Genomic DNA, 56447 nt, shown 5'->3' with positions numbered 1-56447 from the left:
GGACAAGGACGACCAGACCATCCTGGTCTTCGACCTCGGTGGCGGTACGTTCGACGTCTCGCTGCTGGAGATCGGCGACGGCGTGGTCGAGGTCAAGGCCACCAACGGCGACAACCACCTCGGCGGCGACGACTGGGACCAGCGGGTCGTCGACCACCTGGTCAAGGTCTTCCAGGCCGGCCACGGCGTCGACCTGTCCAAGGACAAGATGGCCGTCCAGCGCCTCCGCGAGGCCGCCGAGAAGGCCAAGATCGAGCTGTCCTCGTCCTCCGAGACCTCGATCAACCTGCCCTACATCACGGCGTCCGCCGAGGGCCCGCTGCACCTGGACGAGAAGCTCACCCGCTCCCAGTTCCAGCAGCTGACCGCGGACCTGCTGGACCGCTGCAAGCACCCGTTCCACAACGTCATCAAGGACGCCGGCATCCAGCTGTCCGAGATCGACCACGTGGTCCTGGTCGGCGGCTCGACCCGTATGCCGGCCGTCGCCGAGCTCGTCAAGGAGCTGACCGGCGGCAAGGACGCCAACAAGGGCGTCAACCCGGACGAGGTCGTCGCCATCGGCGCGTCCCTGCAGGCCGGTGTCCTGAAGGGCGAGGTCAAGGACGTCCTGCTGCTCGACGTCACCCCGCTGTCCCTGGGCATCGAGACCAAGGGCGGCATCATGACCAAGCTGATCGAGCGCAACACCACGATCCCGACCAAGCGCTCGGAGATCTTCACCACGGCCGAGGACAACCAGCCGTCCGTGCAGATCCAGGTCTACCAGGGCGAGCGCGAGATCGCGGCGTACAACAAGAAGCTCGGCATGTTCGAGCTGACCGGCCTGCCGCCGGCGCCCCGCGGCCTGCCGCAGATCGAGGTCACCTTCGACATCGACGCCAACGGCATCATGCACGTGGCCGCGAAGGACCTCGGCACCGGCAAGGAGCAGAAGATGACCGTCACCGGCGGCTCCTCGCTGCCGAAGGACGAGGTCAACCGGATGCGCGAGGAGGCCGAGCGGTACGCGGAGGAGGACCACAAGCGCCGCGAGGCCGTGGAGACCCGCAACCAGGGCGAGCAGCTGGTCTACTCCACCGAGAAGTTCATCGCGGACAACTCCGACAAGCTCCCGGCGGACGTCAAGACCGAGGTCGAGACCGCGATCGGCGAGCTCAAGGAGACCCTGAAGGGCGAGGACGTCGCGGCCATCCGCACGGCCACCGAGAAGGTCTCCACCACCGCCCAGAAGCTCGGTGCGGCGCTCTACGCGCAGGCCGACGGCGCGGGCGCGGCGGCCGGCGCGGCCGGTGCCGGCGAGCCGGGCGCCAAGGACGACGACGTGGTGGACGCCGAGATCGTCGATGACGAGAAGCCCAAGGGCGGTGCCGCATGACGGAGAAGCCGCAGGGCGAGCAGCCCGGCGACGACTCCGCCGCCGAGGAGGCCGTGCTCAAGGCTGCCGAGGAGGCCGTCGCGGGCGCCGGCTCGGACGAGCTGGCCACCGCCAAGCGCGAGGCCGGTGAGCGCACCGCCGACCTGCAGCGCTTGCAGGCCGAGTACCAGAACTACCGCAAGCGGGTCGAGCGGGACCGTGCCACGGTCCGGGAGATCGCCGTCTCCAACATCCTGGAGTCGCTGATCCCGGTGCTGGACGACATCGGCCGGGCCCGCGAGCACGGCGAGGTGACGGGCGGCTTCAAGTCCGTCGCCGAGTCCCTGGAGACGGTCGTCGCCAAGCTGGGCCTGCAGCAGTTCGGCAAGGAGGGCGAGCCCTTCGACCCGACGCTGCACGAGGCGCTGATGCACAGCTACTCCTCGGACGTCACCGAGGACACCTGCGTGCAGATCCTCCAGCCCGGGTACCGGATCGGCGAGCGGATCATCCGCCCGGCGATGGTCGCGGTCGCGGAGCCCCAGCCGGGCACCCAGACCACCGGCGAGCCGGACTCCGGCAAGGCTGACGGCGCGTCCGACAGCTGAGTACCATCCGTGCGCTGCGGAGTCGTACGTCGTCCACACGGCGGCGGCTCCGCAGCGCCGTACTACGGCGCCGCAGCACAGCGGCGGGAATCGCAACGGGAGGTGGCGGTAAAAGGCCATGAGCGCTAAGGACTACGTGGAGAAGGACTACTACAAGGTCCTCGGCGTGCCCAAGGACGCCACCGCCGCCGAGATCAAGAAGACGTACCGCAAGCTGGCGCGCGAGTTCCACCCGGACGCCAACAAGGGCGACGCCAAGGCCGAGGAGCGGTTCAAGGACATCTCCGAGGCGTACGACGTGCTCTCCGACGAGAAGCGCCGCAAGGAGTACGACGAGGCGCGCTCGCTGTTCGGCAACGGCGGGTTCCGGCCCGGCGGGGCGGCCGGCGGCGGCTTCGACTTCGGCGACCTGTTCAACGGCGGCGGCGGGGGCGGCGGCGGACTCGGCGACGTGTTCGGCGGCCTGTTCAACCGCGGCGGGCGGCAGACCGCGCAGCCGCGCCGGGGCGCCGACGTGGAGACCGAGGTCACCCTCAACTTCGAGGAGGCCGTGGACGGCGCCACCGTGCCGCTGCGGATGACCTCCCAGGCGGCCTGCCGGGCCTGCGCCGGGACGGGCGCGAAGACCGGCACCACCCCGCGGGTCTGCCCGACCTGCGTCGGCGCGGGCACCGTCAGCCGCGGCCAGGGCGCCTTCGCGCTCTCCGAGCCGTGCCGGGACTGCAAGGGCCGCGGCATGATCGTCGACGACCCGTGCACCGTGTGCCACGGCAGCGGCCGGGCCTCCTCGGCCCGCACCATGCAGGTCCGCATCCCGGCCGGCGTCCAGGACGGCCAGCGGATCCGGCTCAAGGGCAAGGGCGCGCAGGGCGAGCGCGGTGGCCAGAACGGCGACCTGTACGTCAGCGTGCACGTCGACTCGCACCCGGTGTTCGGGCGCAAGGGCGACAACCTGACGGTCACCGTGCCGGTCAGCTTCCCCGAGGCGGCGCTCGGCGGCACCATCGAGGTGCCGACCCTGAACGGTCCGGCCGTGAAGCTCAAGCTGCCCCCGGGCAGCGCCAACGGCCTGACCATGCGGGCCCGCGGCAAGGGCGCCACCCGCAAGGACGGCACCCGCGGCGACCTGCTGGTCACCGTGGAGGTCGCGGTGCCCAAGCACGTCACCGGCGACGCGCTGACCGCACTGGAGCAGTACCGCGAGGCCACCACCTCGGACGACCCGCGTGCCGCCCTGTTCAAGGCGGCGGAGGGAGCGTGAGATCCCGATGAGTCCCCACCCCGACAGTCCCCACGGCGACGGCCGGATCGGCCCCCCCGGCCTCGGCGAGGGCTTGCCCGGCGCCGGCCGCACCCGGCCGACCGGGCCGCCGGCCTACGTGCTGACCGAGGACACCCCCGTCTACGTCATCTCGGTGGCCGCCGAGCTCTCCGGCCTGCACCCGCAGACCCTGCGCCAGTACGACCGGCTCGGCCTGGTCTGCCCCGATCGCACCGCCGGCCGCGGCCGCCGGTACTCGGCGCGCGACATCCAGCAGCTGCGCGAGGTCCAGCGGCTGTCCCAGGACGAGGGCATCAACCTGGCCGGCATCAAGCGGATCATCGAGCTGGAGAACCAGGTCGCCGCCCTGCAGTCCCGGATCGCCGAGCTGGTCGACGCCCTGGACGGCGCCGCCGCCACCCTCCAGCAGCGCGAGGCCGCCGTGCACGCCTCCTACCGCCGCGACCTCGTCCCCTACCAGCAGGTGCAGCAGTCCAGCGCGCTGGTGGTCTGGCGCCCCAAGCGCTGATCGCGTTCGACGCCGTCGACAACCTCCGGCCGTCCGGGGGGTTTCGGCGGCGTCGCCGTGCTGGGAGAGTTTCAGCGTGGCGGCCGATCGAATGCCCGGCGCAAATGGGAATCCGCGGTCGGGCGGTTCTGCCTATGATCCCTACTGATCAACCTGGCTAGCCGTGCACCACCGCCCACGGAGTCAGACGGAGGGGAGAAGTCCATGCGCGCATTCCGGGACTCCACATCGCTCGATCCCGGGCGCAGGTCGCTCTCCGCAGAAGCACATGAGGTGTACCTGTTCATCGTGCGTTCCGGTGGGCGGGTGGACACCACCGCGCACGAGGCTGTTCGGGAGCAGATTGTCGAGCTGCTCGAATTCGGCTTGTTGATCCGCGAATCCGACGACCCGTCAGTCGTGGTGGCGATCGACCCGCGGACGCTCTCGGTCTCGCTCAGCACCGCCTGGCAGCGCGAGGCCGCCCACCTGCTCACCCGCTCCGCCACGCTCTCCGCCGAACTGCAGGACCTCGGCGAGGCGTTCAGCGAGCTGACCGGCACCGGCGAGTCCGGCGGGAAGATCGAGTACGTCCAGGGCCACACCACGATCAACCAGCGGCTGGCGATGCTGGTCGACAACTGCACGCAGGAACTGCTGACCGCGCAGCCCGGCGGCGGGCGGCGGGCCGAGACGGTGCGGGCGGTCGTCGACCGCGACCTCGGGGTGCTCCACCGGGGCGGCACCGCCCGGAGCATCTACCAGCCGAGCGCCCGGTACTCGAGTCCGACGCTGGAGTACGTCGAGACGATGACCGCGGCGGGCAGTCAGATCCGCACCCTGGACGAGCCGTTCAGCATTCTGATCATCATCGACCGGAAGGTCGCGATCATCCCGGGCAGCAAGGACATGACCCAGGCCGCCTTCATCAAGGACCAGGCGGTGATCGCCTACCTCGTGCAGACCTTCGACGCGCTCTGGGAGCGGGCGATCCCGTTCCACGCGAACCGGGAGGTCCCGCCGCAGGTCCTGACCAGCCTGCGCCGGCAGATCATCCGGTCGATGGTGCAGGGCATCGGCCACCGGGTGATCGCCCGCAACCTCGGGCTGAGCGAACGCACCCTGGCCCGGCACATCGCGGAACTCCGCGAGGACTACGGGGTCGACACCCTGTTCCAACTCGGCTGGAAACTGGCGCAGGAAGCCGAGGACGTCGAGAGGCCCGACTCTGACGACCTGTCGGACGGACCCCTCGACTGATCCCGACTACTGCCAGTAGCTGTCCGCGGGGATGACCGTCTGCTGGGCGGCCTTCGGGTCCCAGCCGCTGTCGGCGTTGGCGGTGCCCACACCGGCGAAGAGCGCAGCACCCAGAAGAACGACCGTGGCAATGAGGCGACGCGCATGACGCACGAGAGCACTCCCTCCGATGTAGATCACATCAACCAACTGCGAGTATGACAATCTGACCGAGCATTAATAATGCCCGCATTGCGCGGGATCGCGGAAGGCGACAGGGGCTGTCATCTCCCTGCATGGCAGAGAGATGACATCGGGTGACAGTGGACGGCACCGCCGACGTGCAGCGACGATCAGTGAGCCCAGCACTCGCGTGAGCAGGGTTCGACCGACGGGGGCGCACGCGAGTGGCATGAACTCGGCAAATTAGTTCCGACCGCACCGAATGTCAGCAGCATTCGCAAAACACCACGCTGGCAGGGCCCGCCCCCGCCGACCGATTCTCCCGGAGTCGACATGACTGAGCCTCATCTGCGCAATCACGCGGTCCAGAGCGCCGAAGGACGCCGCGCGCGGGTGTTCCTGGCCGCGCCGCTGATGCGGCTGACCGGGCCCGCCGACAGCGTCGTGACGCTGGCCAGCCGGACCAGGCTGACCACCCTGCGGAGCACGCTGCTGCGCAGCGGCGCCGCGGTCTACAGCGCGCACCACAGCGACGCCTGGACGGTGGCCGGCCGGGTGCCGGAGCCGCGGGTGCCCTCGGACTTCCGGGCGATGCAGAGCGCGGACCTGGTCTTCGCGTACGTCGGCGCCCCGCTGTCGGCGGGCGTCAGCCTGGAGCTCGGCTGGGCCTCGGCGCTGCGCAAGCCGATCGTGCTGCTGGTCGACGAGGCGATCACCCACAACCCGCTGATCGCCACCATCGAGCAGGTCTCCCCCGTGCTGCCGCTGGTCTTCGACGACACCTGGTCGCAGGAGGCGCTGCACCACACCGTGGAGACCGCGCTGGACTGGGCCGGCATGGCGCTCTCGCTGCGCGGCGGCTTCTGGACCGCGCCCGGCGACCAGTTCCCGCGCCCGCGGCAGGAGCCCACCAGCCCGTACGGCTTCTGGTCCCCGGAGATCGCCACCGGCTGACGATCCGTCAGGCCTCGCGCGGCCCCTCGGCTCCCCGCATCTGCCAGCCCAGCTGGAAGAGGGTCTCCGCGTCGTAGAGCTCGCGCAGCCGGGAGATGTGCCCGGCCACGGTGCGTTCGGACAGGCCCAGCCGGGAGGCGATGGCGCGCTGGGTCAGGCCCTGGGCGAGCAGGCGTCCGACCTGGTCGTGGACCGGGACCGCCGGGTCGCCGCCGGACTCGACCGCCCGCCACTGCACCCGCTCGGCCCGCTCCCAGTCCCGTTCGAACGCGGCCACCAGGAACGAGACCACCGCCGGGTCCTCGATGAACGCGGCACTGGTGTTGTCCGCGGACGCCGGGACCACCGCGACCCGGCGGTCGAAGACCAGCAGCCGGCTGAACGGCTCGCCGAGCGTGCGGAACCGGCCGCCCCAGGCGGTCACCTTCGCCGCCCACCGCACCGTCGTCTCGTCCATCCGGGCGGCCGGCTCGTAGATGCTGCGCAGCGTGGCGCCGCGCTCCAGGAAGCGGCGGGTGCGCTCCAGCGACTCGGCCAGCAGGTCCGGCGGACGCGCCCCGCCGGGCTGCATCGCCAGCCCCTCCTCCTGGGTCTCGCTCTCCAACTGCAGGATCCGGTGCCGGATCAGCTCCATCCGGTCGACGTGCCGCACCACGCTGGAGCGGTCCGCCCGGCGCGGGGTGGCGTCGTAGGCGTGGGTGAGGTCCTCCAGCAGCCCGGGCATCTCCTCGGCGCGCAGCAGCATCCGGGTGCCCTCGGCGCGCAGTTCGGCGCTGATCCGCTCGCTCACCGAGCGCGGGTTGACCGCGGTCAGCGACTGGTCCGCGCTGTGGTGCACCAGCAGTCCGAGTTCCAGCAGCCGCAGGACGCCCGCCGAGTCCTGCTCCACCGCCTCACGGAACATCACCCGGCCGCCCTGGTCCAGGATCTGCTGGTACAGCCGCCGTTCCGCCTCGGTCGGCAGCGCGGTGCCGTTCGGCTCGCCCACTGGTCGCTCTTCCTCTCTGCCGCCCCCGCTCATCGCGCACCGTCCCTCATCAGCCAGCCGAGCTGGAACTGCGTCTCGGCATCGTAGAGCTCGCGCAGCCGGGAGATGTGCGCGGCCACGGTGCGTTCGGAGAGGCCGAGGCGGGTGGCGATGGCGCGCTGGGTGTGGCCGGCGGTGAGCAGGCGGGCGAGCTCGGCGGGGACGCCGACGGTGCGGCCGGCCAGGGCGTGCCAGTTGACGGGTCGGGCGCGGCGCCAGTCGCGTTCGAAGCGCTCGACGAGGAGGCCGACCACGGCCGGGTCCTCCACGATGGCGGCGCTCTTCTCGTCGGCGCTGGCCGGCATGATCGCGATCTTGCGGTCGAAGATCAGCAGGCGCTGGTAGGGCTCGTCCAGCACCCGGATCCGCTCGCCGCAGGCGGTCCTCGCGGCGGCGTACTCGACGGTCGGCGGGTCGTCGAGGGCGCCGGGCTGGTAGAGGGTGCGCAGGCTGATGCCGGCCGCCAGGAAGCGGCGGTCGCGTTCCAGGGCCTGTGCCATGAAGGCGGGCAGGCGGGCGCCGCCGGGCTGGGCGGCCAGCGTCTCCTCGCGCATCTCCGACTCGATCTGCAGGATCCGGTGCCGGATCTGCTCGACGGCGGTCACGTGCTGGACGGCGCTGGTCCGGTCGGCCCGGTTCGCGGTGGCCTCGTACGCGTGGGTGAGCTCCTCGAGTTGACCGGCCGTCCGTTCGGCCTGGACCAGCAGCCCGGTGGCCCGGGAGCGCAGCTCCACCTTGATGCGCTCGCCGGCCGAGCGGGGGTCGACGGCGCTCAGCGACTGGTCGAGTCCTTGGTGGACCAGCAGCCCGAGCTCGATCAGCCGGAGCACGCCGTCGGGGTCCTGCTCCATCGCCTCCCGGAACATCACCCGGCCGCCCTGGTCCAGGATGTCGCGGTACAGCTGCCGTTCGGCCTCGCTCGGCAGGGGGTCAGTCACGTCGGCCTCCGCGCATCAGCCAGCCGAGCTGGAACAGGGTCTGGGCGCCGTAGCGGTCGCGCAGCCGGGAGATGTGGCCGGCGACGGTCCGTTCGGAGAGACCGAGGCGGGTGGCGATGCCGCGCTGGGTGAGGCCGGCGGCGAGGAGGCGGCCGACCCGGTCGGAGACGGTGCGGGTGAGGGTGCGGCCGTCCAGGTCGCGCCAGCGGACGTGGTCGGCGCGGGCCCAGTCGCGTTCGAAGACGGAGACCAGGAAGGCGACCGCGGCGGGGTCCTCGACGAAGGCGGCGCGGCTGTGGTCGTCGGCGGCGGGGATGACGGCGATCCGGCGGTCGACGACGATCACCCGCAGGAACGGCTCGTCGAGGACCCGGATCTGCGCGCCGCGGTCGGTCATCGCGGCGGCGTGGTTGACGGCGCTCTCCTCGGTGAGCGCCACCGGCTGGTAGAGGGTGCGCATGGTGCCGCCCCGGCGGAGCAGCAACTGGTCCTGGGTGAGGGCGAGTTCGAGGACGGCGGCGGGGCGCAGGCCGGGCTGGGCGGTGAGCAGTTCGAGCCGGCACTCGGAGACCAGCTGGGCGATCCGCAGCCGGATCGCCTCCTGGCCGTCGACGTACGTGGCCTGCCGGGCCTGCTCGGCGGGGCGCGGGACGGCGTCGTAGGCGCGGGTGAGCGGGTCGAGTTCGCCGGGCAGGCGCTCGGCGTGCAGCAGCAGCCGGGTCGCCTCGGCGCGCATGTCGGCGCTGACCCGCTCGGCGACGGTGCGCGGGCTGATCGCGACGTAGTAGCCGTCGATGTGGTTGGGCAGCACCAGGCCGATCGCCACCAGCTGGTCGAGCAGGGCCTGTTGGTGGCCCGGTCCGGTGGCCGGGTCGAGCACCGGCGGGTCGGTGAGCGGGATGCGGCCGCCGGCGGCGAGCACGGCGAGGTACAGGCGGGTGGCGGCGTCCTCGGGCAGCCCGGCGCCCGGTTCGCCCTTCGGGTGGTCCGCAGCCACGTCGAGCACTCCTGCCGTGTTCCTCCGTTTGCGGATCATGATCCCAGGAGGCCCGGCCGGCTCGACGGCGGGAGCCCCGTGGACGGGCGCGTCCTCCGGGCCGGGCACCTGAGCGCCCGGGACCCGGAGGACCCGCTCGTGTCACGCCAATCGTCAGACGCTTTCGGCGAGGCGGAGCAGCAACGCCTCACCGACTCCGGACACGGGGGCCATCACCACACATGGCGTCCCGACCGGCGCTCTTCCCCCCGGCTGCGCAGGTGCGAACGCACCTGTCGTACCCACGCGAAGAGCAAGCCGTCGACTCGGGCTGCGGCGGCCCGGGACGACTTGGCGTGACTACACCCTCACAGCGTGACGAACGCCGAACAAGTGGTCTCCGGCTGCAGGTTCCTGCACTTGCGGGAACCTGCAACAAATCACCCGGACAAGTGTCCGAAAACCCGGAATCAAGCTATTCCCCCCTCCCCCGAACGGTCATTCGGCACAGGGCCCCACTCGCCGCGTGCGCGAGCGTCCGAGCAGGCCGGAGCGTCACGGCCGCCGCGGAAAATTCCGAATTCCTTCGCAGAACCCGCCGATCCGGAGGGCTCAACCCCGTTACACCGCAGGGGGTTTGCCTCATCCGCCGACCGCGCGCGGCATTTGCGTGCGCCGACATATTCCCGCACGGCATGGGTCCCTATGGTGCCCTACAGCAGGCGCCCGGCGCGCAAGCCCGCGAAGGTCCGCGCGGCCGCCACCGCCCAGGCCGAGAAGAGCAGCAGGTAAAGCGCCCCGGCGAGGGCCGTGAATCCGCCGAAACCGGTGTGCCGGGCGAGGCCCGCGGTGCCGGTCACCAGGGTGCCGACCGGGAAGGTGAACGCCCACCAGGTCATCGCGAACGGCATCTCGGCCCGCAGCGCCCGCAGGTTGGCGGCCAGCGCCACCACCAGCCACAGCAGCGCGAAACCGAGCACCGCCACCCCGTACGCCACCGCCGCCTGCCGGGCGAACTCCGCGCCCTGCGCCCCGGCGCCGGGCAGCGCCAGCGGGACGGCGTCGGCGAACTGGTTGACCGCGGTGGTGGACTGGCCGAGCGGGCCGAGCACCAGGAACAGCGACGGGGTGAGCACCAGCGCGGGCAGCTTGCTGTGCAGCAGCCCGCCGAGCACCACCGGCAGCATCAGCAGGGTGGCCAGCGCGCTGGCGCCGAACATCGCCAGACAGCCGTACAGCAGCGCCACCCGGGCCGCCCCCTCCGGCAGGTGCGGCACCAGCGCCGGACCGAGCGCGGCGGCCACCATCGGGGCCACCACCGGCAGCAGCCAGGTCGGGTTGGCCTCCAGTGCGGAGAGCCGGTGCCGGGTGATCATCAGGTACGGCAGCACCACCGCGACGGCCAGCGCGTACAGCGTCCCGGTGCTCCACAGCAGCGCGTCCAGGGCCAGCGCCGGGCCGGCGCCGATCACCGGGCCGCCGACCGCGAGCGCCCCGTAGCCGACCGCGAGCAGGGCCATCGGCGGGCAGCCGTAGAACACCGCGGCGGACGGGTCCTCCAGCAGCGTGTGCCGGGCCTGCTCGCGGTGCCGCACCAGGTGGACGGCGCGGGAGGCCAGCAGCAACACGAGCAGCAGCAGCGACAGCGTCCACACCGCCTCGGCCAGCGCGACCCGGCCCGGCACCTCGATCGGCAGCGCGGCGGCGGCGTTCCCGGTGATCGCGGTGCCCATCACCGCGGCGTACCAGTTGGGGCCGAGCCGGGCGAGGTCGAGGGTGCGTAGACGGCTGTCGGCCGCGAGGAGTGTTGCCATGGCTCCACCGTCACCCGCGCGAGGGGGCGGCGGTAGCGAGCGCTCCGCTATGAGGACATAGCCTGGGCCTATGGCTCTCTCCCCGCACGTCCCGGACCTCGGCGCCCTGGAGCTGCTGCTCACGGTGGCCCGGCTGGGCAGCGTCGGCCGCGCGGCGGCCGAACTGGGGGTCAGTCAGCCCGCCGCCAGCGCCCGGATCAAGAGCATGGAACGGCAGATCGGCGTGGCACTGCTGGAGCGCTCCCCGCGCGGCTCCCGCCCCACCGAGGCGGGCCGGCTGGTGGTCGAGTGGGCGCGGCAGGTGGTGGAGGCCGCCCAGGCGCTGGACGCCGGCATCGACGCGCTGCGCGAGCGCCGGGACGCCCGGCTGCGGGTGGTGGCCAGCCTGACCGTGGCCGAGTACCTGATGCCCGGCTGGCTGCTCGCGCTGAACGCCGCCAGCCCCGGTACCGCGGTCACCCTGCGCACCGCCAACTCGGCGGACGTCGCCTCCCAGGTGCTGGCCGGCGAGGCCGACCTCGGCTTCGTCGAGGGCACCAGCACCCCGCCGGGTCTGGCCGGCGCGGTGGTCGCCGCGGACAGCCTGGTGGTGGTGGTCTCCCCCGACCACCGCTGGGCCCGCCGCCGCGCCCCGGTCACCGGCGCCGAACTGGCGGCCACCCCGCTGGTGCTGCGCGAGGTCGGCTCGGGCACCCGCGAGGTGCTGGAGGAGGCGCTCGCCCCGTACGGCGGGGCGGCGCCGCCGCGCCTGGAGCTGGCGTCCTCGACCGCGCTCAAGGCGGCGGCGATGACGGGCGCCGGTCCGGTCTGCCTGAGCGAGCTGGCGGTGATCGAGGAGCTGGCCACCCGCCGCCTGGTGGCGGTGCCGCTGGCAGCCGACCTCGACCTGCACCGACCGCTGCGCGCGGTCTGGCCGGCCGGCCAGCGCCCGGCCGGACCGGCCCGCCAGCTGCTGGGCCTGACCCGGGCCCTGCAGCGTCCCGGCACCGCCCCGCGGAGCCCTTCGCACGATGTTCGCACCGAGTCCATGAAAACTTGAGCGGAATAGACTCAACTTAGTGCATGCTGTATTCAGCAGACTTGGAAGGACCTGAGCCGAGAGGGGTATGCCCGCAGTGGACGCCAGTAAGTTCACCAGCAAGACGCAGGAGGCGTTGTCCTCCGCCATCCGGCAGGCCAGCGCCGCGGGGAACCCGGACGTCAAGCCGGTGCACATCCTGCTGGCCCTGCTCGACCAGCCGGAGGGCCTGGCCCGGCCGCTGCTGGAGGCGGTCGGGGCGGACGCCGCGAAGGTCACCGCCGCCGCCCGCCAGCAGGCCGCCGCGCTGCCCGCCGCCCAGGGGTCGACGGTCGCCGCCCCGCAGCTCGCCCGGGACACCCTGGCGGTGCTGGAGGAGGCCGGCAAGCGCGCCGCGGACCTGGACGACCAGTACGTCTCCACCGAGCACCTGCTGGTCGGCCTGGCCGCCGAGGGCGGCCGGACCGCCGAGCTGCTCAAGGACCAGGGCGCCACCCCGAAGGCGCTGCTGGCCGCGTTCAAGGACGTCCGGGGCAGCGCCCGGGTCACCTCGCCGGACCCGGAGGGCACCTACAAGGCGCTGGAGAAGTACGGCTCCGACCTGACCCAGGCCGCCCGGGACGGCAAGCTCGACCCGGTGATCGGCCGCGACCAGGAGATCCGCCGGGTGGTGCAGGTGCTCTCCCGGCGCACCAAGAACAACCCGGTGCTGATCGGCGAGCCCGGCGTCGGCAAGACCGCCGTGGTGGAGGGCCTAGCCCAGCGCATCGTCGCGGGCGACGTGCCCGAGTCGCTGCGCGGCAAGCGCCTGGTCGCGCTGGACCTGGCGGCGATGGTCGCGGGCGCGAAGTTCCGCGGCGAGTTCGAGGAGCGGCTGAAGGCCGTCCTGAACGACATCAAGGCCTCCGACGGCCAGGTGATCACCTTCATCGACGAGCTGCACACCATGGTCGGCGCGGGCGCCGGCGGCGACTCCGCGATGGACGCGGGCAACATGCTCAAGCCGATGCTGGCCCGCGGCGAGCTGCGCATGGTCGGCGCCACCACGCTGGACGAGTACCGCGAGCGGATCGAGAAGGACCCGGCGCTGGAGCGCCGCTTCCAGCAGGTGCTGGTCGGCGAGCCCAGCGTCGAGGACACCATCGCCATCCTGCGCGGCCTCAAGGGCCGGTACGAGGCGCACCACAAGGTGGAGATCACCGACGCCGCGCTGGTCGCCGCCGCGACGCTCTCCAACCGGTACATCACCTCCCGCTTCCTGCCCGACAAGGCGATCGACCTGGTCGACGAGGCGGCCTCCCGGCTGCGGATGGAGATCGACTCCTCGCCCGTCGAGATCGACGAGCTGCAGCGCGTGGTCGACCGGCTGCGGATGGAGGAGCTGGCGCTGGACAAGGAGTCCGACCCGGCCTCGGTCGAGCGGCTCGGCAAGCTGCGCCGCGATCTCGCCGACAAGCAGGAGCAGTTGAGCACCCTCAACGCCCGCTGGGAGCAGGAGAAGAAGTCGCTGAACCGGGTCGGCGAGCTCAAGGAGCGCCTGGACGACCTGCGCGGCGCCCTCGACCGGGCCCAGCGGGACGGCGACTTCGAGCGCGCCTCCAAGCTGATGTACGCCGAGATCCCGTCCGCCGAGCGGGAGTTGGCCGAGGCGCAGGACCGCGCCGCGGACCAGCCGACCGCCACCATGGTCAAGGAGCAGGTCGGCCCGGACGACGTGGCCGACGTGGTCGCCTCCTGGACGGGCATCCCGGCCGGCCGCCTGCTGGAGGGCGAGAGCGCCAAACTCCTGCGCATGGAGGACGAGTTGGGCCGCCGCCTGATCGGCCAGCGGCAGGCCGTGCAGGCCGTGTCGGACGCGGTGCGCCGCACCCGCTCCGGCATCGCCGACCCGGACCGCCCGACCGGCTCGTTCCTCTTCCTCGGCCCCACCGGCGTCGGCAAGACCGAACTCGCCAAGGCGCTCGCGGACTTCCTGTTCGACGACGAGCGGGCGATGGTCCGGATCGACATGAGCGAGTACGGCGAGAAGCACTCGGTCTCCCGCCTGGTCGGCGCCCCGCCCGGGTACGTCGGCTACGAGGAGGGCGGCCAGCTCACCGAGGCGGTCCGCCGCCGGCCGTACAGCGTGGTGCTGCTGGACGAGGTGGAGAAGGCCCACCCCGAGGTGTTCGACGTGCTGCTCCAGGTGCTGGACGACGGCCGGCTCACCGACGGCCAGGGCCGCACCGTGGACTTCCGCAACGCGATCCTGATCCTCACCTCCAACCTGGGCTCGCAGTACCTGGTCGACCAGACCACGCCGGAGGAGCGCAAGAAGGAGCTGGTGCTGGAGACGGTCCGCTCCGCCTTCAAGCCGGAGTTCCTCAACCGGCTGGACGACATCGTGGTCTTCGACCCGCTGGGCACCGAGGAGCTCAGCCGGATCGTCGACCTGCAGGTCGACGCGCTCGCCCGCCGCCTGCACGAGCGCCGGCTCACCCTGGAGGTCACCCCCGCCGCCCGGGACTGGCTCGCCCTCACCGGCTACGACCCGGCGTACGGCGCCCGGCCGCTGCGCCGGCTGGTGCAGTCCGCGATCGGCGACCAGCTGGCCAAGGAGATCCTGTCCGGCCGGGTGCACGACGGCGACACCGTCCTGGTCGACCGGGACGAGGCCCACGACCGGCTCACGGTCGGTCCGAAGCCCTCGCTGCTCAAGTGATCCGGTGACCCTGCGGGCCCGCCGGAACACCCTCCGGCGGGCCCGCGGCCACGGGCCGGTGGTCTCTGTGCCGAGCGGCCCGAATGAGGCAGGATGGACCTATGAGAAGGGCGGCGCGCCGTGTCGGCCGCCCTTGTGCACCTCGAAAGGGACACCCCCGTGAGCATCGACCCGTCGTCCATCCCGTCCTTCGGCATGCCGCAGCCGCCGCAGGGCGGTGGCCAGCCCGGTGGCGCTCCGGCCGGACCGCCCCCGGTGATCATCCCGGACCAGAACCTGGTCGCCCAGCTGCTCGACCAGATGCAGCTCAAGCACGTCGTCGACGAGGAGGGCGACCTCACCGCCCCCTGGCAGGGCTTCCGCGTGTACTACATGTTCCGCGGCGACCAGAAGGAGCTGTTCGCGGTCCGCGCGTTCTACGACCGCGCCTACCCGCTCGAGAAGAAGGGCGAGATCCTCGACCTGATCGACGAGTGGAACCGCGAGACCCTCTGGCCGAAGGTCTACACCCACACCCACGAGGACGGCGTGGTCCGGCTGATCGGCGAGTCCCAGATGATCGTCGGCAACGGCGTCAGCCTGGAGTACTTCGTCGGCACCACCGCCAACTGGACCCAGGCCTCGGTCGGGTTCGAGCAGTGGATGGTCGAGCGCCTCGGCCTGCAGGACGAGATCGAGGACAAGGACACCGACGGCGACGAGGGCCCCACCAACGAGGCCTGAGCCTCCCCCGCGACCCCCTACGGGCCCGGCACCGCGACCTCGCGGCGCCGGGCCCGTCGGCGTTCCCCGCTACGCCGAAATCCGTGTGTACACCGGGGAATCGGGCGTGCGAGAATCCGTCCGCCGTCGGACCTGTGTACGAATTCACGACGGCGTGACTCTCATGTCCAGGGGGAACACCATCAAGACCCGGATCGCGGCGCTCCTCGGCTCCGCGCTGCTCGGCACGGCCGTACTCCCGGCCCTCGGCCCTGCCAGCGCCCTCGCCGACGCCGCCACCCTCTACGTCAACAACGCCGCCGGAGCGCACTGCACCGACTCCGGCACCGGCACCCAGGCAGCCCCGTTCTGCCACATCAAGGCGGCGGCCGCCGTCGTCCAGCCCGGCCAGACCGTGCAGGTCCTCGCCGGCGAGTACGACGAGGGCGGACTGACCGTCACTGCCGCCGGCACCGCCCAGGCGCCGATCACGTTCAGCGGCCCCGACCTGGGCGACTACCAGACCAACAGCACCGTGGTCATCACCAACACCTCGGTTCCCAGCGCGGACGGGCTCACCGTCAAGGGCCAGCACCTGCGCTTCAAGAACCTGTCCGTCAACCCGACCGGCAGCGGCCAGGCCGTGGTGGCGAACGGCGCCGAGGACGTCTCCTTCCGCACCGTGACGGCGTTCATGGGCGGCATCAGGATCACCAACCAGTCGAAGAACGTGTCCTTCGGCCAGTCCCAGAGCAGCTACCCCAAGGGTGCGAGCGTCGTGGTCGACGGCGGCTCCACCGGCACGGTCCTGGCCTCGCTGTCGATCTTCGCGCAGAGCATGGTCGACCCGACCGGGTTCCGGATCTCCGACGCACCGTCGACGACCATCGTCAACAACACCATCCACGCCACCTGCGGCACCGCCATGCAGATCCAGAACGGGTCGACCGGCGCCACGGTGGAGAACAACCTGGTGACGACGATCGGTGGGAACGACCAGGCGTGTCCGGCCGGGTCGCCGGCCCTGGGGCTGTCGGTCGCCGCGGACTCGGTGTCCGGCACCAAGGCCGACTACAACACGCTCGCGCCGAACAGCAGCTTCCCGGTCTACGACTGGGCCGGCACGGCGTACGCCACCCAGGCGGCCTTCACCGCGGCGACCGGCCAGGGCGCGCACGACTACGTCACCAACTACGAGCAGTTGTGGCAGTACCACCCCGGCCAGTCGCGCTCCCCGCTCGTCGACTCCGCCGACGAGAACGTCCCCGGCATCCTGCCCGTCGACGCCTACGGCCGACCGGCGGTGGACGACCCGGTGGTCACGAACACCGGCACCGGCACCGGCACGCGTGACCGCGGCGCCGCCGAGTTCGAGGACTTCGGCAGCCTGTTCAGCCCGGCCGGGCCGACCCGGCTGCTGGACACCCGCGCCGCGATCGGCGTCCCGGCCGCGAAGCCCGTCGCCGCCCGCGGCACCGTCGACCTCCAGGTGGCCGGCGTCGCGGGCATCCCGGCCGGGATCACCGCGGTCACGCTGAACGTCACGGTCACCGAGCCCGGCACCGACGGCCACCTGACGGTGTATCCGCACGGCGACGAGATGCCGACCGCGTCCAACCTCAACTGGACAGCCGGCACCACGATTCCGAACCTGGTGACCGTCCCGGTCAAGGACGGCAAGGTCTCCTTCTACAACGCCTCCGACGCCACCGTGCACGTCGTCGCCGACCTCGCCGGGTACTACAGCAGCAAGGGCAGCACCTTCAATCCGGCCGGCCCGACCCGCCTGCTGGACACCCGCGCGCCCATCGGCGTCCCCACCGCCAAGGCCGTCGCCCCCCGCGGCACCGTCGACCTCCAGGTCGCCGGCGTCGCAGGCGTCCCGGCCGGTGTCACCGCGATCACCCTGAACGTGACGGTCACCGAGCCCGGCACCCCCGGCCACCTGACGGTGTATCCGCACGGCCAGGCCGCCCCCAACGCCTCCAACCTCAACTGGACCGCCGGGCAGACCATCCCCAACCTGGTGACCGTCCCAGTCAAGGACGGCAAGGTGTCGTTCTACAACGCCTCCGACGCCACCGTGCAGGTGATCGCCGACCTGGCGGGCTACTACACCACCACCGGCGACATCAGCTTCCGCCCCGACGGCCCGTGGCGGATCATGGACACCCGCGTCGAGCAGCGGGGCAGCACGCCCCGCGACGCCGGGCCGATCGCGCCGCGCGGAACCCTGGAGCTCCCGCTCGAAGGCCCGTTCACCGACGGCGCCATCGTCCTGAACGTGACGGTCACCGAGCCGGGCACCGACGGCCACCTGACCGTCTACCCGCACGGCCAGGCCGCCCCCAACGCCTCCAACCTCAACTGGACCGCCGGGCAGACCATCGCCAACCAGGTCGTGGTCCCGGTCAAGGACGGCAGGATCTCCTTCTACAACGCCTCCGACAGCACGATTCACCTGGTGGTCGACCAGTTCGGTTACTACGGGCACTGATCAGCACCACCCCGACGGGCCCGGCACCGCGACACCCGCGGAGCCGGGCCCGTCGGCGTTCCCGCCCCCGCGCCGATGGGCGTCGCACCTGCGTGCGAGAATCCGTCCGCCGTCGGCCCTGTGTGCGACTTCCCGGCGGCCTGACCCATCGCAAGCCCGTGGGAGCACCCCATCAGAACCCGGATCGCGGCGTTCATCGGCTCCGCGCTGCTCGGCACGGCCGTACTCCCGGCCCTCGGCCCTGCCAGCGCCCTCGCCGACGCCACCACCCTCTACGTCAACAACAGCGGCGGCTGCAGCAACGACGGCCCCGGCAGCGCGGCGGTGCCGCTCTGCAGCATTCAGGCGGCGGCGAACGCCGTCCAGCCGGGCCAGACCGTGCAGATCGCGGCCGGCGACTACGTCGAACCCGCGCTGGTCGTCACCCACTCGGGCACGGCCGCAGCGCCGATCACCTTCCGCGGACCGGCCTCCAATGCCCTCTCGCTCGACGACCGTGTCGTCATCCGCAACGGCGGTGCCACCGAGGCCGACGGCCTGACCGTCAAGGGCGCCCACCTGCGCTTCGAGGACCTGAACCTCAACCCGGTCGGCGGCGGCCAGGCCGTGGTGGTCGACGGGGCCGAGGACGTCCGCTTCCGGGCGGTCGCCCCGTACACCGGCGGGGTGCGGATCACCAACCACTCGAAGGACGTCGCCTTCGGCCAGGCGCAGCTCAGCTACCCCAAGGGTGCCGCCGTCGTGGTCGACGGCGGCTCCACCGGGACGGTGCTGGCCTCGCTGGACATCCTGGCCCAGAGCGGGCTCGACCCGACCGGCATCCGGATCTCGGGCGCCCCGTCGACGACCGTCGTCAACAACACCGTCCAGGCGCCCTGCGGCGCCGCGGTGCAGCTCCAGAACGGGTCGACCGGCGCGACGGTGGAGAACAACGCCACCGGGACGGCCAACCTGGACGAGGGCCAGCCGTGCCCGGCCGGGTCCGCGCCCGTCGGCCTGACGGTCGACGCGGGCTCGGTGTCCGGCACCAAGGCCGACTACAACACCCTCTCGCCGAAGGGCGGTGCCCCGGCCTACACCTGGACCGGCACGGCGTACGCCACCCAGGCGGCCTTCACCGCGGCGACCGGGCAGGGCACCCACGACTACGTCACCGACTGGGCGGCGCTCTGGCAGTACCACCCCGGCCAGTCGCGCTCCCCGATCGTCGACTCCGCGGACGAGAGCGTGCCCGGCATGCTGCCCGGCGACGCCCGTGGCTATGCCGCGACGGACGACCCGGTGGTGCCGAACACCGGGACCGGCACCGGCACCCGCGACCGCGGCGCCCGGGAGTTCCAGGACTTCGGCAGCCTCTTCACCCCGGCCGGCCCGACCCGCCTGCTGGACACCCGCGCGCCCATCGGCGTCCCCACCGCCGAGCCGGTCGCCCCGCGCGGCACCGTCGACCTCCAGGTGGCCGGCGTCGCGGGCATCCCGGCCGGCGTCACCGCCGTGACCCTGAACGTCACCGTCACCGAGCCGGGCACCCCCGGCCACCTGACGGTGTATCCGCACGGCGACGAGATGCCGACCGCGTCCAACCTCAACTGGACCGCCGGACAGACCATCCCCAACCTGGTCACCGTCCCGGTCAAGGACGGCAAGGTCTCCTTCTACAACGCCTCCGACGCCACCGTCCAGGTCATCGCCGACCTGGCCGGCTACTACAGCGCCAAGGGCAGCACCTTCAACCCGGCCGGCCCGACCCGGCTGCTGGACACCCGCGCCCCGATCGGCGTAGCGACCGCCAAGGCCGTCGCCCCGCGCGGCACCGTCGACCTCCAGGTCACCGGCGTCGCAGGCATCCCGGCCGGTGCCACCGCGATCACCCTGAATGTGACGGTCACCGAGCCCGGCACCGACGGCCACCTGACGGTGTACCCGCACGGCCAGAGCGCGCCCAACGCCTCCAACCTCAACTGGACCACCGGGCAGACCATCCCCAACCTGGTCACCGTCCCGGTCAAGGACGGCAAGGTCTCCTTCTACAACGCCTCCGACGCCACCGTGCACGTCATCGCCGACCTCGCCGGCTACTACACCACCGGCGGCGACATCACCTACCGCCCGATCGGCCCGACCCGGGTGATGGACACCCGGACCAACTCCTGGGACGGCAACGGCATGCGCCCGGCCGCACCGGTCGCACCCCGCAGCAACCTGGAGCTCTACCTGGAGGGCCCGTTCATCGACGGCGCCGTGGTCCTGAACGTCACCGTCACCGAGCCCGGCACCGACGGCCACCTGACGGTGTACCCGCACGGCGACCCGCTCCCGACGGCGTCCAACCTGAACTGGCGGGCCGGACAGACCATCGCCAACCAGGTCGTGGTCCCGGTCAAGGACGGCATGATCACCTTCTACAACGCCTCCGACAGCACCGTGCACGTGGTGGTCGACCAGTTCGGCTACTACCAGCACTGAGCAGCCCCACCCCGAAGGCCCGGCCCACCCGCCGGGCCTTCGGCGTTCCCCTGCGGTCCTTGTCCCCCGCCCCGCCCGCAGCGGATGATGATCCCCGACCACCAGCCACAGGGGAGCCGACGATGACCGCCAGGCCGCTGCTGAACCGCCGACTCGAGGGCCTCGGGACGACGATCTTCGCCGAGATGTCGGCGCTGGCCACCGCCACCGGCTCGATCAACCTAGGGCAGGGGTTCCCGGACACCGACGGGCCCGAGGAGGTCCGGGAGGCCGCCGTCCGGGCGCTGCGGGAGGGCCACGGCAACCAGTACCCGCCGGGGCCGGGCATCCCCGAGCTGCGGGCCGCGATCGCCGAGCACCAGCAGCGCTTCTACGGCCTGGAGTACGACCCTGACACCGAGGTGTTGGTCACCGCGGGCGCCACCGAGGCGATCGCCGCCGCGCTGCTGGCGCTGCTGGAGCCCGGCGACGAGGTGATCGCCTTCGAGCCGTTCTACGACTCGTACGCCGCCTGCATCGCGATGGCCGGCGCGGTCCGCGTCCCGCTGACGCTGCGTCAACCCGACTTCCGCCCCGACCTGGACGAGCTGCGCGCCCTGATCACCCCGCGCACCCGGCTGCTGCTGGTCAACACCCCGCACAACCCGACCGGCACCGTGCTGACCGCCGAGGAACTCGCCACGATCGCCGAACTCGCCGTCGAGCACGACCTGTTGGTGATCACCGACGAGGTCTACGAGCACCTGGTCTTCGCCGGCGCCCACCACCCGCTGGCCGCCCTCCCGGGCATGCGCGAGCGCACGGTCGCCATCTCCTCGGCGGGCAAGACCTTCTCCTTCACCGGATGGAAGGTCGGCTGGGTCACCGCCTCCCCCGCGCTGGTCGCCGCCGTCCGCACCGCCAAGCAGTACCTCACCTACGTCAGCGCCGGCCCGTTCCAGTACGCCGTCGCCGAGGCCCTGCGCCTGCCCGACACGTACTACGCCGACTTCCGCGCGGACCTGCGCCGCAAGCGCGACCTGCTCACCGCGGGCCTCGCCTCGGCCGGGTTCCGGGTCTTCGAGCCGCAGGGCACGTACTTCATCACCACCGACATCACGCCCCTCGGCGAGAAGGACGGCCTCGAGTTCTGCCGCGCCCTCCCCGAACGCTGCGGCGTGGTCGCCATCCCCAACTCCGTCTTCTACGACGACCCCGAGGCCGGCCGAAGCCTGGTGCGCTTCGCCTTCTGCAAGACCGAGACGGTCCTCGCCGAGGCCGTCACCCGCCTGAGCAGCCTCTGACGGCGGGTCAGGGCCAGTGCTCGGCGACCCAGGCCGGCATCGGGGCCTCCGGGTCGGGCGGTACGGGCGGGTCCGACCGGTCCCCGTAGAAGTAGTCGAACAGGTCCCGCAGGTAGCCGTACAGATGCGCGCCGTCGGTGAAGGCGACACCGGTCAGTGAGGCCCACTCCGCCACGTCGCAGGGCCGTTCCCGCAGCAGGTACTCGAGTGCTTCCCGCAGATGCCGGGAGAACGCCGACGACCGCTGCAGCGCGTTCGGGCGGACCCGGTCGACGTCGTCGATGAACTCGACGCCCAGCGAGATCCGGAAGAGGGTCCCGATCGACTCGTCCGCGGCGAAGTGCGGGATGCTCGATCGGAGGAAGCTCACTGCGGGGCCAGCGGCATCGCGTCGAAGCCGTCGAAGAGGTACGCGTAGACCTGGGCCAGATAGACCGTCAGCTCCTGCTGGTCCGGGAAACCCACGTAGGTCAGGCCGTACCAGTGCTGCGGGGTGAGCGGACGGTTCTGCACCAGGTGGAGCAGTCCGGCCCGGACGGTCTCGCGGTAGTCCGGCCACGCGGTGTCGAAGGTCTGCTTGAGCATGCCGAGGTCGTCGACCGCCTCGACGCCGAGCAGGCCGGCGCAGAAGTGCACGAACCGCCGGTCGACACCGGGCACGTCGAGTCCCAGGTCGGCGAGCGGCACGGTGGTCGGGTCGACCGGGCCGCCGGGGTAGGGGTAAAGCGTGGTGTTCCACAGGTCGTCGGCGTCCTGCGGCCCGGCCGGGCCCGTGCCGTCGGCGGGACGGTAGACGCCGTACAGCAGTCCGGAGAGCTGGAAGTCGGCGTAGACGTAGTTGAGCTCGCCGTTCGGCAGGTAGGGCTGACGCGAGTCGATGGCGATCGCGGTGGCCTTGCCGGCTCGCTCACCGGCAGGGCCGTAGACCGATTCGAAGGACAGGATCGGCGCCAGGTCGCGGTGCTCCAGCGCGGCGGCCCGCAGGGCGTCCTCCGCCTGCACGAACGCCTCCTCGGTGTCGAAGCGGCTGGCCCACGGGCCGGTGCGGGGCGGGAGTTCATCGCGCAGTGGCATACCAGGTGCTCCATTCCTCAGCAGTCGGGGTCCAGCGCCGGACGGCGGGCCCGGTCAACGCCATTCCGTCCAGAACCGGTCGTCGTCCGAGGGCGGCGGACGGTCCGGGTCGGGGGCGACCGGCGGGTCGGACCGGACCCCGTAGAAGTAGTCGTACACGTCCTGCAGGAATCCGTAGAGCTCGTTCTCGGTGAAGAACTGGAATCCGGTGAGCCCCAGCCAGTCCCTGGTGGAAGCGGGCCGCTGCTCCAGCAGGTATTCCAGGCTTTCGCGGAGACGGCCGGCGAATTCGCTGCCGTCGGTGGCGAACGGCTTGAATTCGCCGATCTCGTCCACCGTGTCGATCCGGAAGCAGGACCCGTAGAACCGGCGGAGCCGCTCGTCGTCCGACCAGCCCGGGACCTCCCGGAAGCTCCAGCGCAGCGGTGGAACCGGCACCGTGCGGCCCTCCTTCGATGTTCACCGTCAATGCGGCAGGTGGTGGCGGCTGACGTTGTGCTTGAGAGCGGGCTGCGGAAACATCGTGTGGAGGTTGAATCCGCCCTTGCCATCGGGTTTGTAGACGGCCACGATCTCGGCGTCCTTGAAGTTGACGTCCCGGTAATTGACCTTCCCGCCGGCTGTCACCGGATTGTCCGGGTCAATATAGTACCCGCGGAACTTGGCATCATGGCCGCCCGGCCCCCAGGCGTCACTCGGCGAGAACTTCACCTCGTACGGCGGACCGGTCGGAATCCGTGCTCGCGCATATCGCTCCGCGTACATGAAGGACTCGTTGTCCTTGAAAGCGGTGGAAAAGCGGTCGCAGCTGTGGTTGACCGGATTGCCGTGCTGGTCCTTCTTCTCCTTGTCGTGGTACAGCTGCGGCGGCGTCAGGTTCTGCTTGGCGTCGGGTCCGTGCAGCGGGTCGATCTTCTCGTTCGACCGGGAGAAGCCGTACTCGTCGCGGGCCCACCGGGTGACCTGCTGCGGGGGTTGGGCGACCGGGTAGCCGTGCGAGTTGATGATCGGCGGCTGCGGGACGTTCACCCGCTCCTGGATCGGCTTGCCCAGACGGTCTTTCAGCTGTTGGTCCGTCACCTTCAGGTGCCGTCCGACGCCGTGGCCCTGCAACTCCAACTGGGCCACCCGCTCGTCCACCTGCCGGTGGTACTGCGCGCGCAGCGCCTTGCGGCCGGGCACCGACTGGCCCGGGCCGAGCTTGATGCCCTCGGAGCCGAGCGAGCGGCCGTCCGCGCGCAGGCTCTTGTGGATCGCCCGCTCGGCGTCGTCGAGGTTCTTCGCCGTGAGTTCCAGGCCGCGTCCGATCGAGCGGTGCCCACCGGCCATCGCCTTGGCCATGTCGCCGATCATCGAGTCGACGACCGGGCGGACGGCGTTCTGCACGATCTGCCCGAGCTTGCCCTTCCCCAGCAGCTTGCCCCGGGTGCGGGCGTCGAGGTCGCGCGAGTGCTTCTCGACCTGGTCGGCGTGCGAGTGCGCCTGCCGGGCGGCCCGCCCGAGCGCCTCGGGGTCGACCCGGAATCCGCCGCTCATCGGCTGCCTCCCGCACCGAGCGCCGCCTCGACGCCCTGGAACACCAGCCCGGACACCGCCTGCTCGATGGCGGCCTGGAACGGCTCGACCGCCATCGAGACCAACTGACCGATGATCATGTCCTCGATCTCCTGGATGATCGCGTTGACGATCCGCTTGCCCGCCTCGACGATCGCCGCCTCGGCCGCCGCGGCGATGCCCATGGTGGCCACGGCGGCGGCCATCTCGGCGGCCATCGCGACGAGTTGGGCGATCACCGCGCCCTTGGCGACGATCACGCCGTCGGCGGCCACCTCCAGCGCGGTGCCCAGCACCTCGCAGCCCTGGATCAGCACCGTCATGTGCGAGCCGGAGGCCTGGCCCCAGCGCGACAGCATGGCCTCGTAGGAGGCGCCCTCGAAGGCGCCGCCGAGGTTCTGCAGCAGGACGTCGGTGTCGTCGTGGGACTCCTGCATCCCGCGGCCGAACTCCCGGACGTGCTGAGCCCACTCGCGGAGTTCGTCCTCGTCCACGTCGGGCCAGTTGAGACCCATCAGGTCCATGATCCAGACCAGTTCGGACGGCAGCTCGATCGACAAGGCCCCGTGACTCCCCCTGCAAGGCGGCACCCCCGTGATGCCGACCGATATAGACGCGTCGCGTCGCCGTTCGGTTCCCGAGCGGGGATTCCCCAGGTGGAAAGGGCGGTTGAAAGGTTGAAAGCTGCACCTCCGTCAAGGGGGCGCACACGGCGCGCGACCCGCGCGCACGGCGCTTGATCCGGTGGAACCAGCGCCCCGTGGACAGAGTGCATCCCGGGACCGATCACACCCAGTCGGACACAGCGCCCAGAACGGTGAATGAGTGCCAAACATGGGTAAATCCCTGACGGACCCGGAGAATTCGTGCTTCTCTGCTGCTGAATCTCCAGCCGGAATCCTTCCTTCCACGGTCGGCCGCGCCCCAGACCGGACAGTCTCGAACAGCCTCGCGTAGCCGGGGCGGACCCGGGATCAGGGGGCGCGCACGGAGCTGAAATGCGGAGCCGAGCATGCTCACCACCCTGCAGACCTCCTACACGGACACCCGCGCCGGCGACCTGGCCTGGCAGCTCGGCGGCGAACCGCTGCCCGCGCTGGCCGTCCGTGACCTCAGACTGGACGACGGGTCCGGCCTCCCCGGCGCGGCCCGCGGCACCCTCCAGCTGCGCCTGCTCGGCGCCTCGCACCAGGTCATCCTGGCGGCGGGCCCCGGCGACTGCCTGGAGACGGTGGCCTGCCTGCCGGGCCGCCGCACCCCGCTGCCGGCCCGGGTCGCCGAACAGGTGGCCGGCTGGGAGTACGAGTTCGCCGCCCGGATCGAGGAACTGCCGCCGCACGTCTTCGCCGCCCGCGCCCAGGAGCTGCTCTCGCTGGTCGAGGGGCACCCGCGCGGCCTGGCCGGGATCTTCCCGGGCGACCCGAGCGCCTTCACCGCCCTGGTGGCGCACTGCGAGGAGCGCCGGGTGCTGTGGCGGACCTGGCACGCCTACCCGCAGGAGGGCCGGCTGGTGTGCACCCGCTCCTCGCTCTCGCTGCCGGGCGCCGCGGACAACCCGGAGGCGCTGGGCGGCTGGTGACCCGGGTCAACCACGCGCCCGGCCCAGTCCACCGAATGGGTGCAGCTATCCACCCGGACTCTCGCCTAGCGTTCATTCATGATCAACCATCCGGCCGGACCACCCGCGCAGCCGGGTCTGGACGCCACCGATCCCCCACCCGCGGCCGAGCACCGGCCCCTCGCCCCGCGCGGCGCGGTCCGGGCCGGCGGCGCCATACCGCTCGCCCTCCCGGCCCGGTCGGCCCGGATCCTGGTGCTGCTGGCCGCGTTCGTCTGCGCGGCCTGCGGCCTGGTGTACGAACTGGAGCTGGTCGCCCTCGGCGGCTACCTGCTCGGCGACTCGGTCACCCAGACCTCCGTGGTGCTCTCCGTGATGGTCTTCGCGATGGGCGTCGGCTCGCTGCTCGCCAAGGGGCTCACCCGCCGCCCCGCCACCTCCTTCGCCGCGGTCGAGTACGCCCTGTCGCTCACCGGCGGCCTCTCCGCGCTGGCCCTGTACTGCGGCTGGGCCTGGCTGCACCAGTCGCGCGCCACGCTGGCCGCGCTGATCGCCGCCACCGTGCTGATCGGCCTGCTGATCGGCGCCGAGATCCCGCTGCTGATGACCCTGATCCAGCGGATCCGCCAGGACCACGCCGGCCGGGCGGTCGCCGACCTGTTCGCCGCCGACTACGTGGGCGCGCTGATCGGCGGGCTCGCCTTCCCGTTCGTCCTGCTGCCCACCCTCGGCCAGGCCACCGGGGCGCTGCTCACCGGCGCGGTCAACGCGCTGGCCGGCGCGGTGGTGGCGCTCTGGCTGTTCCGCGCCGAACCCACCCCGCGCGCCCGGCTGGCCCTGTGGACCGGCTGCGGGCTGGTGCTCGCCGTCCTCGCCCTGGCCGCCGCCTGGACCGGCGCCATCGAACGCGCCGCCCGGCACGCCCTGTACGGCGGGCCGATCCGCTTCGCCACCCAGAGCCGCTACCAGGAGATCGTCCTCACCGGCGGCCCCGACCCGGCCGCCGCCCGGGTCCCCGAACAGCGCACCCCGCCGCCGCTGGAGCTCTTCCTGGACGGCCGCCTCGCGGTCTGCGGCCCCGACGAGTACCGCGACCACGAGGCGCTGGTCCGCCCCGCGCTGGCCGCCGGCCCCGCCGCCCGGGTCCTGGTGCTCGGCGGCGACGGCCTCGCCCTGCGCGAGGTGCTGCGCCACCCCGCGGTGCGCAGCGTGCTGGTGGTCGAGCGCGACCCCGCGCTCGCCGCCCTGCCGCGCCGGGACGCCGCCTTCGGCGCGCTCGCCGGACACCCGTACGACGACCCGCGGGTCCGGCTGGTCACCGCCGAGCCGATGGCCTGGCTGCGCGATTCCGCCGCCGAGTTCGACGCGATCGTCGCCGACCTGGACGGCGAGGCCTCCGGCGGTAGGTACCGCACCCGCGAGTTCTACGGCCTGGCCGCCCGCCGGCTCGCCCCCGAGGGCCGGCTCGCGGTGCGCGGCGGGGCGCCCGGGCAGGCGCTGTGGACCGCCGCGTCCGGCCTCGACGCGGTCGGCCTGCGCACCGTCCCGTACCAGGGCCAGGACGCCCCTGCGGACGGCTGTGGCCGCCCCGCCGCCGCCACCGCCTACCTGCTCGCCGCACGCACTCTCCCGGCGCTCACCCTGGCCTCGGACGCCCCCGCCCCGCGCTCCCTCACCGAGGCCGGCCTGCGCACCACCGCCGCCGGCCTGGCCGGCCGCCGCCCCACCCCGCTGCCGCCGCCGCACACCCTGCTGGGCCCGTGACGCGCAGCCTTACGGCCGACCTAAGCCAGTTCGGCTTCCGCCGCGAACCCCCGCCCCCCGTACGCCCGTTCGCGCAGTCGTCGATCCGCCTTCGCGTGGAAGGCTCGGCAGGGCGCGGCCCGGTCGGTAGGCTCGCTGGCATGGAGCATGAGGTTGTCGTCCCGGTGCCCGCCGAGGTCGTCCGGGAGGCGCTGGTGGACCGGGAGCTGGTGGCCCGGTGTGTGCCGGGCCTGAGCGCGGTCGCGCCCACGTCCGCCCCCACCGCGGACAGCCGGCTCAGGATCCGGATCGCCGGGTCCACCATCACCTTCGCCGGCCACCTCGCCGTGGAGACCTGGCAGGACGGCGCGCTGCGGCTGCTGCTGACCGGCGAGGAGATCCGCGGCGCCGCCCCGGTCACCGCCGAGCTGCGGGTCACCCTGGACGAGCGCCCGGGCGAGACCGCGGTGCGGATCCACACCGTGCTCGACGCGGCGGGCCGCCTGGCCGGGTTCGAGCCCGCGGTGCTGGAGTCCACCGGCCGCCGGCTGATCGACCGCGCGGTGGCCGCCCTGGTCGACGAGCTGTCCGAGCCGGAGGACGACCCGGAGGGCGATCCGGCGGACTCGGCCACCGTGGTCTTCCTGGACGACCGCACGCCCCCCGCCGACCTGGACGACGACCTGTCGGACCTGATCGCGTTCAGCGACGACGAGCTGCCCGAGCCGGTGCCGGTGGTGCCGCAGCCGGACTCCCCGTTCGACCCGGAGAACGTGCCGGTGCGGCGCAGCATCGTCGGCCGCTCGGCCGAGGAGGTCGACCACGCCCCGCCGCACGGCCGGTACGCGCCCGCGCCGCCCGCGCACAGCGCGCGGGCCCGGGCGGCCTCCCGCTGGGGCGGCGCGGAGCCGACGCCGCTGTCCGGGCTGGCGGCGGACCGCTCGGCGCTGCCGTGGATGATCGGCGGCGGGGTGGCGCTGATCGGCGGCGCGGTGGTGCTGGTCCGGGCGCTGCGCCGACGCTGAGGCGCCGGGCCCAGGCCCTAAACTGGCTGTCCATGAGCAACGACCGCGACGCCCTGCTGGCGCAGATCAAGGACAAGGCCGTGGTGCACGGCAAGGTCACCCTCTCCTCGGGGCTGGAGGCGGACTACTACGTCGACCTGCGCCGGATCACCCTGGACGCGGAGGCGGCGCCGCTGGTCGGCAAGGTGATGCTGGACGCGGCCGCCGACCTGGAGTTCGACGCGGTGGGCGGTCTGACCCTGGGCGCCGACCCGGTGGCGGCGGCGATGCTGCACGCCGCGGCGGCCCGCGGCCGGAAGCTGGACGCGTTCGTGGTTCGCAAGGCGGGCAAGGCGCACGGCCTGCAGCGCCGGATCGAGGGCCCGGACGTGAAGGGCCGCCGGGTGCTGGCGGTGGAGGACACCTCGACCACCGGCGGTTCGGTGCTGACCGCGGTGGAGGCGCTGCGCGAGGCGGGCGCCGAGGTGGTCGGCGTCGCGGTGATCGTGGAGCGCGGCGCGGCCCCGGCGATCGCCGAGGCGGGCCTGCCGTACGTGACCGCGTACACCCTGGACGACCTGGGCCTGTGAGCCCGGACCGGGCCCGCGGCGGGCACGGTTTCACGTGAAACAACGCGAAAGGCCCGGATCGATCGATCCGGGCCTTTCGTCCGTCCGTGACGGGGGCGTCAGTGCTTGCAGCGTCAGTGCTTGCGGTGGCGTCCGCCGCCGACCGGCTCGCTCTCCCGGGACTCGTCGCCCTGGGCGGCGGCCTTCTTCTTCTTCCGCTCCCGCAGCACCTCGATGATGATCGGCGAGACCGAGATCAGGATGATCAGCGCCATCGCGGGCAGCAGGTACTTGTCGATCACCGGGGCGAGCTGGTCGCCGGTGAAGTAGCCGATCAGCAGCATCGACTCGGTCCACAGCACGGCGCCGACGACGTTCCAGAGCAGGAAGGTCTTGGCGGGCATCTGCAGGGTGCCGGCCACCGGGTTGAGGAAGGTCCGCACCACCGGGATGAAGCGGGCCAGCACCACGGCCTTGGCCGGGCCGAACTTCTCGAAGTACTCCTCGGCCTTCTCCACGAACTCGGGGCGGAAGAGCTTGGAGTTCGGCTTGTCGAACATCTTGGGTCCGACCTTGCGGCCGAGCAGGTGGCCGAGCTGGGCGCCGGCGATCGCGCAGAGCGGGGCCGCGATCAGCAGCAGGGCGATGTTCATCTGGGCACCGTCGCCGAGCACCGCGGGGGCGGCGCTGGAGGCGGCGACGCCGGCCAGGATGAGCATCGAGTCGCCGGGGAAGAAGAACCCGACCAGCAGGCCGGTCTCGGCGAAGATGATCGCGAGGATCCCGATGGCACCCACCGAGGCGACGAGCGATTTGGCGTCAAGGACGTTGACGGCGAGCTGGATGTGTTCCACGGGCGCAGGATAGCGCCCGGACGTTTGCGGAGCCTTAACCGGCGGCGTACCGGGGGGTACCCCGAGCGGCCGTCCCAAGTGGCGGGCCGCTGGGTGTGTCCGAGGGGGGAGTCTGGGAGGATGACCGAGGTGTCCGGCCCGCGGTCGAGCTACCACCCTCATGCTCGTGCCGCATCGATGTCGTGAACCACAGGCGTATCGAGCCATCGGACAGCGTCGTCCGATCGCCCCACACCGACAGGAGCGGATTCGCATGCCCATCGCAACTCCCGAGGCCTACAACGAGATGCTCGACCGGGCCAAGGCTGGCAAGTTCGCCTACCCGGCCATCAACGTCACCTCGTCGCAGACCCTGCACGCCGCCCTTCGCGGTTTCGCCGAGGCCGAGAGCGACGGCATCATCCAGATCTCCACCGGTGGTGCGGAGTTCCTGGGCGGCCAGCACAACAAGGACATGGTGACCGGCGCGGTCGCGCTGGCCGAGTTCGCGCACATCGTCGCGGCGAAGTACGACATCACCGTCGCGCTGCACACCGACCACTGCCCGAAGGACAAGCTGGACGGCTACGTCCGCCCGCTGATCGCGATCTCCGCGGAGCGCGTCGCCCGCGGCGAGAACCCGCTGTTCCAGTCGCACATGTGGGACGGCTCGGCCGAGACCCTCGCCGACAACCTCTCCATCGCGCAGGAGCTGCTGGCCCAGGCCGCCGCCGCGAAGATCATCCTCGAGGTCGAGATCACCCCGACCGGTGGCGAGGAGGACGGCGTCTCGCACGAGATCAACGACGAGCTGTACACCACGGTGAACGACGCGGTGCGCACCGCCGAGGCGCTCGGCCTGGGCGAGAAGGGCCGCTACCTGCTGGCCGCCTCGTTCGGCAACGTGCACGGCGTGTACAAGCCGGGCAACGTGGTGCTCCGTCCGGAGCTGCTCAGCGACCTGCAGGCCGAGATCGGCAAGCAGTACGGCAAGCAGGACCCGTTCGACTTCGTCTTCCACGGCGGCTCCGGCTCCACCGAGCAGGAGATCCTGACCGCGCTGGAGAACGGCGTCGTCAAGATGAACCTGGACACCGACACCCAGTACGCCTTCACCCGCCCGGTCGTGGACCACATGTTCCGCAACTACGACGGCGTGCTGAAGGTCGACGGCGAGGTCGGCAAGAAGAACACCTACGACCCGCGCACCTGGGGCAAGCTGGCCGAGGCCGGCATGGCCGCCCGCGTGCTGGAGGCCGCCCAGCAGCTCCGCTCGGCGGGCAAGCGCATCAAGTAAGGCCTGGTGACCGCAGGGTCCGCACGCCTCGGTGCCCCCGTACCCGCCCGGGTACGGGGGCACCGTGCCGTCCGGGGGCTTCCGGTCGGGGGTGGGTCGGGTGGCAGACTGCCAGCATGGAGATTCACAAGAACCTTCTCGACGGGCCGGAGCCGACGCTGCTGGCCGAGGACGAGCAGCCGTACCGGATGCTGGCGGAGGAGTCCGCCTCGCCGACCCAGGTGGCGGCGGAGTACCCGGCGTTCTGCCTGGCCTGGGCGATGCTCGCGGACGACGCCTTCGCGGCGGGCCGCACCGTCGAGTCCTACGCCTACGCGCGGACCGGCTACCACCGCGGGCTGGACTCGCTGCGCCGCGCCGGATGGCGCGGGCACGGGCCGGTGCCGTGGGAGCACCGGGGCAACCGCGGCTTCCTGCGCTGCCTGGCGGCGCTGGCCCGGGCGGCCGGCGCGATCAACGAGACCGAGGAGGAGGAGCGCTGCTGGCAGTTCCTGAAGGACAGCAGCGCCGAGGCGTACGCCGAACTGAAGCAGTAACGGTCGGTACCGCCACCCCCTCCCGGGGGTCCGGCGGGCCCGCCGCCGAGCGCACCGGAGAAGTCCCGGGCCCGCCGTGGGCCCGGGACTTCCGTCCGTCCGGGCGCTGCCGAGCCCGCCGGGAACCGAACTGCCGCATACCGCGTATGTAGAACATGGCGGAACACTCGTGCGACCGTGACCCGACGGTCCGTACGGGCCGCCGGTACCGTCGCCGCACCCAGGGGAATCCACGTGTCCGCAACCCGCAGGTCCGCCCGCACCGCCCGTCGCCGCGCCTCGCGCCGGCGCCGGCTGGCCGTCGCGCTGGGCAGCACCGCCGCGCTGGCGGTGCTGGGCGCCGCCGGGTACGGGGTCCTGAACGGCGTGGCGCACGGGGGCGGCGGCCCGGCGACGGTGCAGGCGCGGGCCGTCCCGCCGCTGACCGAGTCCCCGCCGCCGCAGGACACCGCGCCGGAGCCGAGCGCCCAGCCGTCGAACACCCCGCCGAGCAGCCAGGCGCCGAGCAGTCAGACACCGTCCTCGGGCGCGGGCCAGGGCCGGGGGGACGGCACCTTCAACACCGCCGAGGCGGCCGGCAGCGCGGTCGGACAGGGCACCGTCCGGCGCTACAAGGTGGAGGTGGAGAACGGCATCGGGATCGATCCGAAGGCCGCCGCGGCCGTGGTGCAGGCGGTGCTGGCCGACCCGCGCGGCTGGACCGCCGACGGCCACGACGGATTCCAGCTGGTCTCTTCCGGCACCTACGACTTCACCGTGCGGATCGCCTCACCCGACACCGTGGACCGGATCTGCGGCTCCGCCGGACTGGACACCAAGGGCGAGGTGAACTGCGACGTCGGCAAGCAGGTGATGGTCAACTCCAAGCGCTGGCAGACCGGTTCACCCCAGTTCAGCGGCAGCCTGGACGACTACCGGGCGCTGATCGTCAACCACGAGGTCGGCCACCGGATCGGCCACGGCCACGAGGGCTGCCCCGGCCCCGGAAAGCCCGCCCCGGCGATGATGCAGCAGATCTACGGCCTGGACGGCTGCGTGGCCAACGCCTGGCCGTACGGTGCGGACGGCCACTACCTCGGCGGCCCGTCCGTCCCCTGACCGTCGGCCGCCCACCTCTGACCGCTCGTCAGCTGAGCACCGGCAGGTGCTCCGCCAGCCCGGTACCGGTGACGCTCTCCCGGCCGGTCGCCAGCCGGATCCAGCGCAGCGGGTCGGCCTGCGCCGCCTCGCGGGCCGGGCCCGCCGCGGCCGGTGCGACCGCGTCGAGCAGCAGCTCGGCGACGATCGCCACCGCCCGGGCGTCGTGCGGGAACGCGTCCAGGCCCAGGGCGTGCGCCAGGTCGTCGGCGTGCACCACGGTCTCCACCAGGCGGGTGACCAGGAAGTCCGCCAGCCGCATCACGCCGAAGGCCAGCGGGAACGGGCGGTCGGCGTCGGCGGAGGCCGGCGACGCCAGGAACGCGGCCAGCACCCCGCAGACCTCGTCGAACCGGGCGGCCGCCTGCTCGGCCGAGCCCGCGTAGTGCGCGGCGGTGTGCTCCCGGGTGCCGCGGTCGAGCGCGTCGGCGACGGTGCCGACCACGCCCACCCAGGCGGTGAGCGTCAGTTCGCCCACCCCGGCGGGCAGCGGGTCGTCCAGGTGCTCCGGCGCCCAGCCGATCTGCCGGTCCAGATGCGCCGTCAACTCCCGGACCCGCCAGGTGCCGAGCCGGGTCGGCAGCGCCAGCTCCGGCTCGCCGAGGGCGCGCACCGCCAGCCGGAGCGCCTCGGTCTGCCCGGCGAGCGCCGACCGGACGGGCCGAGCCTCGTGAGTCACCGCGGAGTTCACCATGGCGCCGAGGCTAACGGCGGACGGCGGCAGCCCGCCGCCACCGTCCACCGCTCGGAACGCCGTCAGCCGGGCTCCCCGGCGCGGAACCTGTCAGTCCCCCGGCACCCTCAGCCCAGCACCGGCAGGAAGCCGCTCAGGTCGCTGCGCTCGCCGCTCGCGGTGAGCGAGACGTCCAGCGCGTCCGCCCAGGCCAGCCGGCCGGTGGCCAGCCGGATCCAGGTCAGCCCGTCGGCCTCCACCACGTTCGGAGGGGTCCCCCGGGTGTGCCGCGGGCCCTCCACGGCCTGCACCACCGCGTACGGCGGGATCCGCAACTCGACCGCGCCGCCGGGCACCTGGACCGCGAAGGCGTCGGCGAGCAGGCGGGCGGCCGAGGCCAGCGCGAACGGGTCGTGCGGGAACGCGTCCAGGCCCAGGGCGTGCGCCAGGTCGTCGGCGTGCACCACGGTCTCCACCAGCCGGGTGACCAGGAAGTCCGCCAGCAGCATCGGCCCGAACCGCATCGGGAGCACCGCGTCGGGCTGCTGCGCGCGTTCGCCGTCCAGCACCTCGAGCAGCACCGACACCTGCCGCTCGAACTCGCCGGCCACCTGCGCGGCGTCGCCCGCGAACTGCTCGGCGACCAGTTCCACCGCGGTGTCGTTGATCGCGGCGGCGGCGGTGCGGGTGCGGGAGGCCCAGTACAGCGGGGTGATCGGGGCCTGGTCGGGCAGCGGGTCGTCCAGGTGCAGCGGGACCCAGCTGACCACCATGCCGAGGTGGGCGACGAGTTCGCGCACCCGCCACTCCCCGAGCCGGGTGGGCAGCGCCAGCTGCTCGTCGTCGAGCTTGCGGACGCATCCGCGCAGCGCGTCGAGCTGGCCGGTGAGCGCGGCGCGCACCTTCACCGGGTCGTACGTTCGGGTCTTCGCAGTGGGCATGAGCGCAGCGTACAAAACGCCGACGGGCGGCCGGTCCGAAATTCCGAACCGGCCGCCCGTCGTTGACGAACCGTCAGGCGGACGTCGACCTGCGTCGACGAACCGTCAGGCGAGCAGCGCCTCGATCACGCCGGTGTGCGCCTCGTGCAGCTCGGCCAGGGTCACGGTGAACTGGCCCTGCACCTCCAGCGCGTCGCCGTCCACCACGCCGATCCGGGTGGCGGGCAGGCCGCGGGCGCCGCACATGTCGTTGAACCGGAGCTCCTCGCTGCGCGGGACGGCGACCACGGCGCGCCCGGCGGACTCGGAGAACAGGAACACGAACGGGTCCAGGCCCTCGGGCACGACCACCCGGGCGCCGTTGCCGCCCTTGAGGCAGCTCTCCACCAGGGCCTGCGCCAGGCCGCCGTCGGAGAGGTCGTGCGCGGCGTCGACCATGCCGTCGCGGGAGGCCGCGATCAGGATGTCGCCGAGCAGCTTCTCGCGCTGCAGGTCCACCTTGGGCGGCAGGCCGCCGAGGTGGTTGTGCACGACCTGCGACCAGGCGGAGCCGCCCAGCTCGTCGGCGGTGTCGCCGAGCAGGTAGAGCAGCTGGCCCTGCTCGCCGAAGGCGATCGGGGTGCGGCGGGTGACGTCGTCGATGACGCCGAGCACCGCGACCACGGGGGTCGGGTGGATGGCGACCTCGCCGGTCTGGTTGTACAGCGAGACGTTGCCGCCGGTGACCGGGGTGCCGAGCACCTGGCAGGCGTCGGCCAGGCCGCGGGTGGCCTCGGCGAACTGCCACATCACGTCCGGGTCCTCGGGGGAGCCGAAGTTGAGGCAGTCGGAGACCGCGAGCGGCTTGGCGCCGCCGGCCGCGACGTTGCGGTACGCCTCGGCGAGGGCCAGCTGGGCGCCGGTGTACGGGTCCAGCTTGGTGTAGCGGCCGTTGCCGTCGGTGGCGACCGAGACGCCGAGGTTGGTCTCCTCGTCGATCCGGATCATGCCGGAGTCCTCGGGGTGGGAGAGCACCGTGTTGCCCAGCACGAACCGGTCGTACTGGTCGGTGATCCACGCCTTGGACGCCTGGTTCGGCGAGCCGGCGACCTTCAGCAGCGCGTCCTTCAGCTCCGCGCCGGTGCCCGGGCGGGCCAGCCGCTCGGCGGTCGGGGCGTCCAGCTGCAGGGCGTCCTGCCAGTCCGGGCGGGCGTACGGGCGGTGGTACGTCGGGCCCTCGTGGGCGACGGTGCGCGGCGGCACGTCGACCACCAGGTCACCGTGCCAGAAGATCTCCAGCCGCTCGCCGTCGGTCACCTCGCCGATGACGGTGGCGATGACGTCCCACTTCTCGCAGATCTCCAGGAAGCGGTCGACCTTGCCGGGCTCGACGATCGCGCACATGCGCTCCTGCGACTCGCTCATGAGGATCTCCTCCGGCGAGAGCGTGTGGTCGCGCAGCGGCACGGTGTCCAGCTCGATCCGCATGCCGCCGGTGCCGGCCGAGGCCAGCTCCGAGGTGGCGCAGGACAGGCCTGCGCCGCCGAGGTCCTGGATGCCCGCGACCAGGTCCTCGCGGAAGATCTCCAGGGTGCACTCGATGAGCAGCTTCTCCTGGAACGGGTCGCCGACCTGGACCGCGGGGCGCTTGGTGGGCTTGGTGTCGTCGAAGGTCTCCGAGGCCAGCACGGAGACGCCGCCGATGCCGTCGCCGCCGGTGCGGGCGCCGTACAGGATGACCTTGTTGCCCGGGCCGGACGCCTTTGCGAGGTGGATGTCCTCGTGCTTCATCACGCCCACGCAGAGCGCGTTGACCAGCGGGTTGCCCTGGTAGCAGGAGTCGAAGACGACCTCGCCGCCGATGTTCGGCAGGCCCAGGCAGTTGCCGTAGCCGCCGATGCCGGCCACGATCCCGGGCAGCACCCGGCGGGTGTCCGGGTGGTCGGCCGCGCCGAACCGCAGCGGGTCCATCACGGCGACCGGGCGGGCGCCCATCGCCAGGATGTCGCGGACGATGCCGCCGATGCCGGTGGCCGCGCCCTGGTAGGGCTCGATGTACGACGGGTGGTTGTGCGACTCGACCTTGAAGGTGACCGCGTAGCCCTGGCCGACGTCGACCACGCCCGCGTTCTCGCCGATGCCGACGAGCATCGCGTCGTTCTTCGGGGCCTTCTCGCCGAACTGCTTCAGGTGGACCTTGGAGCTCTTGTAGGAGCAGTGCTCGGACCACATCACCGAGTACATGGCGAGCTCGGCGCCGGTCGGGCGGCGGCCGAGGATCTCCCGGATCCGGGCGTACTCGTCTTCCTTGAGGCCGAGTTCGGCCCAGGGCTGCGCGGCGTCCGGGGTCTGCTCGGCGTTCTTGACGGTGTCGAGGCTCATCAGGCGTTCACCAGCTGCTTCAGGACGGAAGTGAAGAAGCCCAGGCCCTCGGTGGTGGGACCGGTGAGCTCCTCCACCGCGTGCTCCGGGTGCGGCATCAGGCCGACGACATTGCCCGCGGCGTTGGTGATGCCGGCGATGTCGCGGTACGAACCGTTCGGGTTCACGTCGAGGTAGCGGGCCACGATCCGGCCCTCCGCCTCCAGCGCGTCCAGGACCCGCTCGTCGGCGACGAAGCGGCCCTCGCCGTTCTTCAGCGGAACGGTGATTTCCTGACCGGCCGAGTAATCCCGGGTCCAGGCGGTCTCCGCGTTCTCGATGCGGAGCTTCTGGTCGCGGCAGATGAAGTGCAGCGAGTCGTTCCGGGTGAGCGCGCCGGGCAGCAGGTGCGATTCGCACAGCACCTGGAAGCCGTTGCAGATACCGAGGACCGGCATTCCCAGCTTGGCCTGCTCGATGATGGTGTCCATCACCGGCGAGAAGCGGGAGATGGCACCGCAGCGCAGATAGTCGCCGTAACTGAATCCGCCCGGCAGGACGACCGCGTCGACCTGGTGGAGATCCTTGTCACGGTGCCAGAGGGCGACCGGCTCGGCGCCGGCCAGGCGGACCGCGCGCTGGGCGTCGCGGTCGTCGAGGGAACCGGGGAAAGTGACGACGCCGACTCGGGTGGTCACTTTCCGTCCTCCTCGATGCGGACGGTGAAGTCCTCGATCACGGTGTTGGCGAGGAAGGTCTCGGCGGCCTCGCGGATACGGGCGAGCGCGGCGTCGTCGACCGGGCCCTCCAGCTCCAGCTCGAAACGCTTGCCCTGGCGGACGTCGGCGATCCCGGTGAAGCCGAGACGCGGCAGTGCACGCTGCACCGCCTGTCCCTGGGGGTCGAGGATCTCCGGCTTGAGCATGACGTCGACTACGACGCGTGCCACTGGCACTCCCGGTGGTGATTGCGTGAAGGCGGGGGGACCTTCAGCCTACCTGGGGTTTCGGGTCGGATTGCTGGCCCACCGGGGCGACGCGCGTAGACCCACGCCCCTTACGCCCCAAGGGTTCCGGGCCTTCCCAGCCGCCCCCCGGCACCCTTCCGGCCCCCTTGACGGGCATCCGATTTCGTCGGTTTAATCCCGGATGTAACGGGCCGGTATCGGCATCGGAGGGAACCCCGTGAATATCCGGAAAAAAGGAATCCCGGACTCTTCGATTTCGACCCCCTTTGGGTGCAGAATAGGGCGACCGGCAGCCGGACGCGCCGCATCTCGGCGTGGGCTCCCCTGCCCGCATACGGATGCCGCCACCCCGGCTCATCGGGCCACCGGGGCACCCGAGACCCCCGTCGGCCGAATTGCCCGAGAGGATTGACACCCATGGCTCAGCGTGTAGTCGTCACGCTCTCCGACGACCTGGACGGCGGCGCAGCCGCGGAAACCGTCCACTTCGGCGTGGACGGGAAGTCGTACGAGATCGACCTGTCTGCGGACAACGCGGAAAAGCTTCGGGAGGCCCTCGCACCGTTCGTCGCCGCCGGCCGGCGGCAGAGCCGCAGCGGAAAGTCCTTCCGCCGCACCGCCCTCACTCCGGACCCGGCTGCGGTCCGCGCCTGGGCCCAGTCCAACGGCATGGAGCTGCCGGCCCGCGGCCGGATCCCGAAGCACGTGTACGAGGCGTTCTCCGAGAACAACTGAGCGCCCACGGAGGCCAGTTGGCCTCCGCTGCCCTTCCCCGGCCACGCCGCCGGGGAAGGGTGGGGCGAGCAGGCCGATTGATGTTGTAGAGTATTTCTCGTCGCCGCAACCGGGGAAGATCCGAGCGGGGCGGCCGGTGCCCAGGCACCGTGCGGACGTGGCTCAGTTGGTAGAGCATCACCTTGCCAAGGTGAGGGTCGCGAGTTCGAATCTCGTCGTCCGCTCGCAGCTAGCGTGACAAGCTGTACAACTCAATATCATGCGGACGTGGCTCAGTTGGTAGAGCATCACCTTGCCAAGGTGAGGGTCGCGAGTTCGAATCTCGTCGTCCGCTCCAGTGCGAAGGCCCCCCTCGATCGAGGGGGGCCTTCGGCGTTTCCCGATCTCGGCACCGGCACCCCGTGACATATGTCACCGCCGACCCGTGGAGTTCCACCGGCACCCGGTGACGGCGCGCACTACTGGCCGCCCGCCCCCGCCGGGAGGCTGGGACCATGACCGACACCACCCGCCCCGCGCCGGCCGTCGAGGCCCGCGGACTGCACCGCCGCTACGGCCCCGCCGGGCCGTCCGGCTTCGAGGCCGTGCGCGGCCTGGACCTGACCGTCCGTCCGGGCGAGCTGTTCGCGCTGCTGGGCACCAACGGCGCGGGCAAGACCTCCACCCTGGAGGTGGTCGAGGGGCTCGCCCGGCCGACCGCCGGCGAGGTCCGGGTGCTCGGCCTCGACCCGTACCGGGAGCGGGCCGCACTGCGCCCGCGGATCGGGATCATGCTCCAGGAGGGCGGCTTCCCGGGCGAGTTGACCGTCGCGGAGACCGGCCGCTGCTGGTCCGGCCTGACCACCGGCGCCCGTGCGGTGGACGAGGCGCTCGACCTGGTCGGCCTGCTGCCCCGGCGCACCGTGCGGGTCAAGCAGCTCTCCGGCGGCGAGCGACGCCGGCTCGACCTGGCGATGGCCCTGCTGGGCCGCCCCGAGGTGCTGTTCCTGGACGAGCCGAGCACCGGCCTGGACCCGGAGGCCCGGGCCTCGGTGTGGCGGCTGATCCGCGACCTGCGCGCCCGCGGCACCACGGTGGTGCTCACCACGCACTACCTGGAGGAGGCCGAGGAGCTCGCCGACCGGCTGGCGATCATGCACCACGGCCGGGTGGTGGCAGGCGGCACGGTCACCGAGGTACTGGCCGCACACCCCGCCCGGATCAGCTTCGAACTCCCCGAGCGCTCCGGCCCGCACGCCGGACTCAGCCTGCCCGCGCTGCCCGGCGCCGAGACCACCGCCGACGGCCGCCGGATCACCCTGCGCACCCAGGACCTGCAGGGCACCCTCACCGAACTGCTCGGCTGGGCCGCCCGGCACCGGGTGCCGCTGGCCCGGCTGGACGCCCGCAGCGCCTCCCTGGAGGAGGCCTTCCTCGCCATCGCGGCCGCCGAGACCGCCGCCCCGCAGATCGGACGTGCCGCATGACCACCGCCACGCTCACCACCCCGGCCGGGCGCCTGCTCGCCCTCGGCCGCGCCGAGACCGCCCTGCTGCGCCGCAACCGCACCGCACTGTTCATGGCGCTGGTGCTGCCGGTCGCGCTGATCGGGATGGTCCGCTCGGTACTGGCCGGCGCGGTCGAACGCGACCCCGGCCTGGACCTGAAGGCCAATCTGGTGACCAGCTCGATGGGGCTGATCCTGCTGGTCGTCGTCTACTGCAACGTGACGACCGCTTACACCGCCCGCCGCGGCGAGCTCGTCCTGAAGCGCCTGCGCACCGGCGAGGCCCGTGACGCCGAGATCCTGCTCGGCACCGCCGCCCCGTCGATCGCCCTCGCGCTGGTGCAGTGCCTGCTGCTCGGCGTCGGCGGCGCGGTGCTGCTGGGCCTGCGCGCCCCGGCCAACCCGCTGCTGGTGCTGATCGGCCTGGTCCTGTCCGCGGCCCTGCTGACCGCGCTCGCGGCGCTCTCCAGCGTGGTCACCAGGACGGTGGAGAGCGCCGGCATCACCACCCTGCCGCTGCTGCTCGTCGCCCAGCTCGGCTCCGGCCTGCTGATCCCGCTGGAGTCCCTGCCCGACCGGATCGCCACCGTCTGCCGCCTCCTCCCCACCACGCCCGCCCTGCAACTCGTCCGCCTCGGCTGGTTCGGCACCGAGGGCACCGCCCCCGCCACCGGCTTCGCCGGCACCTGGGCCCCGGCCGTCCTCCCGCTCCTGCTCGCCCTCGCCTGGACCGCCGCCGCCACCTGGGCCACCCGCCGCTGGTTCCGGTGGGAGCCCCGCCCGTAGCCGCCCCGCCGGAGGCCCGACCGGCCCCCGATCCGGACCTGGCAGGATGCAGGCAGACCCCCGAGAGCGAGGTGCACCGAGCCATGCGCGTGAGCAGGCCCAGGCCGGTCCGCCGGTGGCGGGCGACCGGCAAGGCGCAGCGCACCGAGCTGTACGTGCGCTGGTCGTTGTACGCGGTGGCGGCGATGCAGCCGGTGGTGACGCTCGGCATGGTGGCCGGGCAGATCGGCCACCGGGAGGCGGTCGGCTGGGAGTTGCGGACGGCGGTGTTCGGCTCGCTGCTGGCGGCGGCGCTGAACGGGCTGCTGGTCCGGATCGGCCTGCCGGCCTACCTGGGCCGGCGCCCGCGCCCGTACGGCTGGGTGGCGGGGTCGGGGGCGGTCTCGGTCGCGGTGGCGGCGGCGGTGCTGTTGCTGGGGCCCGAGCTGACGGCGGAGTCGTCGTTCGGGACCACGGTGGCGATCGTGACGGTGACCTTCTGGATCGCCACGGCGGCCGTCGCGCTGCCGCTGCGGCAGACCGCCCTGGCCGCGCTGCTGGCGCTGGCCGCGACCGCGGTGCCGTTGCTGTGGGCGGGCGCGCATCCGGGGTTCGTGCTGGGCCTGTCGGTCGGCAGTCTGCTGGGCGCGGCGGTGGCGGCCGGCACGGCGCGCGGTTCGGCGTGGACGGCGAAGGTGGTGTGGGAGCTGGACGAGGCCCGGCAGACCCAGGCCCGGCTGGCGGTGGCCGAGGAGCGGCTGCGGTTCTCCCGCGATCTGCACGACGTGCTGGGCCGGAACCTGGCGACCATCGCGTTGAAGAGCGAACTCGCGGTGCAGCTGGCGCACCGTCAGCGCCCGGAGGCGGTGGACCAGATGACCGAGGTGCAGCGGATCGCGCAGGAGTCGCAGCGCGAGGTCCGCGAGGTGGTGCGGGGCTACCGCAGTGTCGAGCTGCACACCGAACTGGCGGGCGCCGCTTCGGTGTTGCGTGCCGCGAAGGTGGACTGCCGGACCGAGCTGGACGGCGCGGAGGGCCTGCCGGTGGCGGCGCAGTCGGTGCTGGGCTGGGTGGTGCGGGAGGCGGCGACCAACGTGCTGCGGCACTCGGAGGCCGCGAACTGCGCGATCCGGCTGCGGATCTCGGGCGCCGCCGCGGTCCTGGAGGTGGAGAACGACGGGGTGCCGCCGCTGCCGCGCCGGGCCGACGGCCCGGGCAGTGGGCTGCGCGGGCTGCGCGAGCGCCTGGCCGCGCACGGCGGCACGCTGGCGGTCGAGGACGCCCCGGGGGTGTTCCGACTGACCGCGGAAGTTCCGATATGAGCGTCGAACCGCCGTTCGCGGCAAGGGAGTCCGTGGCATGACCGACCTGGTGCGGGTGCTGCTCGCCGATGACGAGCACCTGATCCGCGGCGCGCTGGCCGCGCTGCTGGCGCTGGAGGACGACCTGACCGTGGTCGCCGAGGCGGCCTCCGGTCCGGAGGCGCTGGCGATGGCCGCCGCGCACCGGCCGGACGTGGCGGTCCTGGACCTGCAGATGCCGGGCCTGGACGGGCTGGAGGTGGCCGCCGAGCTGCGCCACCGGCTGCCGGAGTGCCGGGTGATGATCGTGACCGGCCACGGGCGCCCGGGTTACCTGAAGCGGGCCCTGGAGGTCGGGGTGCGCGGTTTCCTGCCGAAGACCGTCTCGGCCTCCGACCTGGCCGGCATCATCCGTACCGTCCGGGCCGGCGGCCGGTACGTGGACCCGGAGCTGGCGGCGGAGGCGATCAGCGCGGGCGACTCCCCGCTGACCCCGCGGGAGACCGACGTGCTGGAGTTGGCCGCGGACGGCGCCTCGATCGCGGAGATCGCCGACCGGGCGTCGCTGTCGCAGGGCACGGTGCGCAACTACCTGTCCTCGGCGGCGGGCAAGCTCGGCGCGGAGAACCGCCATGCCGCGGTGCGGATCGCCCGCGAGCACGGCTGGCTGTGACGGTGCGTCACAGCCGGCCGTGACGGGGCGTCACTTCCAGTCGAGGCCGGTCAGCGTCTCGTACGCCTCGATGTAGCGCTGCCGGGTGTGCTGGACGATCTCGTCGGGCAGCGGCGGCGGCGGGTTCTCGCTCTTGCGGTCCCAGCCGGAGGCGGGCGAGGCCAGCCAGTCGCGGATGATCTGCTTGTCGAAGGACGGCTGGTTGCGGCCGGGCTGCCACTCGTCGGCGGGCCAGTAGCGGGACGAGTCGGGGGTGAGCACCTCGTCGCCGATCACCAACTGGCCGTCGAGCAGGCCGAACTCGAACTTGGTGTCGGCGAGGATCAGGCCGCGCTCGCGGGCGATGTCGCGGGCCCGGGCGTACACGGCGAGGGTGGTCTGCCGCAGGGTGGCGGCGAGTTCGGCGCCGACCCGGCGGGCGGTCTCCTCGTAGGAGACGTTCTCGTCGTGCTCGCCGACCTCGGCCTTCAGGGCCGGGGTGTAGATCGGGGCGGGCAGCTCGGAGCCGTTGTCCAGGCCCTCGGGCAGCGCGATGCCGCACACCGTGCGGCTGACCCGGTACTCCTCCAGGCCGGAGCCGGCCAGGTAGCCGCGGGCGACGCACTCCACCGGCGCCATCTCCAGGCTGCGGCAGACCAGGGTGCGTCCGGCCCAGTCGGCGGGCGCACCGTCGGGGAGCTCGGTGGAGATGACGTGGTTGGGCACCAGGTCGGCGATCCGGTCGAACCACCACAGCGACATCTGGGTGAGGATCCGGCCCTTGTCCGGGATCTCGTTCGGCAGCACCCAGTCGAAGGCGGAGGTCCGGTCGCTGGCCACCATCACCAGGTCACCGTTGCCGGCCCGGTACAGGTCGCGCACCTTCCCGGTGTGCAGGTGGACCAGGCCGGGCACCTGGACCGGCTCGGGCTTGGTGACGAATCCGCTCACGATCAGTCCTCACAGCTGGGGGGCTCTGCGGGCGAGTCTTTCACGCCCGAGGGGTCACGCCCCGGTGCGCCCCTCCTTGCACAGCTGGTCGAGCAGGTTCGCGGTGGCCCGCTGGATCCGCTCGTCGGTGTGCCCGGGCCGGTCCAGCGCGGGCGACCAGGCGAAGGTGCCGGCCGCGAAGACGTACGCGCCGCTGGGCGCCCGGTACAGCGAGGTCTCCTGGTGGGTGGCCCGGCCGGCGGCGTCGCGGTACGGGGAGTGCGCCAGCAGGGTGCGCTCGGTGTACGCGGGCAGCGCGACCTTCGGGAAGTACCGGTCGGCCTCCCCGGCGACCAGGCCGGGCAGTTCGTCGCCCTCCCGCAGCCCGGTCCCCTGCCACAGCCAGTGCGCGGTGTTCCGGGCGACCAGCGGCACCGGCGCGGGCACGCTGCCCGCGTACTGGACGCCCAGCAGGTGCTGCTCGGGTTCCCCGGCGTCCCGCCACAGCGCGCTGGCCGCGCCGGGCACCCCGACCGCCGGGTGGTCGGCGGCGACCCGCTGGCGCTTGCGGCAGTGCAGCAGCCGGGCGTTCTCGCCGTTCGGACCGGGCGTCAACTCCACGCGCCAGTACATGGTGTTGGCGGACAGGAAGACCAGCGAGGTGCCGCCGTCCCGGGCCCGCTCGACGGCCCGCCGCATCGGCTCCGACCAGTACTCGTCGTGCCCGGGGAAGATCAGCGCCTTGTGCCCGCCGGGGTCGACCAGCCCGGCGTGCAGGTCGGTGGCGGTGGCGTAGCCGAGGTCGTAGCCGTACCGCTCGGCCCAGCGGATGAAGTCGTAGGCGTGCCCGACGTGCAGCGGCAGCCCGGCCCCGGCGTGCGGCCGGTCGAAGGAGACGGTGACCGCCGCCTCGCCCTCGCCGAGCAGCCGCCCCGCGCCGTCCCAGGCGTGGTAGAGGCTGGCCCCACGGTGCCCGTCCTCGGGGAACAGGTTGTACGCCTGCCAGGTCACGTCGGGCAGCACCAGCAGCAGGTCCGCCGGGTCGAAGTCCCGCACGGTGAACGGGACGTGGCTGCGGTGCCCGCCGTCCGCGGTGGTCAGCACGGCGACGTACGCGCCGGGCCGCCAGTCGGCGGGGACCTGCAGGCGCCAGGACTGCCACCAGTGGTGGCAGGAGACGGTCCGGTCGGCGACCATCGGCGCGGGCTGGGCGAGCCCGGCGATCAGCGGGCTGGAGGCGACCTGCCGGGCGCCGTCGCCGCCGTCGTGGCCGATCCGGTAGACGTCGACCTGGAACTCCCGCGGCGGGTTGACGGTGACCCGGAAGTCCACCGCCCCGCCGGGCCGCACCACGCCCGCCGTGGCGAAGCCCTTGATCTGCTGGTCCACGTCGTCGGAGTTGTCCGGACTGCCCACCGGCGGCCGGGGCCGGGCCGCCCCGCTCAGCGGCTGCTGCCCGGGGGCGCCCACGCTGACGTACCAGGGGACGGTGCCCTCGCCCTCGGCGAGGTAGTGGTCGGGGCTGCGCAGCCAGGGCAGCGGCCCCTGCCCGAACGGGTCGGACACCCCGTGCGCCAGCGTGCCGGACTCCCACCGGCGGTTGGACTCCGTCCCCACGCGCCCTCCCCACCCCTTCGCCCATCCGTCGAGGGTGGCAATTGCCAAGCGGATGTGCGTGCGGACCAGCACACCACAGTTTGCTGGCGCAGCGTCACCCCACGGTAGCAATTGGTACCCGTGGTCCCCGGGTTCCCGCACCCGGTCCGATCAGCCCGACAGCCGCACCGGACGTTCCAACCGGACCCCGGCCCGCGCCAGCCAGGCCCGCAGCGGGCCGTCCTCCCCCTGCTCCACCGCGCGGGCCACCACCGCGGCGAGCTCACCGCGCGCCGCGCCGGGGGTCTGCAGCACCGGCCCGTCCAGCCAGTCCAGCCCGGGGGCGGCGGCTGCGGCGTCGACCGCGGCGCAGCAGACGGTGGCGGTGAGGTGCTCGACCAGCAGGTCCCGGCCGCTGCGCACCGGCGGCAGCGGGGGCGCGACCTTGGCGCCGCGCGCCACCTGGCCGGCCAGCGCGGCGGCCAGCGACTCGCTCTCGCCGGCGGCGAGGCGTGCCAGCAGCTTGTCCAGCGACGGCCCGCCGTACGGCTGGTCGCCGCCGAGCGCGGCGCACAGCGCGGCGGCCTGGGCGCGCCAGCCGCGGTCGACCACCTCGGTCGGGTAGTCGGCCCAGTCGAGCGGCTGCCAGCCGGCCGCGGGCTCCTCGTGGAGCAGTTCGGCGGCGAGCCGGGAGACCTGGGCGTCGACCTCGCCGGGTTCCTCCAGCAGGTCGCAGGCGGGGCGGTCGCCGAGCCGGTTCTCGTAGCCGTCGGCGAGCCGGTCGCGGCGGGAGAGTTCGGTGAGCGCGGCGACCACGCCGGCGTTCAGGTGGGACGGGTGCCGGCCGAGCCGCCAGGCGGGCAGCGCGACCCGGGTGAGCAGCCGGTCCCAGCCCGCGTAGGCCAGGCCGACCTGCTCCTGGGCGGCGATCCGCAGCCCGTAGTCGACGGCCTTGGCCTGTTCGGAGGCCCAGGCGGCGACGGCGTGCTCGAGTTCGGCGGAGTGCTCCCGGCAGGCGCCGAGCAGCAGCCGGTTGACCTTGTCGACGAGGGCGAGCGGGCCGCGGTGCCGGTCGCCGAGCGCGGCGTCCAGGGCGCGCAGCCAGCGCCGGGCGGCCGCGATGTCGGGGTCGGCGGAGGCGCCGGCGCCGGCCACCACGGGGGCGAGCAGGGCGCGCAGTTCGCCGGCCCGCATCCACCACAGGAACGGGGAGCCGATCACCAGCACCGGGGCGGACGGCGCGGGGCGCCGACCGGGGTGGTGTGGCTCCTCCAGCCAGCTGTCGCAGTCCGGGGTGAGCGCGATCGCGGCGGGGGCGGGCACCTGCAGCCGTTCGGCGAGCTCGTCGATCAGCCGGTACAGCTCGGGTGCCGCGGCGCGGGCCACCGGCACGGCGGGGGTGACCGGGGGGACGGCCCGGCGTTGCGAGCGGGCCACCAGGGCGGCCAGCAGCAGGGTCAGGGCGGCGACGGCGCCGACCGCCCAGCGGATGCCGTCCCACAGCCCGGCGTCCGCGGAGCCGGGCGCGCCTATCCGCCCGGTGAACCGTCCGGCCACCAGCACCACCGCGCAGGCGGCGGGCAGCGCGGCGACGGCGACGGCCCGTCCGCGTACCCGTAGGACGGCTTGGGCTCGTGCGCGTGCGGTGTCCACTGCAGCCATCGCCGCGGCACCCCCTTCGCAGCCGACTCGACTCGATCAATTCCGGTACGGGAAGCGGCGGATGCCGAACCCGGTGTGCGACTCGCGTGGCGCTTTCCTGCCAGTTTCGACGCCCCGGTGCGGGCGGGTGTTCCGGAATTCCGGGGATTCCACCCGTCCTGGTGACACCGCGGCGGGGCGCGCCACCGCTCCCAGCATCCCCCCGGCGCGTTCTGGCGACGAGCCGCATCCACGCCGGCGCCCCCGCCCCTGCGCGATTCAGCGCACCCTACGGCGCAGGCGTGCGCGTCGTCAGCAGGATGCCCAAGTCATCACCCGAAGGCGTGGATTTCTCCGTCCCCGACGGGACGGCTCCGACCTCGGAAAACACCGCGGGGCGCTGCGTCCGGACGGGTCGTCCGTACGCAGCGCCCCGGGGACCGGGGACGCGCGGGTGTTAGAGCGCGGCCTTGAGCGCGATGTCGGTGCGGTGCTGGGCACCCTTGAAGGAGATCTTCGCCAGGCCCGCGTAGGCCTTGGCACGGGCCTCGGCGAGGTTCTCGCCGGTGGCGGTGACCGAGAGCACCCGGCCGCCGGCGGTGAGCACCTCGCCGTTGTCGCCGCTGCGGGTGCCGGCGTGCAGGACGAAGGCGGTGCCGTCGGCCTCGGCCTCGGCGAGGCCGTCGATCGGGTCGCCGGTGCGGGGGTTGGCGGGGTAGCCCTCGGAGGCCATCACCACGGTCACCGCGGCGGCGTCGTCCCAGCGCAGCGGCTCGAGCTCGGCGAGGGTGCCCTCGGCGGCGGCGAGCAGCACGCCGGCCAGCGGGGTGCGTAGCCGGGCCAGCACGACCTGGGTCTCCGGGTCGCCGAACCGGGCGTTGAACTCGATCACCCGGGTGCCGCGCGAGGTCAGCGCGAGGCCCGCGTAGAGCAGTCCGGAGAACGGGGTGCCGCGGTGGCGGAGCTCGTCGACGGTGGGCTGCAGGACGGTCTCCAGCACCTCCTGCACCAGGCCCTCGGGGGCCCACGGCAGCGGCGAGTAGGCGCCCATGCCGCCGGTGTTCGGGCCCTGGTCTCCGTCGAGCGCCCGCTTGAAGTCCTGCGCGGGGACCAGCGGCAGCACCGTGGTGCCGTCGGTGATCGCGAACAGCGACACCTCCGGGCCGTCCAGGTACTCCTCGATCACCGTGCGCTCGCAGGCCTTGGCGTGATCCAGCGCGACGGCGAGGTCGTCGGTGACGACGACGCCCTTGCCGGCCGCCAGGCCGTCGTCCTTGACCACGTACGGGGCGCCGAAGGCGTCCAGCGCCTCGGCGGCCTCGGCCTCGGTGGTGCAGACGTAGGAGCGCGCGGTGGGGACGCCGGCCGCGGCCATCACGTCCTTGGCGAAGGCCTTGGAGCCCTCGAGCTGGGCGGCCTCCCCGGACGGGCCGAAGACCGGGATGCCGGCCTCCCGCAGCGGGTCGGCGACGCCCGCGACCAGCGGGGCCTCCGGGCCGACCACCACGAGGTCGGCGCCCAGCTCGCGGGCGAGCGCGGTGACCGCGGCGCCGTCCAGCTGGTCGACCGGGTGGACCGTCGCCACCTGCGCGATCCCGGCGTTGCCCGGGGCGCAGTGCAGCTCGGTGACGGCGGGATCTTGGGACAGAGAGCGGCACAGGGCGTGTTCGCGGGCGCCGCCGCCGATGACGAGGACCTTCACGACGGTCAAGCCTAGTCGGTGGCCTGTTCCCGCCGTCCGGCGGCTCGGTGGGAAGCTCCAACCGCCACCCCGATCGCCGGTTCGAATATGTAGGAAAATACAGTCGGCTTCCTCGAAGGGCCGCGCTGTCATGTCGACGGCCTCGGTTCACCTCGCTCGGACGGGTGAAATCCGGCCACCCGCCGAAACCCTCTCACCTCGGCTTCCGGAGGTGAATTCCGATAACGATCACTACGGAAGCGCCCCCACGGTCAGCCATTTGGCGGTAAGAAGTGCTGTTGGACGAGGACCCGGCCGTACGCCGGGCACGGCACCATGGGCGGCTCGACCCGCGCGCGGCGCCGCGGGTCCGCACCGCCATGCCGCGAACCGTCAGTCCCACGCACCGTCAGTCCCACGCACTGCACAGCCCGATCCACGCACCGACCCAAGTCCGTACCGCCAGTCCCGGTACCCGCCGGGCCCCCGCAGTCACCCCGCCACAGGGAGCGCCACAGGTGAGCCAGCCGGAAATGCAGCCCGAGGAGAGCCCTTGGGGCAAAGAGGTCGCCGACGACGACCAGCCCGCCCCGGGCTCCGGCGGACGGACTCCCACCCGTCGCCGCACCGACCTGAGTGCCCGCCAGTTCCCGCTCGGTGACTGGGGCGAGCCGGCCGAGCGGCTGGAGGAGCTCTACCGCTGGTCGGAGGAGCGGGCCGTCGAGGCGATCGACTGGTACCGCCGGGACCGGATCTGGAAGCGCCGCTGGGCGCGGCTGCTGCGCTTCACCGCCGGAGTCTTCACCGTCGGCGGCGTCACCGCCCCGCTGATCTCACTCACCGGCGTCCTCCCGCACGCCCTGGAGTGGGGCTACGCCGGACTCGCGCTGGCCGCCGCCGCGCTGCTCGCCGACCGCGCCTTCGGGCTCACCTCGGGCTGGATGCGGGACGTCTCCACCGCCCAGGCGCTGCAGCGCCGCCTGGAGGCGTTCCAGTTCGACTGGGCCTCGGAGTGCGTCCGCGAGGTGCTCGGCCCCACCGAGGGCACCGCGGGCGAGGCCGCCGAGCGCTGCCTCGGGGTGCTGCGCCGGTTCTGCGAGGACGTCTCCGACATGGTCCGCAGCGAGACCTCCGAGTGGATGCTGGAGTTCCGGGCCGGCATGAGCCAGCTCCCCACCCAGGCACCCGGCATCTGGGGCAACCGCAGCGAGGGCGGCACCAACGCGCAGGTCCGCGTCCTGCCCCCGCCGGGCACCCGCCCGACCATGCCCCGTCAGCGTCCCCCGGAGGGACCGCTGCGCTGATCGCGCGCCCGACACGACGAATCCGCCCGGCGAGGACTCCCCTCCCCGGGCGGATCCCGTTGTCGGGGGCGGTGCGCTACGCGAAGACGACCATCGAGCCCTGGGTGACGCTCCGGGTGGCCGCGGCGTAGAGACCCGCCCAGGCGTGGCGTTCGCGCGCGTAGGGGTGGAAGTCGTCCAGCGGGGGCCCGAAGGGCTGCTCGAGCTGGGTCGGGCCGAGCGGCCGGGTGGGGGCCGGGGGGTCGAGCGGGTTGATGCCCAACAGCGGTGCGACCGCCTGGAGTTCGCGCAGCAGGCCGTGCGAGGACCCGAGCGGGCCGCCGGCTGCCAGGAGCTCGTTGGCGACCAGCGGTATCTGGAAGTCGACCGGGACGTAGGCGCCGGCGTGGTCGAAGTGCCAGACCAGGTGGGACTGTTCGGCGGTCGCCTCGAACATCTCCAGCAGCTGCTCGTAGTCGCTGCCGAGCGCGTCGACCGGCGTCACCTCGAAGCCGGTCAGGCCCAACAGGTAGGCGCGGCGCAGGAAGTGGAGCGAGTCGTAGTCGAAGGCGGCTATCGTCTCGACCTCTCCGGAGAACCCGGGGACGTACGGCTGGACCGGGACGTGCGGCAGGCCGTGCTGGGCGAGCACGTCGTTGTAGCGGTCCAGATCCTCGCGGAACGGGTTCTCGGGGTTGTGGGTCAGCACGTCCACGAGCGGGACGAGCCAGAGGTCGCAGGCCATGGGCCGGCTCATCCTCTCGGGTGGGCGGGCAACGAGGCCCCACCCTACCGGCCCGGGGCGGGCTCCCCGCTGCCCGGCCGGAACGGGCGGGCGAAGCGGCCCGGCGGGACGAACCTGGGCATCGGCACCCGGCCCAACCCGACGGCGGGAACCGGCTGTTCGGCCGCCGCCGCGGGCTCCGGCGACGGCGACGGGCTCGGCGGGGCGACGGCGGGGGCCGGCTGCGGCTCGCGCAGCAGCCGCAGCACCGCGACGCCGTCCAGCGGCTGGCCGAGCAGCCGGGCGAGCAGTTCGACGGTGAACAGGTTGTAGTCGTTGACCACCCGGTGGGCGCCGACCTGGTCGCGGGCCTCGACCCGGTCGACCAGCTCGCCGTGCCGGTCCCAGCAGACCCCGGCGAGGTCGGTGCGCCCGCGCAGGTGCGGCGCGGCGAACATCCAGGACTGGATCCGCAGCCAGCCGAGGTAGGCGGAGATCCGCTCGTTGCACAGGAGGGCGGCGGCCTCCTGCCAGAACCGCAGGTCGCAGCCGACCAGCACGTCGAGCTGGCCGGACCGGGCGGCCCGGGTGGCGGCGTCGGCCCGGCGGCGCAGCGAGGCCAGCCGGGACCAGTCGTAGCCCTGGATCCGGGAGCCGAGGTGGCGCAGCGCGTTGTCGGTGAGCAGGGTGCGGGCCTCGAAGATCTCCAGGAAGTCGTCCCAGCCGAACTCGGGCACGGTGAAACCCCGGTGCGGCTCGCTGACCAGCAGTCCCTGGGCGGCCAGGTCGACCAGCGCCTCGCGGGCGGGGGTGGCGGAGACGCCGTAGACCTCGGCGATCTCCTTGACCGTGAAGTTCCGGCCGGCGGCCAGCCGCCCGGCCATCATCTCGTCGCGCAGCGCGTCGGCGATCTGCTCGCGGAGGCTGTTGCGCCGGATCAGGGCGCGCCCGCCCCGAGCTCCCGCAGCAGTCATCTGCCGCCCCCTCCCCAGACCGCGCCGGACGCGCTCTGGCCCACTCACAAAACGCGCACAGACTACCCCGGATCCGTCAATCCGGACCAAGGGAATCGCACAAGGGAGTTCGAGGGATCAGCGCTGGACCGGCGCGGGGATGCCGAGCAGCCGGTCGCGGTGGACCGGGAAGTCGGCGCGGCACTTGGCCACCTCGGCCGGGTCGAACTCGACGGTGAGCACCTGCTCCTCCGTCCCGGCCTCGGCCAGCACCCGGCCCCACGGGTCGACCACCAGGCTGCGCCCGGCCTGCTCGACGCCGCCGTGGGTGCCGGCCGTGTTGCAGGCCAGCACGTACGCCTGCTCCTCGACGGCGCGGGCTCGGGCCAGCAGGTTCCAGTGCTCGGCGCGCCGGGCCGGCCACGCGGCGGGGACGACCAGCAGCTCGGCGTCGGCGTCCAGCAGGGCCCGGAACAGCTCGGGGAAGCGCAGGTCGTAGCAGGTCGCCAGGCCGAGGACGCCGAAGTTGGTGGCGGCGGTGACGATCTCCTGGCCGGCGCCCATCGCGACCGCCTCGCCGCTGTCGAAGCCGAAGCGGTGGATCTTGCGGTAGGTGCGCACCAGTTCGCCGTCGGGGGCGAACAGCAGCGAGGTGTTGTAGATCGGACCGTCCTGGTCGCGTTCGACGATCGAACCGGCGTGCAGCCAGCAGCCGACCGCCCGGGCGGCGGCGGACATCGCCTCCGCGGTGGGTCCGTCCAGCGGTTCCGCGCCCGCCGACCAGGCGTCGTAGGCGAACCCGCCGACCGGCCACAACTCCGGCAGCACCACCAGGTCGGCGCCCTCCTGGGCACGGACCAGCGCCCCGGCCCGGGCCCGCCGTTCGGCGACCGGCTCGGAGTCCAAGACCGCGAGTTGGATCAATGAAGCGCGCACAGTACCACCGTCCACGGCAAGAGTCCTACGATCGTCACCCGAAAGCGCTGCCCTGCTCTCACCCGGCAGCGTAACGTGCCGTATGCGCGTCCGTGCGGAGGTCTCAGCAGCCCGGGCGACGTGGGACGGAAGCTGACGGAGGGCCGGAGATTCCCGTGACGGACAACCAGACCGTGCAGGCTTACACCGATGCGTGGACGCAGTCGATCGAGTCCATATCCGAGTTGCTCGCACCGCTGCCGACCGACGCGTGGAACCGGGCCACCGAGTGCCCCGGCTGGTCCGTCCGCGACGTGGTCTCGCACATCATCGGCGTCGAGTCGGAGTTGCTCGGCGACCCCCGTCCGATCCACTCGCTGCCGCGCGACCTGCGGCACGTCACCAGCGAGTACGCCCGCTACATGGAGCTGCCGGTCGACAAGCGGCGCTGCCACACCCCGGTCGAGGTGGTCAGCGAGCTGGAGTACACGGTGATCCGCCGGTCCCGGGCGCTGCGCAACGCCCGGCACGAGCCCGCCGACCTGGTGCGCTGGCCGGCCGGCCCGCTGACCCGGGACATCCCGTACACCTCGCTGCTGCGGCTGCGCGCCTTCGACGTCTGGGTGCACGAGCAGGACCTGCGCCGGGCCCTGCAGGAGCCGGGCAACCAGGACTCCCCCGCCGCGCTGGTCACCCGCGACCTCCTGATCGAGTCGCTGCCCAAGCAGGTGGCGAAGGAGGCGGGCGCGCCGATCGGCAGCACGGTGGTCTTCAACGTGACCGGCGCGGTGCCGTTCCGCCGCACCGTCCGGGTCGCGGCGGACGGCCGGGGCGTCGTGGACCAGTCGGTGGTGATGGGCCCGGACGTGGTGCTGTCGACGGACTGGCCGACCTTCGTCCGGCTGTGCTGCGGCCGGGTCCGCCCGGAGGCGGCGCTGGTCGAGCTCACCGGCGACCAGGAGCTGGCCGCCCGGGTGCTGGCCCACCTGGTCAGCACCCCCTGACCGCACGTTTCCTGACGGAGCGTCAGGCCAGCTTGCGCCGCAGCCGCAGGATCATCGCGGTGCCCAGCAGCAGCGGCGCCAGCTGGAAGCAGAACGCCAGCTGGTAGGCGTGCGCGCTGTAGCCGCTCGCGTGCGGGTCGGAGAGCGCGTCCAGCAGCACGCCGATGCCGAGCAGGGTGAGCATCGAGCCGATGAAGCCGCCCATGTTGGCGATGCCGGAGGCGGTGCCCATCCGCTCGGCCGGGTTGGACGAGCGGGCGTAGTCCAGGCCGATCAGCGAGGCCGGGCCGTTGCTGCCCATCACCAGGATCAGCACCACCAGCAGCCACAGCGGCGGGTGGCCGTGCGGCCAGGCGAGGGTGGCGGTCCAGCACACCGCGGTGGCCGCCAGCACGGTGAGGGTGATCGGCATCCGCAGCGCGGCGGAGCGGGAGACCAGGCGGCCGAACAGCAGCCCGAAGGCCATCGAGCTGAGCACCAGCAGGCTGAGCAGTCCGCCCGCCCCGGCCCGCGACATGCCCTGCCCCTCGACCAGGTAGGGCAGTCCCCACAGCAGGCCGAACGCGGAGGCCGGGAAGGCCGTGGTGAAGTGCACCCACAGGCCGAGCCGGGTGCCGGGTTCGGCCCAGGCGGCCCGGATCTGCCGACCCACCGGAAGCCGGACGCCCTCGACCCGCACCGGCGCGGGCGCCCCCGGCGGGGCCTCCCGCAGCAGCGTCGCCACCAGGGCGAAGACCAGCACGCCGGTGAGCGCGATGGTCGCGAACGTCGCGCTCCACCCCGCGGTGTGCAGCGCCTGGGCCAGCACCACGGTGGTGACCAGGTTGCCGCCGGTGCCGACCAGCCCGGTGAGCTGGGCGACGAACGGGTTGCGGGCCGCCGGGAACCAGCGGGCGGCGATCCGCAACACGCTGATGAAGGTCATCGCGTCGCCGCAGCCGAGCACCGCCCGGGAGGCCAGCGCCGGGCCGAACTCGGTGGAGAAGGCGAAGGCCAGCTGCCCGGCGCTCATCAGCGCCACCCCGAGCAGCAGCACCCGGCGCGGCCCGTGGCGGTCCACCAGCAGGCCGACCGGGATCTGCATCCCGGCGTAGACCAGCACCTGCAGGATCGAGAAGGTGGACAGCGCGGAGGCGCCGATGCCGAAGCGGGCGGAGGCGTCCAGCCCGGCGACGCCGAGGCTGGTGCGGTGCACCACTGCGAGGACGTAGACGCTGACGCCGATCGACCAGGCGAGCCAGGCGGCCCGCCCGCCCGGCGGGTGGAAGGGGGCGAGCGGCGGGTCGGCGCGGAGGCGGGGAGCGGGTACGGATGGGGACGGTGCGGTGCCTGCGGGGTCCACGCTCATAGTGGAACCAGGCTAGTCATCCCATGAAATGATCTTTGGGCTGGGGGTCGGCGCCGGTCAGCCGGTCAGAGTCCAGGTCGCCGTCCGGGTCATGTACTGGTCGCGGAAGGCCTCGTCGCGCACCCAGTCGGTGCTGTCCCGGACCGTCGCGGTGACGGTGTGCTTGTGGCCGGACGACAACGCCAGCGCCGCGGTGTCCAGCCAGGTGCCGTCCGCGGTACTGGCCTCCACCGGCTTGCCGTCCAGCTGCCAGGCGATCTGCAGCTGCCGCGGGCCGGTCAGCCCCAGCGGGCGGACGTGCAGCCTGGGCCGGCCGGCGACCGCGCCGGGAGCCGGGTCGGGCGGATCGACGGGCTTCACCCGGCGGTACAACTGCTCGATGATCGCCTCCCGGGAGGGCAGGTTGTAACTCCCGCCCAGGGTGCGCATCACCGAGTCCGCGGTCGGCCGGTACAGCCCGTTGGCACTGCGGTACGCGCCCACCGTCCCGCCGCCGTCCGGTGACTCGGCGCCCAGCCAGCGCCACCACTTGACCCGGGTGCGCAGCATCTCCTCGGCGCCGACGGTGGCCAGGTTCGGGTAGTCCGGATCGGTCGGGGCGCTGTCGTACTCGTCGCCGAGCGCGCCGACGGTGTGGCCGATCTCGTGCTGGATGATCCGCCCGGCATCCGGGCTCCCCCCGGCCAGCGTGGTCACCCCCGTACCGCCGGCACCGCCGTACTCGGTCGAGTTGGCCAGCGCGATCAGGTACTGCGGGCCGGGGTCCTGCCCGGCGAAGCGGGCGGTGGCGGCCTCGTCGGCGCACAGCAGCCGGGCCGTGCCCTCGCACCAGAAGTGCATGCCGAGCGGCGTGTTCGGGGCCTTGTCGGTGTTCTCGCTCTCGGCGATGCCGGCCACCGGGGAGACCACGTCGACCCTGCGTATGTTGAAGAACCCCTGGTAGGTCCGGAACGGCTCGATTTCCAGCAGCGCCCGCCAGGCCCGGTCCGCCTCGTCCCGGAAGAGCGGCTGCTGGGCGATGGTGTAGCCGTCGCCGAGCAGCACCAGGGTGATCCGGTTCGATGGGTCGCCGCTCAGCCGCAGATCGACGGTCGGAGCGGCCGCGGGAGCCCGCAGGTCCGGCCGCCCGGCCGGCGGCGCCGCCCGGTCCGCCTGGACCGGCGGCCCTATCGCCGTGGACGGCGACGGGGAGGCCAGCTCCACCACGGCGGGCAACACCGCGGCAGCGGCCAGGATCAGGGCGGCCGCACTGCGCATCACGGGGCCGGGAGTGCCAGTCGGCATACGCGGGAGTCCTCGCTGCGACGGTCACCCGGCCTGGCGCGCGGGTGCAGGTCGCACAGACGTACCCACCCACGGCAGCCCCTCGGCCCCGCCGACGCGAAACTCCCTCGGTCAGACCAATGCAACAAACAGGGGCCCGGGGAACGGCGGGGGTTCCTGGCGGAGGGTCTCAGCGGGCTGCGGGTCTGGAGGCTCCGGTAACCCGGAAGCACCCAGACGCACCGCGCCCTTCAACCCGACCGCCACTCGCCTCGCAGTTCCCCGAGCCCCTCAATACCTACTAGCCCCAGGTGATCAGGCGCTTCGGGTACTCCAGGATCGCCGCGGTGTCCGCGAGGACCTTGGAGCCGAGTTCGCCGTCGACCAGGCGGTGGTCGAAGGAGAGCGCCAG

General features: G+C 72.8%; 52 protein-coding genes and 2 tRNA genes (1 of these 54 running past the window's edge). 28 read left to right on the top strand and 26 right to left on the bottom strand.

Going from position 1 to position 56447, the window contains the following annotated elements; genetic code table 11:
• The 5 genes from dnaK to ACWD4U_RS28845 all read left to right on the top strand — a co-directional run.
• Positions 1-1378: the 3' portion of a molecular chaperone DnaK gene (gene dnaK, locus ACWD4U_RS28865; protein WP_363458624.1), read on the top strand. The gene continues 470 nt to the left of window position 1, outside the view; 1378 of the gene's 1848 nt are visible here — the last part of the coding sequence; its start codon lies beyond the left edge, outside the window; it ends in the stop codon at positions 1376-1378.
• Positions 1375-1965 (top strand): nucleotide exchange factor GrpE, encoded by a 591-nt coding sequence (gene grpE, locus ACWD4U_RS28860; RefSeq protein ID WP_363458626.1) that lies wholly within the window; start codon positions 1375-1377, stop codon positions 1963-1965. Before dnaK ends, grpE begins: the two co-directional genes overlap by 4 nt.
• A 118-nt stretch (positions 1966-2083) precedes the next feature.
• Positions 2084-3226, top strand: a complete 1143-nt coding sequence (dnaJ, locus tag ACWD4U_RS28855; RefSeq protein ID WP_363458627.1) for a molecular chaperone DnaJ — start codon at positions 2084-2086, stop codon at positions 3224-3226.
• Between the two features lie 7 nt (positions 3227-3233).
• Positions 3234-3755, top strand: coding sequence for a heat shock protein transcriptional repressor HspR (locus ACWD4U_RS28850; protein ID WP_363458629.1), 522 nt, complete (start codon positions 3234-3236; stop codon positions 3753-3755).
• 273 nt (positions 3756-4028) lie between these two features.
• Positions 4029-4994, top strand: coding sequence for a helix-turn-helix transcriptional regulator (locus tag ACWD4U_RS28845; protein WP_363458631.1), 966 nt, complete (start codon positions 4029-4031; stop codon positions 4992-4994).
• 6 nt (positions 4995-5000) lie between these two features.
• Here ACWD4U_RS28845 and ACWD4U_RS28840 read toward each other — a convergent pair whose 3' ends face one another.
• Positions 5001-5183 (bottom strand): hypothetical protein, encoded by a 183-nt coding sequence (locus ACWD4U_RS28840; protein WP_363458633.1) that lies wholly within the window; start codon positions 5181-5183, stop codon positions 5001-5003.
• A 306-nt stretch (positions 5184-5489) separates the two neighbouring features.
• On the opposite strand from ACWD4U_RS28840, the gene ACWD4U_RS28835 reads away from it, so the two are divergent.
• Positions 5490-6110 (top strand): hypothetical protein, encoded by a 621-nt coding sequence (locus ACWD4U_RS28835; protein WP_363458635.1) that lies wholly within the window; start codon positions 5490-5492, stop codon positions 6108-6110.
• Between the two features lie 7 nt (positions 6111-6117).
• Here ACWD4U_RS28835 and ACWD4U_RS28830 read toward each other — a convergent pair whose 3' ends face one another.
• From ACWD4U_RS28830 to ACWD4U_RS28815, 4 genes are all read right to left on the bottom strand, one after another.
• Complete coding sequence (locus tag ACWD4U_RS28830; protein WP_363458637.1) at positions 6118-7098, bottom strand: LuxR C-terminal-related transcriptional regulator; 981 nt, start codon at positions 7096-7098, stop codon at positions 6118-6120.
• A 29-nt stretch (positions 7099-7127) separates the two neighbouring features.
• Positions 7128-8075, bottom strand: coding sequence for a LuxR C-terminal-related transcriptional regulator (locus tag ACWD4U_RS28825; RefSeq protein ID WP_363458638.1), 948 nt, complete (start codon positions 8073-8075; stop codon positions 7128-7130).
• Positions 8068-9072, bottom strand: coding sequence for a LuxR C-terminal-related transcriptional regulator (locus ACWD4U_RS28820; protein WP_363458640.1), 1005 nt, complete (start codon positions 9070-9072; stop codon positions 8068-8070). The genes ACWD4U_RS28825 and ACWD4U_RS28820 overlap by 8 nt, the downstream gene beginning before the upstream one ends.
• A gap of 692 nt (positions 9073-9764) precedes the next feature.
• Positions 9765-10865 (bottom strand): TDT family transporter, encoded by a 1101-nt coding sequence (locus tag ACWD4U_RS28815; protein WP_363458641.1) that lies wholly within the window; start codon positions 10863-10865, stop codon positions 9765-9767.
• A 70-nt stretch (positions 10866-10935) separates the two neighbouring features.
• On the opposite strand from ACWD4U_RS28815, the gene ACWD4U_RS28810 reads away from it, so the two are divergent.
• The 6 genes from ACWD4U_RS28810 (at position 10936) to ACWD4U_RS28785 (ending at position 21532) form a co-directional block, all read left to right on the top strand.
• Positions 10936-11904 (top strand): LysR family transcriptional regulator, encoded by a 969-nt coding sequence (locus ACWD4U_RS28810; RefSeq protein WP_363458643.1) that lies wholly within the window; start codon positions 10936-10938, stop codon positions 11902-11904.
• 76 nt (positions 11905-11980) lie between these two features.
• Positions 11981-14584, top strand: a complete 2604-nt coding sequence (clpB, locus tag ACWD4U_RS28805; RefSeq protein ID WP_363458645.1) for an ATP-dependent chaperone ClpB — start codon at positions 11981-11983, stop codon at positions 14582-14584.
• A gap of 159 nt (positions 14585-14743) precedes the next feature.
• Complete coding sequence (locus ACWD4U_RS28800; protein WP_363458647.1) at positions 14744-15307, top strand: type III secretion system chaperone family protein; 564 nt, start codon at positions 14744-14746, stop codon at positions 15305-15307.
• Positions 15308-15470: 163 nt separating this feature from the next.
• Positions 15471-17783, top strand: a complete 2313-nt coding sequence (locus ACWD4U_RS28795; RefSeq protein WP_363458649.1) for a right-handed parallel beta-helix repeat-containing protein — start codon at positions 15471-15473, stop codon at positions 17781-17783.
• 324 nt (positions 17784-18107) lie between these two features.
• Positions 18108-20249, top strand: coding sequence for a right-handed parallel beta-helix repeat-containing protein (locus ACWD4U_RS28790; protein ID WP_363458650.1), 2142 nt, complete (start codon positions 18108-18110; stop codon positions 20247-20249).
• A gap of 122 nt (positions 20250-20371) precedes the next feature.
• Positions 20372-21532 carry a pyridoxal phosphate-dependent aminotransferase gene (locus tag ACWD4U_RS28785; protein WP_363458651.1) on the top strand — a complete coding sequence of 387 codons (1161 nt, stop codon included), beginning with the start codon at positions 20372-20374 and terminating at the stop codon, positions 21530-21532.
• A 7-nt stretch (positions 21533-21539) separates the two neighbouring features.
• On the opposite strand, the gene ACWD4U_RS28780 is transcribed toward ACWD4U_RS28785, so the two are convergent.
• The 5 genes from ACWD4U_RS28780 to ACWD4U_RS28760 are packed head-to-tail and all read right to left on the bottom strand — an operon-like array spanning position 21540 to position 24720.
• Positions 21540-21902: a hypothetical protein gene (locus ACWD4U_RS28780; protein ID WP_363458653.1), complete on the bottom strand. Its 363-nt coding sequence runs from the start codon at positions 21900-21902 to the stop codon at positions 21540-21542.
• Positions 21899-22606 carry a hypothetical protein gene (locus ACWD4U_RS28775; protein WP_363458655.1) on the bottom strand — a complete coding sequence of 236 codons (708 nt, stop codon included), beginning with the start codon at positions 22604-22606 and terminating at the stop codon, positions 21899-21901. Before ACWD4U_RS28775 ends, ACWD4U_RS28780 begins: the two co-directional genes overlap by 4 nt.
• Before the next feature lie 54 nt (positions 22607-22660).
• Complete coding sequence (locus ACWD4U_RS28770) at positions 22661-23044, bottom strand: hypothetical protein (RefSeq protein ID WP_363458657.1); 384 nt, start codon at positions 23042-23044, stop codon at positions 22661-22663.
• A 27-nt stretch (positions 23045-23071) separates the two neighbouring features.
• Complete coding sequence (locus tag ACWD4U_RS28765) at positions 23072-24142, bottom strand: hypothetical protein (RefSeq protein ID WP_363458659.1); 1071 nt, start codon at positions 24140-24142, stop codon at positions 23072-23074.
• The gene (locus ACWD4U_RS28760; RefSeq protein ID WP_363458661.1) at positions 24139-24720 is read right to left on the bottom strand and encodes a WXG100 family type VII secretion target; all 582 of its coding nucleotides are present in this window, start codon (positions 24718-24720) and stop codon (positions 24139-24141) included. Before ACWD4U_RS28760 ends, ACWD4U_RS28765 begins: the two co-directional genes overlap by 4 nt.
• A gap of 452 nt (positions 24721-25172) precedes the next feature.
• Between ACWD4U_RS28760 and ACWD4U_RS28755 the strand changes: the two genes are divergently transcribed.
• From ACWD4U_RS28755 to pyrE, 4 genes are all read left to right on the top strand, one after another.
• Positions 25173-25739: a DUF2617 family protein gene (locus ACWD4U_RS28755; protein WP_363458662.1), complete on the top strand. Its 567-nt coding sequence runs from the start codon at positions 25173-25175 to the stop codon at positions 25737-25739.
• Between the two features lie 78 nt (positions 25740-25817).
• Positions 25818-27482 carry a spermine/spermidine synthase domain-containing protein gene (locus ACWD4U_RS28750; protein WP_363458664.1) on the top strand — a complete coding sequence of 555 codons (1665 nt, stop codon included), beginning with the start codon at positions 25818-25820 and terminating at the stop codon, positions 27480-27482.
• Between the two features lie 140 nt (positions 27483-27622).
• Positions 27623-28486: a CoxG family protein gene (locus ACWD4U_RS28745; protein ID WP_363458666.1), complete on the top strand. Its 864-nt coding sequence runs from the start codon at positions 27623-27625 to the stop codon at positions 28484-28486.
• A gap of 32 nt (positions 28487-28518) precedes the next feature.
• The gene (gene pyrE, locus ACWD4U_RS28740) at positions 28519-29055 is read left to right on the top strand and encodes an orotate phosphoribosyltransferase (RefSeq protein ID WP_030457553.1); all 537 of its coding nucleotides are present in this window, start codon (positions 28519-28521) and stop codon (positions 29053-29055) included.
• A 113-nt stretch (positions 29056-29168) separates the two neighbouring features.
• Here pyrE and ACWD4U_RS28735 read toward each other — a convergent pair whose 3' ends face one another.
• Positions 29169-29888 carry a DedA family protein gene (locus ACWD4U_RS28735; protein WP_363458668.1) on the bottom strand — a complete coding sequence of 240 codons (720 nt, stop codon included), beginning with the start codon at positions 29886-29888 and terminating at the stop codon, positions 29169-29171.
• A gap of 253 nt (positions 29889-30141) precedes the next feature.
• On the opposite strand from ACWD4U_RS28735, the gene fbaA reads away from it, so the two are divergent.
• The 3 genes from fbaA (at position 30142) to ACWD4U_RS28720 (ending at position 32798) form a co-directional block, all read left to right on the top strand.
• Positions 30142-31164 (top strand): class II fructose-bisphosphate aldolase, encoded by a 1023-nt coding sequence (fbaA, locus tag ACWD4U_RS28730; RefSeq protein ID WP_363458670.1) that lies wholly within the window; start codon positions 30142-30144, stop codon positions 31162-31164.
• Positions 31165-31280: 116 nt separating this feature from the next.
• Entirely contained in the window at positions 31281-31700 is a 420-nt protein-coding gene (locus tag ACWD4U_RS28725; protein WP_363458672.1) for a DUF3151 domain-containing protein, read from the top strand.
• Positions 31701-31934: 234 nt separating this feature from the next.
• On the top strand, positions 31935-32798 hold the full coding sequence (locus ACWD4U_RS28720; protein WP_363458674.1) for a DUF3152 domain-containing protein: 864 nt from the start codon (positions 31935-31937) through the stop codon (positions 32796-32798).
• Positions 32799-32826: 28 nt separating this feature from the next.
• On the opposite strand, the gene ACWD4U_RS28715 is transcribed toward ACWD4U_RS28720, so the two are convergent.
• The 5 genes from ACWD4U_RS28715 to purS all read right to left on the bottom strand — a co-directional run bounded on the left by ACWD4U_RS28715 (position 32827) and on the right by purS (position 37740).
• Positions 32827-33531: a maleylpyruvate isomerase N-terminal domain-containing protein gene (locus ACWD4U_RS28715; protein WP_363458676.1), complete on the bottom strand. Its 705-nt coding sequence runs from the start codon at positions 33529-33531 to the stop codon at positions 32827-32829.
• A gap of 107 nt (positions 33532-33638) precedes the next feature.
• Positions 33639-34451, bottom strand: a complete 813-nt coding sequence (locus ACWD4U_RS28710) for a maleylpyruvate isomerase family mycothiol-dependent enzyme (RefSeq protein ID WP_363458677.1) — start codon at positions 34449-34451, stop codon at positions 33639-33641.
• A 105-nt stretch (positions 34452-34556) separates the two neighbouring features.
• Positions 34557-36812 (bottom strand): phosphoribosylformylglycinamidine synthase subunit PurL, encoded by a 2256-nt coding sequence (purL, locus tag ACWD4U_RS28705; RefSeq protein ID WP_363458679.1) that lies wholly within the window; start codon positions 36810-36812, stop codon positions 34557-34559.
• Positions 36812-37489, bottom strand: a complete 678-nt coding sequence (purQ, locus tag ACWD4U_RS28700) for a phosphoribosylformylglycinamidine synthase subunit PurQ (protein ID WP_363458681.1) — start codon at positions 37487-37489, stop codon at positions 36812-36814. Before purQ ends, purL begins: the two co-directional genes overlap by 1 nt.
• On the bottom strand, positions 37486-37740 hold the full coding sequence (gene purS / locus ACWD4U_RS28695; protein ID WP_363458683.1) for a phosphoribosylformylglycinamidine synthase subunit PurS: 255 nt from the start codon (positions 37738-37740) through the stop codon (positions 37486-37488). The genes purQ and purS overlap by 4 nt, the downstream gene beginning before the upstream one ends.
• Before the next feature lie 435 nt (positions 37741-38175).
• Here purS and ACWD4U_RS28690 point away from each other — a divergent pair, with 435 nt between their 5' ends.
• From ACWD4U_RS28690 to ACWD4U_RS28660, 7 genes are all read left to right on the top strand, one after another.
• Complete coding sequence (locus tag ACWD4U_RS28690) at positions 38176-38493, top strand: histone-like nucleoid-structuring protein Lsr2 (protein WP_073807183.1); 318 nt, start codon at positions 38176-38178, stop codon at positions 38491-38493.
• A gap of 151 nt (positions 38494-38644) precedes the next feature.
• Positions 38645-38717 (top strand) — tRNA-Gly (locus tag ACWD4U_RS28685).
• A 37-nt stretch (positions 38718-38754) separates the two neighbouring features.
• A tRNA-Gly gene (locus tag ACWD4U_RS28680) sits at positions 38755-38830 on the top strand.
• A gap of 157 nt (positions 38831-38987) precedes the next feature.
• Positions 38988-39959 (top strand): ABC transporter ATP-binding protein, encoded by a 972-nt coding sequence (locus tag ACWD4U_RS28675; RefSeq protein WP_363458685.1) that lies wholly within the window; start codon positions 38988-38990, stop codon positions 39957-39959.
• Positions 39956-40765, top strand: coding sequence for an ABC transporter permease (locus ACWD4U_RS28670; RefSeq protein WP_363458686.1), 810 nt, complete (start codon positions 39956-39958; stop codon positions 40763-40765). Before ACWD4U_RS28675 ends, ACWD4U_RS28670 begins: the two co-directional genes overlap by 4 nt.
• Before the next feature lie 83 nt (positions 40766-40848).
• On the top strand, positions 40849-42066 hold the full coding sequence (locus tag ACWD4U_RS28665) for a sensor histidine kinase (RefSeq protein WP_363458688.1): 1218 nt from the start codon (positions 40849-40851) through the stop codon (positions 42064-42066).
• Between the two features lie 37 nt (positions 42067-42103).
• On the top strand, positions 42104-42718 hold the full coding sequence (locus ACWD4U_RS28660) for a response regulator transcription factor (protein WP_363458690.1): 615 nt from the start codon (positions 42104-42106) through the stop codon (positions 42716-42718).
• A gap of 30 nt (positions 42719-42748) precedes the next feature.
• Here the strand turns inward: ACWD4U_RS28660 and ACWD4U_RS28655 are convergent, their stop codons facing one another.
• The 4 genes from ACWD4U_RS28655 to purD all read right to left on the bottom strand — a co-directional run bounded on the left by ACWD4U_RS28655 (position 42749) and on the right by purD (position 48566).
• A complete protein-coding gene (locus ACWD4U_RS28655; RefSeq protein WP_363458692.1) occupies positions 42749-43648 on the bottom strand; it encodes a phosphoribosylaminoimidazolesuccinocarboxamide synthase in 900 nt (299 codons plus the stop codon).
• 54 nt (positions 43649-43702) lie between these two features.
• Entirely contained in the window at positions 43703-45244 is a 1542-nt protein-coding gene (locus ACWD4U_RS28650; RefSeq protein WP_363458694.1) for a N,N-dimethylformamidase beta subunit family domain-containing protein, read from the bottom strand.
• A gap of 150 nt (positions 45245-45394) precedes the next feature.
• Complete coding sequence (locus ACWD4U_RS28645) at positions 45395-46885, bottom strand: hypothetical protein (RefSeq protein ID WP_363458696.1); 1491 nt, start codon at positions 46883-46885, stop codon at positions 45395-45397.
• Positions 46886-47321: 436 nt separating this feature from the next.
• Positions 47322-48566 (bottom strand): phosphoribosylamine--glycine ligase, encoded by a 1245-nt coding sequence (gene purD / locus ACWD4U_RS28640; protein WP_363458697.1) that lies wholly within the window; start codon positions 48564-48566, stop codon positions 47322-47324.
• Positions 48567-49063: 497 nt separating this feature from the next.
• Between purD and ACWD4U_RS28635 the strand changes: the two genes are divergently transcribed.
• Complete coding sequence (locus ACWD4U_RS28635; protein ID WP_449787342.1) at positions 49064-49849, top strand: SLATT domain-containing protein; 786 nt, start codon at positions 49064-49066, stop codon at positions 49847-49849.
• 76 nt (positions 49850-49925) lie between these two features.
• Here ACWD4U_RS28635 and ACWD4U_RS28630 read toward each other — a convergent pair whose 3' ends face one another.
• The 3 genes from ACWD4U_RS28630 to ACWD4U_RS28620 all read right to left on the bottom strand — a co-directional run bounded on the left by ACWD4U_RS28630 (position 49926) and on the right by ACWD4U_RS28620 (position 52441).
• Positions 49926-50573 (bottom strand): hypothetical protein, encoded by a 648-nt coding sequence (locus tag ACWD4U_RS28630; RefSeq protein ID WP_363458698.1) that lies wholly within the window; start codon positions 50571-50573, stop codon positions 49926-49928.
• A 44-nt stretch (positions 50574-50617) separates the two neighbouring features.
• On the bottom strand, positions 50618-51526 hold the full coding sequence (locus tag ACWD4U_RS28625; RefSeq protein WP_363458700.1) for a GntR family transcriptional regulator: 909 nt from the start codon (positions 51524-51526) through the stop codon (positions 50618-50620).
• A 117-nt stretch (positions 51527-51643) separates the two neighbouring features.
• Positions 51644-52441, bottom strand: a complete 798-nt coding sequence (locus ACWD4U_RS28620) for a carbon-nitrogen family hydrolase (RefSeq protein ID WP_363458702.1) — start codon at positions 52439-52441, stop codon at positions 51644-51646.
• A gap of 155 nt (positions 52442-52596) precedes the next feature.
• Here ACWD4U_RS28620 and ACWD4U_RS28615 point away from each other — a divergent pair, with 155 nt between their 5' ends.
• Positions 52597-53424, top strand: coding sequence for a maleylpyruvate isomerase family mycothiol-dependent enzyme (locus tag ACWD4U_RS28615; protein ID WP_363458703.1), 828 nt, complete (start codon positions 52597-52599; stop codon positions 53422-53424).
• Positions 53425-53446: 22 nt separating this feature from the next.
• Here the strand turns inward: ACWD4U_RS28615 and ACWD4U_RS28610 are convergent, their stop codons facing one another.
• From ACWD4U_RS28610 to ACWD4U_RS28600, 3 genes are all read right to left on the bottom strand, one after another.
• On the bottom strand, positions 53447-54772 hold the full coding sequence (locus ACWD4U_RS28610) for an MFS transporter (RefSeq protein ID WP_363458705.1): 1326 nt from the start codon (positions 54770-54772) through the stop codon (positions 53447-53449).
• Between the two features lie 57 nt (positions 54773-54829).
• Entirely contained in the window at positions 54830-56056 is a 1227-nt protein-coding gene (locus ACWD4U_RS28605; protein ID WP_363458706.1) for a M64 family metallopeptidase, read from the bottom strand.
• A 280-nt stretch (positions 56057-56336) separates the two neighbouring features.
• Positions 56337-56447 (bottom strand): 2-oxo acid dehydrogenase subunit E2 (locus ACWD4U_RS28600; RefSeq protein ID WP_363458710.1); only part of this gene is annotated, 111 nt, incomplete at its 5' end.

This window comes from Kitasatospora sp. NPDC002522 (genome assembly GCF_053595195.1).
The sequence above is the reverse complement of the archived record's forward strand: the minus strand, read 5'-3'. Positions and strand labels throughout refer to the sequence as shown.

What these genes read in the sequence shown, in the direction of transcription:
- grpE (WP_363458626.1), top strand. Translation starts at nt 1,375, where the DNA reads ATGACGGAGAAGCCGCAGGGCGAGCAGCCCGGCGACGACTCCGCCGCC.
- dnaJ (WP_363458627.1), top strand. Translation starts at nt 2,084, where the DNA reads ATGAGCGCTAAGGACTACGTGGAGAAGGACTACTACAAGGTCCTCGGC.
- ACWD4U_RS28850 (WP_363458629.1), top strand. Translation starts at nt 3,234, where the DNA reads ATGAGTCCCCACCCCGACAGTCCCCACGGCGACGGCCGGATCGGCCCC.
- ACWD4U_RS28835 (WP_363458635.1), top strand. Translation starts at nt 5,490, where the DNA reads ATGACTGAGCCTCATCTGCGCAATCACGCGGTCCAGAGCGCCGAAGGA.
- ACWD4U_RS28815 (WP_363458641.1), bottom strand. Translation starts at nt 10,865, where the DNA reads ATGGCAACACTCCTCGCGGCCGACAGCCGTCTACGCACCCTCGACCTC.
- ACWD4U_RS28810 (WP_363458643.1), top strand. Translation starts at nt 10,936, where the DNA reads ATGGCTCTCTCCCCGCACGTCCCGGACCTCGGCGCCCTGGAGCTGCTG.
- ACWD4U_RS28795 (WP_363458649.1), top strand. Translation starts at nt 15,471, where the DNA reads ATGTCCAGGGGGAACACCATCAAGACCCGGATCGCGGCGCTCCTCGGC.
- ACWD4U_RS28785 (WP_363458651.1), top strand. Translation starts at nt 20,372, where the DNA reads ATGACCGCCAGGCCGCTGCTGAACCGCCGACTCGAGGGCCTCGGGACG.
- ACWD4U_RS28775 (WP_363458655.1), bottom strand. Translation starts at nt 22,606, where the DNA reads ATGCCACTGCGCGATGAACTCCCGCCCCGCACCGGCCCGTGGGCCAGC.
- ACWD4U_RS28765 (WP_363458659.1), bottom strand. Translation starts at nt 24,142, where the DNA reads ATGAGCGGCGGATTCCGGGTCGACCCCGAGGCGCTCGGGCGGGCCGCC.
- ACWD4U_RS28755 (WP_363458662.1), top strand. Translation starts at nt 25,173, where the DNA reads ATGCTCACCACCCTGCAGACCTCCTACACGGACACCCGCGCCGGCGAC.
- ACWD4U_RS28750 (WP_363458664.1), top strand. Translation starts at nt 25,818, where the DNA reads ATGATCAACCATCCGGCCGGACCACCCGCGCAGCCGGGTCTGGACGCC.
- ACWD4U_RS28745 (WP_363458666.1), top strand. Translation starts at nt 27,623, where the DNA reads ATGGAGCATGAGGTTGTCGTCCCGGTGCCCGCCGAGGTCGTCCGGGAG.
- pyrE (WP_030457553.1), top strand. Translation starts at nt 28,519, where the DNA reads ATGAGCAACGACCGCGACGCCCTGCTGGCGCAGATCAAGGACAAGGCC.
- fbaA (WP_363458670.1), top strand. Translation starts at nt 30,142, where the DNA reads ATGCCCATCGCAACTCCCGAGGCCTACAACGAGATGCTCGACCGGGCC.
- ACWD4U_RS28725 (WP_363458672.1), top strand. Translation starts at nt 31,281, where the DNA reads ATGGAGATTCACAAGAACCTTCTCGACGGGCCGGAGCCGACGCTGCTG.
- ACWD4U_RS28715 (WP_363458676.1), bottom strand. Translation starts at nt 33,531, where the DNA reads ATGGTGAACTCCGCGGTGACTCACGAGGCTCGGCCCGTCCGGTCGGCG.
- ACWD4U_RS28710 (WP_363458677.1), bottom strand. Translation starts at nt 34,451, where the DNA reads ATGCCCACTGCGAAGACCCGAACGTACGACCCGGTGAAGGTGCGCGCC.
- purL (WP_363458679.1), bottom strand. Translation starts at nt 36,812, where the DNA reads ATGAGCCTCGACACCGTCAAGAACGCCGAGCAGACCCCGGACGCCGCG.
- ACWD4U_RS28690 (WP_073807183.1), top strand. Translation starts at nt 38,176, where the DNA reads ATGGCTCAGCGTGTAGTCGTCACGCTCTCCGACGACCTGGACGGCGGC.
- ACWD4U_RS28675 (WP_363458685.1), top strand. Translation starts at nt 38,988, where the DNA reads ATGACCGACACCACCCGCCCCGCGCCGGCCGTCGAGGCCCGCGGACTG.
- ACWD4U_RS28670 (WP_363458686.1), top strand. Translation starts at nt 39,956, where the DNA reads ATGACCACCGCCACGCTCACCACCCCGGCCGGGCGCCTGCTCGCCCTC.
- ACWD4U_RS28665 (WP_363458688.1), top strand. Translation starts at nt 40,849, where the DNA reads ATGCGCGTGAGCAGGCCCAGGCCGGTCCGCCGGTGGCGGGCGACCGGC.
- ACWD4U_RS28660 (WP_363458690.1), top strand. Translation starts at nt 42,104, where the DNA reads ATGACCGACCTGGTGCGGGTGCTGCTCGCCGATGACGAGCACCTGATC.
- ACWD4U_RS28645 (WP_363458696.1), bottom strand. Translation starts at nt 46,885, where the DNA reads ATGGCTGCAGTGGACACCGCACGCGCACGAGCCCAAGCCGTCCTACGG.
- ACWD4U_RS28630 (WP_363458698.1), bottom strand. Translation starts at nt 50,573, where the DNA reads ATGGCCTGCGACCTCTGGCTCGTCCCGCTCGTGGACGTGCTGACCCAC.
- ACWD4U_RS28625 (WP_363458700.1), bottom strand. Translation starts at nt 51,526, where the DNA reads ATGACTGCTGCGGGAGCTCGGGGCGGGCGCGCCCTGATCCGGCGCAAC.
- ACWD4U_RS28610 (WP_363458705.1), bottom strand. Translation starts at nt 54,772, where the DNA reads ATGAGCGTGGACCCCGCAGGCACCGCACCGTCCCCATCCGTACCCGCT.
- ACWD4U_RS28605 (WP_363458706.1), bottom strand. Translation starts at nt 56,056, where the DNA reads ATGCCGACTGGCACTCCCGGCCCCGTGATGCGCAGTGCGGCCGCCCTG.